Below are 55965 nucleotides of genomic sequence, written 5' to 3' on the forward strand. Positions count from 1 at the left end.
GGGGTCGTGAGTGCGAAAGCCGGTTCCAGCCGGTTTACGCACTCACGACCCCTGTGCGGCAGACCCGTTCGGGGGTGGTGATGAGAAGGTGGTGGGGTGAGTGGTTTTGAGCGTTGCCCTTGTGGGCTTGGTGAGCCTTTTTCTGAATGTTGTGGTCGGGTGATTTCTGGGGAGGGGCGGGCTGGGACCGCTGAGCTGTTGATGCGGTCTCGGTTCAGCGCTTTTGCTGTTGGAGATGTTGAGTACTTGTTGGCTTCTTGGCATCCCGATACTCGGCCGGCCGACGTCGAGCTCGATCCTGAGCAGCGGTGGGTGCAGTTGGAGATTCTGGATCGGAGCGGTGGTGGGCCGTTCGATTCGGAGGGGACTGTTCGGTTCCGGGCGCATTACCGGTTGCCGGGTGAGAAGGGGACGTTGACGGAGAACAGCCGCTTCAAGAAGGAGGGCGGGGTTTGGTTCTACGTCGACGGTGATCACGAGTAATCGCTCACGATCGGCGGTCGGTGCGCCTCCGGCGGTGTTCGAAGGAACTAGACTTCGTCGAGTGGCGGAATACCGGATCGACGATCTTGCTCGGGCAGCTGGGACGACGGTGCGCAACGTGCGCGTCTACCAGGACCGGGAACTGCTGCCACCACCCCGGCGGCAGGGGCGGACGGCGATCTACTCCGACGCGCACCTGGTCCGGCTGCGGCTGGTCATCAACATGCTCGAGCGCGGTTACGCGTTCGCGCAGATCAAGGAGATGCTCTCGGCGTGGGAGGCCGGTCGCAGCCTCGGGGACGTGCTTGGACTTGAAGAGGTCGTCGGCGAGTCCTGGGCGGATGAAGCCCCGCGCGCCGTCACCACCACCGAGCTGCGCAGGCAGTTCGGCAAGCAGCTCAGCCCCCACAACGTCAAGCGCGCGATCGAGCTGGGTCTGCTGGAGCGTCGCGGTCGCAGCTTCGTCTCGCCCAGTCCGCAGCTGCTGGACGCCGGAACCGAGCTGGTCAGCCTCGGCGTCCCGCTCAGCGAGGTGCTCGACCTGGCCGAACAGCTCCAGCAGGACATCGACCACGTCGCGGGCCACCTGGTGGAGATGGTCCGCAAGCACGTGCTGACCCGCCCGGTGCCGACGGAGGAAGAGGTCCCGTACTACAGCGACGTCCTCCACCGCCTGCGCCCGCTGGTGAAATCAGCCCTCAACGCCGCCGCGGCGCGCTCGGCGGCCCGGGTCATCCCCGAGGTTCTCGGCGACCGCCTGATCGAAATGCTCGACAACCCCGAAGACCAGGCCAAACGCGCCTGACCCACTAGGCGGTCGCAGGGTCGGTTTCGCCTGAAACGCAGTTCCGGGCTCACCGTGTCGTTGCTGGAGCAGGGCCTGGTGGACGAGCTGCGGGTCTTGCTGCACCCGGTGCTGCTGGGGCGTGGCCGGAGCATGCTCGCGGGTTTGGGGGAGCGGCTCGACCTGACGGCCGGGGCGGTGACGGTGTTCCGCTCGGGCAACCTGCTCCTGCGCTACCGGCCGTCCGATCGCACCGGGTGATGGGTGTGTGAGACTCCTTGGCGCCCCAACCTGAGCGTCAGAGGACCCCATGAGCAACGCAGCACCCGAGACCGACACCGCCCGCTCCGCGACGGACCGCGTGGCGCGCGTGCTCACCGAGATCTTCGCGCCGTGGGTGATCGTGGTGCTGCTGCCGATGGCGGTGGCCTGGTGCGCGACCGCGAGCATCGGCCCGGCCGTGGGCTGGGGGCTGTTGGTCGCGGCGACCAGCAGCATCCTGCCGATGGGCGTGATCGTGTGGGGCGCGCGCACCGGGCGCTGGGACAGTCACCACGTGCGTGACCGCGCGGGCCGGTTCGTGCCGTTCATCGCGCTGATCGTGATGAGCCTGATCGGGCTGGGACTGCTGGTACTGCTGGAAGCGCCGTGGCTGCTGATCGTCCTGGACGTCGCGATGATCGTGTCGTTGCTGGTCACCGGCGGTATCACGGTCTGGTGGAAGGTGTCGATGCACTCGGCGGTGGCTTCGGGCGCGGTGGTGATTCTCGCGGTGCTCTTCCACCCGGTGTGCTGGGCGCTGATGCTGGTGGTCGCGGCGATCTCCTGGTCCCGCGTCCACCTCCGCGACCACACGACGGCCCAGGTCACCGCCGGAGCGATCGTGGGAGCGATCATCGGCGGCGGCCTGTTCACCACCCTCATCTGAGTGCCGGTTACGGCGTGGGGTCGGGGAGGTCGGCTTGGGCTTGGGTGCGGATCGTTTCGACGATCGGTGAGCGGTCTGCTGCTCGGCTGACTTGGATCAGCCAGCGTGCCTCGGTGGTGGTGTCCGAGGCCACACCTCGGTACGGCGCGCTGGTCTCGTCCGGTTCCGGCTGGTGGCGGTGCCCCACGGCGCGGGCGTCCAGGGCGGTGACCAGGCACGCTGCTTCGACGGTCTGGTGAGTCGTCCGCTCGTCCAAGCAGGCTTCCTCGGCGGCGCTTCGTGCCCAGCTGCTCGCGGAGGGGTGGGCGTAGGGGCGCAGGACCAGCTGGGCGTCGCGGATCTCCACCACCCGGCGGTACAGCGCGAACTGCGCGTTCGGCGCGACCATCCCGGCGGGCAGGGTGATCTGCGGAAGCTCGTCGGCCAGCCGATTCCACAGTGGACGCAACTGCTGAGCCTGGTGCTTGGCGCGCAACCACGCGAACGGCAGTCCCACTCGCGGCCCCCACACGGGCATGGTGGCGCCGATGGCCACCAGCGCCACGCACGCCGCGGCACACGATCCGCCGATCGGGTCCAGGATCCCGGGCTGATACCCGGCCAGCGCGCGCAAAGCCGCGGCGATCTTGCTCGCCGCCCAGATCCCCGACGCCACGCAGCCCGCTTGGATCGTGCGGAGACCGGCCCGCAACCAGCGGCGATCGGTCTGGGAGATGTAGCGGCGGAGGAACCAGCCGAACGCGAGCGTGGCCCATCCGATGTAGAGCGAGAACACCGTCAGGTAAGCCGCCACCGCCGGCCGATCGGCGAACACGGCCAGGAACTCCGGGTGGAACGGAATGCCCGCCGCGAGCATCAACGCCACCATGCTGACCGCCGCGAGCCCGGCCACCAGCACTTGAAGCCGCATCACGCGGCGCGCCTTCGCATCCTCGTGCACCAGATGCGCCAGCAACCCGTGGACGCACACCGCCGCCACCACGGCCAGCATGTTCGCCGCGAGACGACCGGAGTTCGGCACGGGTTCCCAGGTCGCCACCCAGGTCAGCGAGGACGTCGCGACCAGCGCCGCCGACAATCCGACCGCACCGATGGCGCCGCACAGGTACAGCACGCTCGGTGTCAGCGAATGCCGGGACTGGACGAGTTTGGCGACGGCGGCCAGCACCGCGATGAGACCTGCGGCTTGCAGGATGATGCTGGTCATCGGCGTTTCTCGGGTTCTCGTCGCGCGTTGTCGAAAGTCGCCTGGATCTCGCGCAGAGTGCGCCCGGACTTCGCGTCGATCTTGCGCACGCGGCGGACGGGCGCCGGGGCGCGGCCCGCGCGGTACAGGTAGAGGCTGGCCACCAGTTCGGCCTCCTGCTCGGTGGTGGCGTCGAAGGCCGAGCGGCCGAGCACGCTCTGCACCAGGTCTCGCGGCAGGTCCGGCACCAGCGCTGCGACCAGCGGAGAGTCGGCGAGCTTGGTGTCGGAGTGCCCGCACACCAGGTGCGCGACCTCGTGCAGGATGATGTGCTCCTCGTGCAGCGGGGTGCTCGGCAAGTAGCCGATCACGTCCCGGTCGGCGAACGAGACCAGCGCCCCGCACGGCGCGTCCGATTCCACAGTGGCCACTCGGCGCAGCTCGATCGGCCGCCCGCGGAGCTCGGAGAGTTCGCCGATGAACGTCTCCAGATCCCAAGGCGAGGGCAGGGGCAGGGCGGCCGCCAGCTCCTGGCACCGGGCCGCCAGATCGCGCTGTTGCGACGGCTTCACACTGCGATTCTGGCTCATGACCAGCACCAGGCGGGCGCAGCGGAACGGCTCGTGATCAGGCTCATGCGTCATCGTGACCAGGGGTGGTGTTGGAGCGGCGCAGGTCTTCGACCACACCGCGGATGCGGTCGGCTTGAGTGGGGGTCAGGCCGCGCAGGCTCACCGACTCCACACCGCCTTCCTTCAGGCCGCGCAGCTCGACCAGCGTGGCCAGCTGCGTCCGGATCTTGTCGCCGTGCTCGCCGTCGTCGAAGGTGTCCAGCGGGACGCGGAAGAAGCCGGCCAGGGCCTTGAGGTGCTGCCAGCCGGGATTCGGTGATTCGCCGGAGAGGATCTTGTACAGCTGGGACAGCGAGATCCCGGTCGCCGTCGCGATCGCCTTGACCTCGTAGGGCTTCCCGGTCTCGGGGTTGGGGAAGGACTCCCGCAGCCACGCCAGCCGTTCGGCCAGGGCGGCACCAGGGTCTGTCATCACGATCACTCCGAAATCACAAGGCGCACCGCTTTGCCGATTGACGGATTCTCGCATCTAAGATTACCGTCTGTCGAGATTCCACGATCGTGGAATCCGCTGGGGGTGTGCCAGTCAGGACGCGGTACGGCGTGAGGGTCGCGTCCTGCCTGGCACCCAAGCCTCGCTCGACCAGGTGTGAGCGCCATCGCAAGCGCGTTGGCCGCCGTGTTGATGCCGAAAGCTCCAATCCGTCCAATCCGGACTTCTGCGATGCGGCCTCGGCCTACTCGCCCCCGAAGCGCTCCAGACCGGTGACGCGCAACAGCTGCAGGGCGGTGGCGTCGGGAGTGCCCGGCGCAGCCGAGTAGATCAACATCGTTTGATCGGTTTCCGGCACCTGGACGACGTCGCAGTCCAGGGTGAGCGCGCCGAGCTCCGCGTGGACGACGGTCGTGGTCGCCGAACGCAGCTGCCCGGATCGCCCCGCCTGCCACAGCTCGTCGAACCGCGGGCTGCCGGAGCGCAGTTCGGTGATGAGCCGGTCGAGCTCGGGGTCCGCCGGGTAGCGGGCTTGCGCCGCCCGCAGGCAACCGACGCAGTCAGCGGCCGTCGAATCCTCCTGCTTCGCGGCGACTTCGCCGAGATCGGTGCCGAGGAACCGGCGGCGGATGAGGTTGCGCTGACCGAGCGGTGCCGCGGAGAGGTCCCCGAACAGTGCGGTGGCCGCGGAGTTCCAGGCGAGGACATCGGACTTGGCGGACAGCACGAGGGCGGGCAGGTCCGCCAACCGGTCCAGCAGCCGGAGCGCGCTCGCGGGGACCAGCATCGGAACGTGCCCGGCTTGCGGCGGTTCGGAACCGGCGAGCCGGAACACCGTGTCCCGGTCGGCATCGCTCAGCCGCAGCGCCCTGGTCAGCGCGCTGAGCACCTGGGCGGAGGGCTTGGGGCCGCGGCCCTGCTCCAACCGGACCACGTAGTCGATGCCGAGGCCCGCCAGCTGGGCGACCTCTTCGCGCCGCAGCCCGGGGACCTGCCTGCGGTGGCCCGCGGGCAGGCCGACATCGGCGGGCTTGAGGCGCGAACGCGCGGTGCGCAGCACGGCTGCCAGCTCATCTCGGTCCACGCAGGGATTCTGCCGCAGCGGCGGCGCACGGGGGTGGTACTGCCGGTCCCATTCCCGAGCGGTCCTGGCGCAGGAACGATCCGGTCGTGATGCTGGGAACCGGTGTCGCTGGAAGAGGAGGAACGGTGGATTCATCTGCGGCGAAGGGGATTCTGTCGATCGGGCTGGACCCGGGCGACCTCGATTACACCCGCTACCCGGACCTCGACGAAGCCGCGCTGAGGTCGCGCATCGAGTCGGCGAACGCGGACTTGCGCGAATCGGGCTTCGACGTCGTGCCGTGCCTGGTGCCGGCCGATCCGGACGAGGCGGCGGTGAAGGTGCGCGAGCGCGTCGCTGCTGGGGCGTTCCGGGTTGCGATGATCGGTGGCGCAGTTCGGATGGCACCCGAGCACACGTTGTTGTTCGAGCGGCTCGTGAACGTGCTCAACGAGACGTGCCCCGGAATCGTGTTCTGCTTCAACACCTCGCCGGAAACCACCATCGACGCGTTGCGCCGCTGGGCGTGACGGGATCCGGGTTCGGCCGTTGTGGTGGGTGGGTGCAGAATCCCGCGCATGACGACGGGACTTCAGGCGGCAGCCCGGCGGCTGGCGCTCGGCGTGCGCGCCGGTGCCGGACACAGTGGACCGGCGGTCGTGTGGTTGCGCATCGATGGCGGCGCAACGCAGATCACGCGCCCGGTCGGCGTTGACGTCGACCTCGAACCCGACTTCTTCGACGCCAAGTCGGCGCTCACCGAACTTCTTCCGGTGCCGACCGGTGGTCGCCCGCTGGTCGTGGAGTTGGTCGTCCGCGACTCCGGATTCGAGCTCGCCTGCAGCACGGCGCTGGAGTCGGTGGCCGGCGTGGTGCTCGACGACGGCTTCCGGCTGCCAGCCCATCCGTTACCGGGGATGCCGCTGCCAGCAGCGTCGAAGCACACCGGAGTGCCCACCGACCCGGCCGCGCTCGCCGGGATTTCCGCTCTGTTCCGCGAGTTCGTCGAGCGGTACCAGGAGATCAAGGGGCGACCGCCGGCATTGCGGCCCGGCTATTCCGAGCAGGAGATCGCCGCGGCCGAAGCCGAGCTGGGCGCCCGGTTGCCGGAAGACCTGCGCGCGCTCTACCGGATGACCAGGGACGACGTGTCGGAGACCGGACTGCTCGGCCGGTACTCGCCGTACCCGCTGGACCACGTCGTCGAGTACCACCAGCCGGGTTCGCTCGGCTGGAACGACGGCCCGTTCGACGACGCCGTGGTCTTCGAGTCGGACCCGCCGGACACCATCAAGCGCCTTTCCCGCAACGACTGGTGGATCACGTTCGCCACCGACTTCGCGATGAACAACCTCGCGGTCGACCTCGACCCGGCCGAGCGGGGCAGGCCCGGTCAGATCTTCGAGTACGGCCGCGACGTCCACGGCCCGCCGGACTACTACGCGAAATCCGTGACGGAGATCCTGGCCGGCGTCGTCGAAGCCCTCCGCGAAGGCGACTACGTCGACGAAGACCCGGACGAGGACTACCTTCAGACCTACGCCGACTTCGGCGGAGCGGGATTCGGTGAACGGGTCTACCACGACTTCGGAACCCTGGACCTGGCCGAGATCGTGGAGGGCGCCGACGACGCCCAGCGCATCTACATCAACGACGCGGTAACCCTCGACCTGGCAGCACTGGCCCCGCTCCGGAACCTCCGAGAACTGCTGGTCAACCGCGCGAAAGCGGTCATCCCGACGCTGGGCGATCTACCCGCACTGGAGTCCCTGACGATCGAGGCGGACCGGATCGACCTCCACGCCCTGGCGGACCAGCCGACGATCTGGGACCTCAAGCTCGCCGGTGCGGTCGAACCGCTGGACATCGCAGTGCTCCGCACCTTGCCCGCCCTGACCAGGCTGGACCTGTCGGACACCGACGTCGAGGACATCACCCCGATCGCAGAACTCCCCAACCTGCGCGTGCTGATCCTCAACGCGGCGCAGTGGAACGCCCTCCGCGAGGCAGACCTCCGCCCAGCGAACCTCGCGGCAGCCGAACGAGCAGGAACCGGATCGCTCCGCGATACGGCGGACTGGTGTGAATGGCTCACCGGACAACCGATCCCACTCACCACCGTCTCCGGCTCCATCAGCTGAACGTGACGCGGTGAAGGGCGCCTTTGCAGGTCAAAGACGCCCTTCAGCGCGGGGTGCGGCCGGGCGGTGTCGGGGAGGGAGCGATCCCGCCCGGCCGCTCGGCTCGATGCTCGGGGGAGGTGCATCGAGCCGGGTTCAGAGGCGTCGCAGGGATTCCAGGACGCGGTGTTGGAGTTCCAGCGGGGGAACTTCGGGTGGGGATTCGGGCCACTGCGGTGGTGGTTCCGGGGCTGGCTCGCGGAGGTGGTGCCTGCCGGCGGAATCGGCGCGGCGGGCTTCGGATTCCACGTGCTCGATCAGCTGCCAGACGTTCGTCGCGCCTTCGCCCGCACCCGCGTGCTGGGGGAGTCGTCGGCGGTGGACGTGCATCAGCGTCATGCCGGTGAGCAGCGAGAACAGGCAGGCCAGGGCGGTCAGCAGTGGCGACATCAGTTGGTTCCTCCTGGTTGGTCGATCGTGGTCGGCGGGATTTCGCGCAGCAGGCGGACGACTTCTTCGAGCGCGGTGGCCGTAGCGTCGACGTCGACGGTGTCCAGCTGATCGGCTCCGGCGCTGAACGCGAGGTCGTCGATGAGCCACTGGGCGCGACGCAGGAACACTGCCAAGGCAACAGGTTTCGAGCTCACGGCTCGACACCGGCGAGCCGCCGCGCCTCCCGGTTGCACGCCACGCAGGTGCCCCACAACCAGGCCAACTCGCTGTTGTCGGCAGAAACAACCTGCTGGCAAAGCGTTTCAACCTCGGTCCCGCTCGGATAGGCGCACCCGACCGGCTTCTCGTCCAAACTCGCATGCCGCTGCCCTGCAGCAGGCGCCCAATGAAACGGATACATCGGCGACCCCCGAAAAAGTGCTGGTGCATCTGGTGTGCACCAGCATGCACCACACTGTTTTGCCTGCACAATGCCACTATTCGGTGATCCAAATATGGCCGCGAAAAGCTAGGATTGGTGCATGGCTCGCACCACTGGAGGAAGTCCGAAAGCTCGAATTGTCGGCGCTGAACTGCGACGGGCTCGCGAGGAATATGACATAGGCGTGCGGGAACTGGCCCGAAAGCTCGGGATGGACCACTCGAAGCTGTCTCGCTGCGAGAGCGGAAGGACTACCGCCACACCGGAGTTCGTGGCCAGCGTGCTCGCGGCTATTGGCGTGCCGGAGGCTGAACGGGAGCGCGTGATCGAGCTGGCGCGCGGGGCCGATCGGACCAACTGGTTGTCTCCCGGCGTGCCAGGGACGAACCACGAGCTGACCACGTTGATCGAGTTCGAGAAGACCGCTGAGGAGATTACGGAGGTCTCGCCTTTCGTCATCTCCGGATTGCTTCAAACGTCTGACTACGCCCGCGCGGTGATGACCTCAGGTGTTGCAGAGCCGCCCAGCGACCTCGAAGCACGTGTGATGCTGCGCGTTGGTCGGCGCGATGTGTTGACCCGCAAGAAAGGCCCGCACTTCACGTTCCTGGCGATGGAGACGGCACTTCACGCTAAGATCGGTGGGGCGGTTGTCATGGCTGACCAGCTTCGACAGATCGTGAACATGGCGGAGTGGCCGAGCGTGACGGTCCAGGTGATCCCGGCGGACTTGGATGTCTGGCATCCAGCGCTCAACGGTTCCTACATCCTGTTCGAGTTCCCGACGTCGGGACCGATCGTTCATCTGGAGCAGTACGCCTCCGCGGCGTTTCTCCATGAAAGCGAGCAAACCGATGTCTATCGGTCGGCGACGGATACCCTGCGCGAGCTGGCGATGAGTCCGGCTGAGTCGGTCAGGCTCATCGCTGAGGTCGCCGAGGAGATGGAGGGCCAGGCATGACCACGGAGCCAACTGGCTGGCGAAAGTCGAGCCGTTCACATCAGCAGACTGCGTGCGTTGAAGTTGGTCGTATCGAAGGAAATTGGCGGAAGTCCAGTCGCTCTACCCAGCAAGAGACCTGCGTCGAGGTCGCGCCGGCCACCTACGGCGCGGCGGTTCGGGACTCGAAGGACCGGGCTGCCGGGTACTTCACGACGACCGCCGACCAGTGGCGGTTATTCGTCACCGCCGTCAAGGCGGGCCGCTTTGAAGGCTGAGCGCGTCGGAGGCCGTGAGTACTTTGGGCCGCTATGGCAGCCCAAAGTACTCACGGCCATTGACCAGCTGAAACACCTGGTTTGGCGGCTGTTTCGGTGAGATGGCCCAACTGGCGGCGCGGATTGCCGCCAGTTGGGCCATTTGAACGATTTCCCTCCCCCCGCACAGATCTTGCTGGCTACTCTCCGGGGTCGAAGCGTTGTGTCCCAACGTGATCCTGGGGGAACGCATGGACGGGAACATCCTCGACCCGGATGGCGCGCGGGAACGTTTGGCCGCGTGGAAGGGCCGGATCGAACAGCTCGCCGCTGACACCCGGACGATGAGCGATCGGCTGCAGGAGGTCCGGGTCACCGCGACCGACCCGAAAGGCCTGGTCGAGCTCACGATCGATTCGACCGGTGCGCTGGTGGACCTCAAGCTGACCAACCGGATGGAACGCACTGCCCCGGACGTGGTCTCCCGGACGATCATGGAGACCCTCGCGCAAGCGAAGAACCAGCTGGCCGACCGCTCCCAGGAGATCATCGCCGACACGGTCGGCACCGAGTCCCCGGCAGCCCGCGCGATCTCGGAATCCGTCGGGAACCACTTGCGCACCGCCCCGGCCGAAGAGAACGCTTCCGCCCCGGAACCCGACGTCGAGGACGACAACTCGAACCAGTCGTTCATGGAGAAGTGGTGACCGTGGGCGATGGGTACAACGTCAGTGCCGAGCAGATCCGCCAGCACGCGAGCAGAGTCGAAGAGATCCAGGCGCGCTTCGACGCGGTGAAGTCCGCCAGCGCGAACATCAGCCAGAACCACGAGGCCTACGGACTCCTGTGCGGGTGGATCTCCGGGGTGCTCGAAAGCCGGCACACCAGGCAGGACGAACTGGTCGACTTCGTCGCGGAGAACCTCTCGCTCGCGGCTGATTCGCTGCGCGCCGCAGCCGACGACTACGAGAGCCTCGACGCGGAACACGCGGACATGATCCAGACGTCCGGCGGTGACATGCCATGAGCGACGACTCGCTGGTCGCGCCGGTCGAGTCGACCCGCCAGCCCTGGACCGGTTCCGGGATGGCCGAAGGCATCGAGGGCCTGGTCAACGCGATCCAGAGCGAGGACTGGGTCGCCGGCGCGATGGCTGGCGTGGGGCTCGGCCTCGAAGTCGCCTCGGCCGTGCTGGATCCCTTCAGCGCGCTGCTGTCCAACGGCATCGGCTGGGCCATGGAGTACTTCGAGCCCCTGCGCGAAATCCTCGACGAGCTGGCCGGCATGCCGGACGTGGTCAAATCCCACGCCGCGACCTGGAACAACATGGCCGAAGAACTGGGCGCCATGTCCGCGGACCTCCAATCGAGCCTCGAGAGCGACCTGCCCGATTGGCAAGGCGAGGCCGCCGAGGCGTACCAGGCGATGATGGCCAACAACGTGGAAGCCATCGGCGGCCTGGCCGCGATCTCGGCCGCGATGTCCTCGGCCACCGAAGGCGCGGGCGGCCTGGTCGAGATGACCCGCGAAATCGTCCGGGACCTGATCGCCGACCTGGTGGCCCGAGTGATCGTGTGGGCCGTCGAAGCGATCTTCGTGGTGACGATCCCGGTGATCGCGGCCCAGATCGTCGCCGCGGTCGTCAAATGGGTCGGCCGCATCTTCACCTACGTCACCAGCCTGATCGACAGCCTGACGAACCTGAGCAAGCTCCTGAGCGGATGAGGGGGAATCCGTGGCGCCGAGAAAGTCCAGAGGCGGAGATGGAGGCGGCGACGGGGGAAGCCCCCAGACGAAGCCCCCGCAGAAGGTCGGAGGCATAGACGCGAGCTCCAGCGTCTCCAAAGCCCAAGACGCAACCCACCAAGCAGCCCAAGGAGGCCGCTCAAGCTCCAACGGCCAAAACCCCACCACCCCAGCGGGCAACACCCCGCCAAAGTCCGACCCGCCTGCGGACCTTACGAAGCCCGGCGGCAAGGACGACACCCCACTCCACGAGAAGTCCAACGACCCGCAGAATCCGACGACAGACGCGGACAACCGAAACACCAAGGGCGACCCGATCGACATCGCCACCGGCGAGATGATCTCGCAGCAGACTGACGTGGAGCTGCAAGGTCTCCTACCACTGGTGCTGAAGAGAACCCACCTCTCGTCGTACCGGGTGGGACTGCGCTTCGGCCCGTCTTGGACGTCCACGCTGGACCAACGGCTGGAACTCGGTAGCGCTGGTGTGTCGTTCGCCGCCGAGGACGGCAAGCTGCTACTGGCCCCCGCTCCTGCCGTCAACGCGACCGTGCGGTTCGCCGGCTCGCTCCACGAACTCACCCGAAACGAAGACGGCAGCTACACCCTCACCGAGTTCGACAGCGGCCGGAAGCTGTTCTTCGCACGAGGTGACCGGGTGCTGCCGCTGACTTCGATCGTGGATCGCAACGGTCACCGAGTCGATTTCGAATACGACGCGGCCGGAACGCCCGTGGAGGTGCGGCATTCCGGTGGTTACCGCATCCGCTTCGATTCCGAAGACGGTCTGGTGACGGCGCTGCACCTCCGCGAAGCGGACAACGGCGACGACGTGCTGCTGATGCGCTACGTCTACGAAGACCGGCGGCTCATGGAGGTGGTCAACGCCTCGGGCCTGCCTATGCGCTTCACCTATGACAATGCAGGGCGTATCACCAGCTGGACCGACCGCAACGACAAGTGGTACCGCTTCGTCTACGACGCTGAAGGCCGTGTGGTGGTGGGTGAGGGCTCCGGTGGGTTCCTCAGCGGCACCATGAAGTACGACCGCGAGAACCGGATCACTACTTGGACGGACTCGCAGGGTGCCCGCACCACCTACCACCTCAACGAATCGGGTCAGACGGTCCGCGAGATCGACCCGCTGGGCGGCGAAACTCTGTCCGAGTGGGACGCGTACGACCACCTGCTCTCCCGGACCGACCCGCTCGGCCGAACGGTCCGCTACGACTACGATGAAAACGGCAACCTGGCTGCTGTCACGCGTCCGGACGGCAGTCAGTCTCGGTTCGAGTACAACGATCTCCGGCTTCCCGCCACGATCATCGCGCCGGACGGCTCGGTGTCGCGGCGCGAGTACGACGAGCGCGGAAACCTCACCAAGGCGATCGATCCAGTCGGTGCCGTGACCAGCTACGCGTACGACGAGCACGGTCATCTGACGAGCATCACCGATGCGTTGGGCAATGTGCGCCGGGTCGAGACCGATGCGGCGGGTTTGCCGGTCGCAGTGACCGATTCGCTGGGCAGCACAACTCGGTACCTGCGCGACGGATTCGGCCGTGTCACTGAAGTGGTCGATCCGCTGGGCGCCACCACGCGGCTCGGCTGGACTGTTGGCGGTAAGCCCGCGTGGCGAACGCAGCCGGACGGGGCGACCGAGCGCTGGATCTACGACGGGGAAGGAAATCTCCGTATCCACGTCGATGCCTTGGGCCAGGAAACCCATACCGAGGTCACGCATTTCGACCTTCCCTCGGCGGAGATCCGACCGGACGGAACGCGCCTGAAGTTCGACTACGACACCGAACTCCGCCTGGTCAGCGTCACCAACGAGCTCGGCGCGGTGTGGCGCTACGACTACGACGCGGTGGGGAATCTGGTCCAGGAAACGGACTTCAATGGCCGCGTGGTCGCTTATCAGCACGACGCTGCCGGACAGCTGGTCGTACGCACCAACGGCGTCGGCGAAACCACTTACTTCGCCCGAGATGTCTTCGGCAACGTGATCGAGCGCCGCAGCGGTGCGGTCACAGCGACGTTCACCTACGACCCGCTGGGGCGTCTGGTCGAAGCGATGGACCGCGACACGCAGGTGACGTTCCAGCGAGACGCGGGCGGGCGCGTCCTCCTCGAAACCATCAACGGTCGCTCCGTCGCCTCGGTTTATGACGCGCTGGGCCGCCGGATTCGCCGTCGCACGCCTTCCGGGGCGGAAAGCGTGTGGGAATACGACGGGAACGACCGACCCGTCGCGTTGCACACTGCCGGACGCACACTGCGCTTCGGCTACGACAGCGCCGGGCACGAGATCCAGCGCCACCTCGGGCCCGAGGCGGTCTTGGCACAGGCCTGGGACGCTAACCACCAGCTGCTCTCGCAAACGATCATTGGTGCGGCCGGTCGGCAGATCCAGCGGCGGTCCTACACCTACCGCGCCGACGGATTCCTGACAGGGCTAGACGACCAGCTCACCGGCCCGCGCACGTTCGAACTCGACAGCGCGGGACGCGTTACCGCGGTCACTGGAACGGGCTGGACCGAGCGCTACGCCTACGATGCGGCGGGCAACCTTACCCACGCATCGTGGCCGACGCCGCCCAGCGCGGATGCCGAGGAACAAGGTGACCGTGAGTACAGTGGCACCCTGATCCGCCGCGCGGGCAAGGTTCGTTACGAGCACGATGCTCAGGGACGTGTCGTCCTGCGACAGCGCAAGCGCCTGTCCCGCAAGCCCGACACCTGGCGCTACTTCTGGGACGCTGACGACCGCCTCGTCGAAGTGCTCACTCCGGACGGCGCGTGCTGGCGCTACCGCTACGACCCCTTAGGCCGCCGCGTCGCCAAGCAGCGCCTCACCCCAGATGGCTCAGGTGTGCTGGAGCAGATCGAGTTCATCTGGGACGGCACGGTTCTGGCGGAACAAGCCCACACCAATGGAATCCCCAACGGGCCCAACCTCGGCGACGTCAGGGTCACGGTCTGGAACTACGAACCAGGCACCTTCCGTCCCTTGGCCCAAACCGAACGATCCCAGCTCCGCAACGCGCCTCAGCAGTGGATCGACGAACAGTTCTACTCAATCATCACCGACCTCGTCGGTACCCCAAAAGAACTGATCAACGACCAAGGCGGAATCGCCTGGTTCCACCGAACAACCCTCTGGGGCATTACCACGGAGCAATCCCGCGCCGGCGCCTGTACCCCACTGCGCTTCCCAGGCCAGTACGCAGATCCGGAGACGGGATTCAACTACAATTTCCACCGCCACTACGACGCGGTGACCTCCAGGTACACGAGCAACGATCCGCTGGGCCTTGGAGCAGGACCCCAGCCGTACAGCTTTGTTCGTAACCCTTCCATCCATGGTGATCCACTTGGTCTCTCTCAGGAAAAAGTCGATCCTAATAAGATCAATTTCTCTCAGCGGACCATTTCGGAAAACAACTATGATGATCTGATGCGGTCTGGGGAATGGAATTGGGATCGATCTGGTCCACTGCGTGTTATGGAGGTGGATGGGCAACTTGTCTCATATGACAACAGGCGTCTGAATGCGGCAAGAGAAGCAGGTCTCGCGGAAGTGCCGATCCAGCGCGTAAATCCCAATGATCCGCATCCTGACTCCAGCACTGGAAAAACGTGGGGCGAGATGTTCAAAAAACGCTTTAATGACCGTCGGAATATTCGCGAGGGCGGACCGGTTCCCGAAGCTGGACTTAAGGAGCAGCCAATCGTAAAATGCAAGGGATGAATACGATTTCTGATCTGTGGGGCGCTGAGCAGCTCCCGATACGTGACGGCCTATACATGGTCGCTGGGGAATCTTACGTGCTTCGAGTGGATGCAGAAGTCCCGGAGGGGTTTCAAGTACTCGAAGAATTTGACCTCGGTGAGTGGCTGCGTGCCAACCCTGATGAGCTGACTTGGGTTTACGTTACGCACACCATTAAAATTGACTCAGGTTACTTGTGCTGCGGTGAAGGGTCGTACGGGTCAGAAGGATTCTTCGCCAGGCTTGATACCAGCGAGCGGCTGGTATGGGCTGTATACCTAGAAGAATCCAATCCATTCGTTGAAATTTCGATTGACGACAATCGGGCCATCTTTAAATCAAGCTCAGGCATCACTGTGACTGTGGATTTGGAAGACCCTATTTTCAATCTTCGCAAATAGGGATTTTCTGCCTCGTTTCCGCGGGTGGACCCGATTCGCTGGTGACTCAGCCTGTCGACACCGAGGTGGGGGGCCTTGACCAAGTGGTTGGTCAAGGCCCCCCACCTCGCACTTACTTGCCGAAGCCTGCCTTGCGGAGGGCGTCGGCCATTGAGCCGGAGGGCGCGTTGTTGCGCTGGCCTCCGCCTCGGTTCTGGCCGCCGCGACCCTGGCCTCCGCCGTTTCGGCCGCCCTGGCCTCCTCGGCCGCCGCCGCCGCGGTTGCCGCCGCCTTGGCCTCGGCCGCCGCCTCGGTTGGAGTCGCGTTCCGGCTTGCCGCCCGCGCCCGGCTCGTCGTTCAAACGGAGCGTCAGGGAGATTCGCTTGCGGGGGATGTCTACGTCGAGGACCTTGACTCGGACGATGTCTCCCGACTTGACCACGTCGTGGGGGTCGTTGACGAAGTTCTTCGACATCGCCGAGACGTGGACTAGGCCGTCCTGGTGGACGCCCACGTCCACGAAGGCTCCGAAGGCTGCCACGTTGGTGACCACGCCCTCCAGGGTCATGCCCGGCTTGAGGTCCGCGATCTTCTCCACGCCGTCGGCGAAGGTCGCCGTCTTGAACTCCGGACGCGGGTCTCGGCCCGGCTTGTCGAGCTCGGCGAGGATGTCGGTGACCGTCGGGAGACCGAAGTTGTCGTCCACGAAGTCCTGCGGCTGCACCGACTTCAGCACCCGGGGGTTGCCGATCAGCTCGCGGATCTCCGTGCCGGTGCTGCCCATGATCCGCTGCACCACCGGGTAGGCCTCCGGGTGCACCGCGGAGGAGTCCAGCGGGTCGTCGCCGTCCGGGATGCGCAGGAAGCCCGCGCACTGCTCGAACGCCTTCGGACCCAAGCGCGCCACGTCCTTGAGCGTCTTGCGGGTGCGGAACGGGCCGTTGGTGTCGCGGTGCTGGACGATGTTGCCCGCCAGCGTCTCGCTGATGCCCGACACGCGGGTCAGTAGCGGGGCCGACGCCGTGTTGACGTCCACGCCCACCGCGTTCACGCAGTCCTCGACCACCGCGTCCAGGGAGCGCGACAGCTTCGTCTCCGACACGTCGTGCTGGTACTGGCCGACGCCGATCGACTTCGGGTCGATCTTCACCAGCTCCGCCAGCGGGTCCTGCAGTCGGCGGGCGATCGACACCGCGCCGCGCAGCGAGACGTCCAGGTCCGGCAGTTCGCGCGAGGCGTAGGCCGACGCCGAGTACACCGACGCGCCCGCCTCGGACACCGAGATCTTGGTGAGCTTCAGGTCCGGGTTCTGGCTGATCAGATCGGCGGCCAGTTTGTCGGTCTCGCGGGAGGCCGTGCCGTTGCCGATCGCGATCAGGTCGACGTTGTGCTCCTTGGCCAGCGTCGCCAGCTTGGCCAGCGCCTGGTCCCACTGCCGCTGCGGCTGGTGCGGGTAGATCGTGTCGGTGGCGACGACCTTGCCGGTGCCGTCCACGATCGCGACCTTCACGCCGGTCCGGAAGCCCGGGTCCAGGCCCATCGTGGCGCGCGAGCCCGCGGGCGCGGCCAGCAGCAGGTCGCGCAGGTTGGCCGCGAACACCCGGACCGCCTCGTCCTCGGCGTTCTGCCGCAGTCGCAGGCGCATGTCCACGCTCAGCCGGGTCAGGACGCGGGTCCGCCACGCCCAGCGGACCACGTCCGACAGCCACTTGTCGGCCGGACGGCCCTGGTCAGCGATGCCGAACTGCTGGGCGATGCGCAGCTCGTAGTCGGTCGGGCCGACCTGCTCGGAACCGTCGTCCGGCTCCAGGGACAGCTCCAGCGCCTCCTCGTTCTCACCGCGGAACAGCGCCAGGATGCGGTGCGAGGGCAGGGCGCTGAACGGCTCGGAGAACTCGAAGTAGTCGGCGAACTTCGCGCCGTCCTCCTCCTTGCCCTCGCGGACCTTGGAGACCATCCGGCCGCGCGTCCAGACCTTCTCGCGCAGCTCGCCGATCAGGTCGGCGTCCTCGGAGAAGCGCTCCACCAGGATCGACCGCGCGCCGTCCAGCGCGGCCTGCACGTCGGCGACGCCCTTGTCGGCATCGACGAACTCCGCCGCGTTCTGCTGCGGGTCGTTGGTGGGGTCGGCCAGCAGCTTGTCGGCCAGCGGCTCCAGGCCCGCCTCGATCGCGATCTGGGCCTTGGTGCGGCGCTTGGGCTTGTACGGGAGGTAGATGTCCTCCAGCCGCGCCTTCGAGTCGGCCTCGGTGATCTGCGCCTCGAGCTCGTCGGTGAGCTTGCCCTGGGACCGGATCGAGTCCAGCACCGTCGTGCGCCGCTCTTCGAGTTCGCGCAGGTAGCGCAGACGCTCTTCGAGCGTGCGCAGCTGGGCGTCGTCGAGGGCGCCGGTCGCTTCCTTCCGGTAGCGGGCGATGAAGGGCACAGTCGCCCCGCCGTCGAGCAGCTCGACGGCGGACTGCACCTGGCGCTCGCGGACGCCGAGCTCCTCGGCGATCTTCTGATGAACAGTCGTCACTATGCTGATTCCGCCTTCTCTGCGATCTTCGCCAGATCCGACCGGCCATTGTGCCGGACCGGGCTCGCAGGCTGCGTCCGCACTCGCGTCGGCGTGTCGGGATGCTGCTCACCAGGGTCGACCGTCCCGGCTCGTGATCGACCACAGTTTCAATTGAAACTGTAAAACCCAGGCACGAGTGATCACAGTTTCAATTGAAACTGTAGATGGACGGGTGCGCGGGGAGATGGTTGCGGCTGGGGTGTTCAGGGGCTTTTGTGGCGGCGGAAAACCGGGGATCCGGCGCTGCCGGGCCTCGTGGCGCGATTGGAGTTGGCTGTAGTCGTGGTCGGAGCACCGGGCTGGGGTCGAGCGGGTTTGTGACGTGGGCCGCCGGGATGTCGGAGCGTGACCGACTGTTGTTACGAACCGTGACGGATCAAGCGGGCGCTGTAGCTCGAAAGGGTTAAACTAGGTATCCGGGCACGTACAAACCTCGATGCAGGTACACGCTCCGTGCTGGAGCGTGGGGACTCGTGAACCCCGAAAACTCCGACCAACCGAGATCCCCCGAAAACTTCGACAACGCTTCCACCCCGAAGCAGACGTCCCCCTCCCCGGCCCAGCGGGTCGACCAGGCCCTGCGCGTGGCCGTGGACCGCGTTCGCGCGTGGCTCGCGCCGCTGGTCGAGCGCCTCGTGCAGTGGCTGGCTCCGCTGCTGCGGCGGGTCCAGGACGCTCCGGTGGTGCGGCGCTTCCGGGAGAGGGTTGCGCCGCACGTTGCCGCGGTTCAGGAAAAGCTTCCCGAGCCCGTCGTGCGGGCTTCGCGCACTCGTTCGATGCAGGCGGGCGCCGCGGTCGCAGCCGTCGGCGTCGTCGGCCTGGTGATCGGCACTGCCGTCGCCGGCCCGGCCAAGCCCGAGATCGAAGAGGCCGCGATGGCCGCCCCGATCCAGAAGGCCACCCCCGACAAGCAGGCCGCCCTGGAGCAGCACGCCACACTGCAGCAAGCTCCCCCTCCGCAGCAGGCTGAGACTCACGGCGCCGCCCCGGCACCCGAGCCGGAGGCCCCGCTCGGCCCGCCGGTCGAGGGCATCGACGTGTCCAACCACAACGGGCCCATCAACTGGGGCCAGGTCGCCGCGGACGGCAAGAAGTTCACCTTCGTGCTGGCCACCGACGGCACCAGCTTCTCCAACCCGCGCTACAGCGAGCAGTACCACGGCGCCAAGGACGCCGGGCTGATCGCCGGTGCCTACCACTTCGCGCGGCCAAGTTCGTCGTCCGCTGAGGATCAGGCCAACTGGTTCCTCGACGTCGCTGACTACCAGGCCGACGGCAAGACCCTGCCGCCGGTGCTGGACCTGGAAGTCGACCCGGACTCGGGCGGCTGCTACGGGATGTCGGTCGACCAGATGCACCAGTGGACCAAGACCTTCAACGACACGGTCAAGGAGCGCACCGGCAAGGAGCCGATCATCTACGCCAACCCGTCGTTCTGGCGGGAGTGCATGGCCAACACCAACAGCTTCGACGGGCACCCGCTGTGGCTGGCTTCCTACGGCGTGGACAGCCCGGCCGTGCCCAATGGCTTCAACAACTGGCACTTCTGGCAGTACACCGACGAGGGCAGCGTTGCCGGCATCAGCGGCAGCACCGACCTGAACCAGTTCCAGGGGGGTCAGGCTCGCCTGGAGAGGTTGGCGCGCTGACCCAGGCGTTCGCGCCGAGGAATTTCGACGGGAGCGGGCCGTCCGCGAAAGCGGGCGGCCCGCTCCTTCGCGTCTCGGGTGGGGCTTCCAAATTTAGGGAAATTTGGAAACCCCACCCAGGCCGGGGCGTTTTGCCTGCTCAAGGCCCATGCGCACTTTCTGGTGCTATCGCCGCGCAAGGTGCTCGCGGCTCGCCACCTGCGGAAAGGCTCGCTCGCGGCCAAGTAGCACCCGGGCGCGTAATTGTCCTTTGTGGAGGCTGTGGTTCGGGTGTTGTTGGACGTTTGGCGTGGGTGTTTGGTTGCGCCTGGGGTTGGTGATGTTCGTCGGCTTTTTCGAGCTAGGGGACGGGCCATATCAGGTGTGGCCGACCGATATCCTCGCCGCGATCGATGATCACCTGATCGGAGGCGCGGCGTGTCATTGTGGGAACAGCGGGTCACCGCAGCTCGGCGGCTGTGGAGCAGTGGTGACCTCGCCGCCGCGGAGCGGGAGCTGCGCACCGTCCTGGACGACGGTGACTTCGACGCCGCAGCGCACGCCGCGTGCTTGCTGGGCGGGCTGCTCGGCGAGCTCGACGACTCCGAGCGTTCCCGCGCGATGTACCAGCGGGCCATCGACTCCGGGCACCCGATCTACGCGCAGATCGCCGCGATCTCCCTCGGCCTGCTGCTGTTCGACGCCGACGACCTGACCGCCGCTCAAGCCGTGCTGCGCTTCGCCGCCGATGGCGCCGACCCGGACGCTGCTGGTCGCGCCGATGCGCTGCTGGCCCAGGTGCTGCACATGCTCGGCGATGTCGAGGGCGCCCGGGAAGCCCGCGAGCGGGCGCTGACCAGCAGCGACCCCGGGGTGGTCGAGATCGCCGCGGAGCTTGAGCTGCCCGCGCCGGGCGAACGCTCCACCGACCAGTACCTCCAGGTCGCTTACGAGCAGGCGTGCTCGCTGCTGGAGCAGGGGCGCGACTACGACGCCGAGCCGATCTTGCAGCGCCTGCTGGACAGCGGGCACCAGAACTACGGCTCGCTGGGCGCGGCGAAGCTCTACGCGCTGCACGCCGAGGATTCGGCGACCGCGCGGCGGTTGGCCGAGCGGATCATCGCCTACCGCCACCCCGAGCACCTCGGCTGGGGACACGTGCTGCTGGGCGGGGTTCTGGAGGACATGGGCGACGCGGCGGGAGCAGCTGAGGCGTTCCGGTCGGCAGCCGACGACTCGCGCCCCAACATCCGGCTGCACGCGCTGATCCACCTCGGCATGCAGCTGCGTGCGCTGGGGCAGTCGGACCAGGCGCGCGAGATCTACCAGCGGGTGATCAACACCCGGCATCCGCACTTCTCCGTCGAGGCGTGGGGTGTGCTGGCCGAGTTGCAGCGCGACGAGGGCGACGTCGCCGGGGCGATCGAGAGCTTCGGCCGGGTCGTGGCCTCCGATCATCCGGACAAGGCGCCGCTGGCGGCCTACAACCTCGGCGTGCTCCAGTACGAGCACGGTGATGCGGAGGAGGCTGCGGCGGCGTTCCGCCAGGCCGCGCAGGCCGAGGACGCGCGTGTTGCGCACCAGGCCGAACTCGCACTGTCCATGATGGACGTCGTCGACGCGCAGCAGGACCCGGCCGGGGACGACGCCAGGCAGTTGGCGATGCGTGCCCACCAGGCGGCCGGCGCTGGTGACCCGGACGCCGCGCGACTGGCGTACCAGCAGGTCATCGACATGGACGTGCGGATGTGGTCGGTGATGGCGGCCAACTCGCTCGGCCTGCTGGAGGCCGTCTCAGGCGACACCGAACGGGCCCGCCGGACCCTGCAACGCGCTTTGATGGCGGACGAGGGCTCGCTCGCGCAGGACGCTGCTTTCCGCCGCGCGTTGATCGAGGAGCCCGCTGCACGCCCAGTGCTCGAAGCGCTCTTCCGCCTCGAGCACGACGAGGACGGCGGGCTGGACACGCTCGCCGCTGATCCGCAGGCGCGCGACCTGGCGCTGCTGGTGCAGGCCGAGTTGCTGCTGGCCACCGACGTCACCTCCGCGGTGGAACTGCTGGGCGAGCTGGTCGAATCGCCGAACCGTCTGGTGTGGACCAGGGCCGGTCAGCTGCTGGCCGGTTGGCTGGTCCGCGAGCAGCGGACGGACGACGCGGTGCGGCTGCTGGAGCGGATCGTTTACGGCGGGCATCCGCTGCTGCTGCCGTGGTCGGCTGCTCAGCTCGGCGACCTGCTGGTCGAGCACGGAGAGCCGGAAGACGTGATCACGGCGTTCGCCACCGCCGCGGCTGCGGGGTATCCGTCGTTGCTGGGCGAGGTGTTCGGCAAGCTCGCGATGCTCTACCGCATCGCCGGCCGCGACGAGGAGCTCGAGGCGCTCTACCGGGCCACCACCGCCAGCGGTCACCCCGAGTTCGGACCCCGCGCGTCCTACCTGCTGGGCGAGAAGTTGGTGCTCTCCGCCGATTTCGACGCCGCGTCGGAGTGCTTCGACCAGGCCGCGGGCTCGGAGTCGGACGTGGCCGCGCTGGCGGTCTTCGCCGCGCACGCCATCCGACGCGATCTCGACCGCGCGGGCGCCGTTCTCGCTGAGCTGGCCGACGAACCGGAACTGCACGAGAACGCCACTGAGCTGTGCCTGAACCTGGCGCACCAGCACCAGGCGCAGGGCGATTTCGAGTTCACCAGGGCAGCGTTATCGCTGGTGGCCGAAGTTGGTCACCCCGACCGGAGGCAGGAAGCGCTGCTGTTCCTCGGCGCGCTGCGTGACGAGAGCGGGGACAAGGCCGGGGCTCGCGAGGCTTGGGAACGCGCTGCGAGCGGCGACAAGCCGCACGAAGCCGCCGTCGCCCGGTGCAGCCTCGCGGAGTTGCTGCAGAACGACGGTGATCTGGACGGAGCCGAGAAGCAGTTGGCCGAGGTCGCGGCGGGCGACACCGAGAACGCCGGTGACGCTGCGCTGAGGCTGGGCGTGCTCCGCGATGAGCGCGACGACGTCGAGGGCGCGTTGGCGGCCTTCGACCGCGCTGCGTCGGTGGGGGGTCGCAACGCGGTGGCGCTGGCGACCGCCTACCGCGCGCCTTTGCTCGCCAAGCGAGGGGAAACCGACCTCGCGGAGGATGCTTACGTGGCCGCGATCGCTTCCGGAGTCGCGCAGGTGCAGGCGCACGCCGCGTTGGAGCTCGGCAACCTGCGGCGGGACACCGGGGACGAAGCCGGGGCACGGGCCGCTTACGAGCAAGCCCTGGCCTTCGACGACCCGGACGTCACGCTCCGCGTGTACCAGGCGATGGGCACCGAAACCGCTGAGCAGCGCGGATATCGGCTGATGGGGGAGGGCGACGTCGACGGCGCGCGGGCGGCGATCGCCGAGCACTTCGACTCGCCGCGGGTCGCCGACTTCTGGTGCGCGGCGTGGGGCGACGTGACCGATGCGGCGTCGGTGCTGGCCGAGGTGTCCGGTGAGGACCTGCGGATCTGCTCCGAGCTGGGCTTGGACTTCGGGATGGCGGTGGAGGACGAGGCCGAGGCGCGGGTGTTCTTCCGCATGGTCGCCGACCACGGGCACCCCGAATTCGCGCCCCGAGGCCGAGAGCAGCTCGGTTATCTCGCTGAACAGCAGCAGGAGCACGCGATCGCGCTGGCCTGGTACCGCAGGGCAGTGGCGGACCCGGAACGTGGTGGACACGCCGGCGTGCTGCTGGCGCAGCTGCTCGCGCGGCTCAACGACGTTGAGGGCGCGAAGTCCGCGTGCCGGAACGCTTTCGGCGCGGGTTCGGGGATTCCCGCGCTGGACGCCGGTGTTCTGCTCGGACAGCTGCACCACGAGTCCGGCGACCCGTTCGAGGCCCGGCGTGCCTGGGATCAGGCGGAAGCGGCCGCCGAATCGCCGGAGCAGTTCGGCGACGCGCTGCACCGCCGCATCGCGCAGGTCGGCGAGACCGCTGAAGCTGCGCACGGACTGCTGCACCGCGCGTCCAGTTCGGACGATCCGGACACTGCGATCGTCGCGATGCTCTGGCTCGGTGAGCGCGCATCGCGGGCCGAGAACTTGGACGAGGCGGTCCGCTGGTTCGGCGAAGCGGCAGCACTCGACGTGCCGGAGCAGTCCGAGGCGGCGCGGAGCCGGCTCGCGAACATGCTTCTGGCGCAAGGTGATCGTGACGCGGCCGGGGTCGAGTACGAGCGGGTCAGTCGGTCCGACAACCCGGACATCGCGGCGCGCGGCGAGATGGGCCTCGGCATGATCCGCCACGAAGAGGGCGACCTGCCCGGCGCGGTCAACGCCTACGTGAAAGCCGCTGCTCGCGCGACCCACGAAGGCTTGAGCGAGGACGCGCTCCACAACGCCCGCGTGGCGCTGGAACAGCAGCACTCGGGCGGGGACCACAGCGCGGCGGCGGACACGCTGCGGCGCCTGGCCGAGGTGGTGCCCGAACGCGACGTCGCAGAATGGGCTTTCGAGGCGGGAACCGAGTTCCTCAACGCCGATGACACCGATGCAGCGCTGATCTACCTGCGCTGCGCGGTGGAGATCGGTGCGCCGGAACCGGAACCAGCCGCAGTGCTCGCGCTGGGCGATGTCCTGCAGCGTCGCGATGCACTCGTGAGTGCGAAGCAGGCCTACGAGTGGGTGCTCAGCACCGGTGACGAGAGCTCCGCCTCGGTGGCGAAGTTCCGGCTGGTGGAGATGCTGTCCAAGGACGACCCGGCGGCGGCCGAAGAGCTCATGCAGCGCCCGGACGAAGTTCTGGGCTCGGCGATGAAGGCGATGCTCGGGCTCAAGCGCCGCGACGAAGGCGACACGGCCGGGGCGATCGAGCTGTTCCGCGAAGCCGCCGACGACGCCGACGAGAAGTTCTCCCCAATGGCGGTCTACGCACTGGCCCAGTCGCTGAACAAGGAAGGCGAGGTGGCGCAGGCCCAGCAGACCTTCCGGCAGCTGATCCAAGCCGCCCCGGACGACTTCTACGCGGGGCAGGCCCTGCTGGAACTGGCTGCCATCGCCTACAAAGCCGAGGATGACGACGAAGCGCGCGGGTGGAGCCTGCGGGCGTGGGAGTCCGACGACCGGGAGTTGTCGGCGAAGGGTGCGATGAACCTCGGCGTGATCGCCAAGCGCCGACGCGACATCGAAGCGGCGACGCCGTGGTTCCAAGCGCTGATCGACCTCGGCCACCCGTCGGCGGCGTTGGCCTCGGCGCACCTGGCGGAAATGCACTACTGGCGCGAAGAGCGTGCGGAAGCAGTGCGGCACTACGAGTACACCCTCGCCAACACCGAGGACGAGGAGCTCATCGCCGAGGCTGCTTACCGCGTCGCCGAATTCCGTTACCAGCGCGGCGAAATCGAGAAGGCCCGCGAGCTGCTCGACCGGGCCGTTCGCACCGAGGACGAATCCTTCGCGGAGCAGGCGACCACGCTTCTGGCGCGCTTGCCCTGACCTGGCTGGGTGTGGAGCGAACGGACCGATTGCCTCGAAAGGCAGCGCGGACGGTCCGTTCGCGCCAACCCGCCGATCTGCCGTCGGCTCAGGGAGGAGTCTGCGCGGGGCTGGGGTCAGTGCTTGTTTTCGAACCTGTTTTTGGTCTTTGTCTTGAAGCGCCGAAGGCGCTTGGCCCACCTAAGCAACCGGCACCGCCGCGGGTTCTCAGACGTCGCCTGGCGAGGACAGCCCGTTCGCCGTGTATTGGACATACATAAGAGCGGGATCCCGCAGCCAGGCGGCGTCTGAGGTTCTGCTACTTGCGCCGCCACGCAAAACGAGTTGAAAACCAAGCTCAGGCGCGGGCGACGATCAGGCGGTCCGGGAGTGCGAGGACCTGGTCGAGGACCTCGCAGGCTTCTCCGGCGGTGTGCCACTGCGCGCTGGACGTGTTCGCTGCGGTGACGCCGTGGTCCTGCGAAACGCGGGCTGCTCGGACGTCGTCCTCACCGCGGAGTTCGACGACGTCGACGATGTCACCGTGCGGGCGTACGTAGATCAGGGCCATGAGCTCGCCGTCTGCGTCGCGCACCGGCGGCATCAGGCGGAATCCGCGGGCCACGAGCTTGCGCAGCCGCACGCTGGACTGGTCCTCAACTGACGAGGTCATCGAACTCACCGTCCTTGGCGCCGCTCAGGAAAGCGGCCATCTCGGCTCTGGTGTAGATCAGCGCGGTGCCGTTGGACTCGCGCGACTGGCGCATCGCGATGGTGCCGTCGGCCAGCGCCGCGAGTTCGAGGCAGTTGCCCCACTTGCCGCTGTGCTGGGACTTTCGCCAGCTCACGCCCGGCAGGGCGGTGACGGGTACTTCGAACCTACCGTTCATCAGGTCTCCCTGGATCGGCCGCACATGCAATTGCATACGCTATTGCGCGAACGGTACCACAACGTTCCGCAACAATGCGATCACTCAGCGTGCGCGGCGTGGCGGTGGTTCAGAGTGAAACCTGGATTTTCCTCAGCATTTGCCGGGTTTGCTCCGGTGTTCGGGCATCGACCATCAGCCGATCGAGTGTACGACTGTATCGTTCGATCTCTTCCCGCTTGTCCAAGTACAGCGCGCCGCTGAGGTGTTCCAAGTACACGACGTCCGGCAGTTCGGGCTCGGCGAAGCGCAGCATGGTGAACGAACCCTCCGCCGCGTACCCGCTCAACGCGAACGGCACGACCTGCAGCGCGATGTTGGGCCGCTTGGTCATCTCCAGCAGGTGGTCGATCTGCGCGCGCAGCACCGCGGTGCCGCCGATCGGGCGGTGCAGCACGGATTCGTCGATGACCGCCCACAATCGCGGGGCGTCCGGGCGGTCCAGCAGTTTCTGGCGCGTCATCCGCACCGACACCCGTCGGCGCGTGTCGTCGTCGGCCAGCGACGGATGTCCCGAGCTGGCCAGTGCCATCGCGTAGTCCTCGGTCTGCAGCAACCCCGGGATGAACTGCAGCTCGTAGGTCTGGATCCGCGCCGCGCCACCTTCCAGGCCCACGTAGTCCTGGAACCACGAGGGCATCGACTCGGCATACCGGTTCCACCAGCCCGGCTGCCGGGAATCGGTGACCAGCTGGAGGAAGTGCGCGCGCTCGGCCGCATCGTGCACGCCGTAGAGGGTGAGCAGGTCTTCGATATCGCGTTCCTTCAGCGAAACCCGGCCCAGCTCCATCCGGCTGATCTTGGACTCCGAACCGCGGATGGCTCTCGCCGCTTCCGCGGGCGGGATCTCGGCGGCCTCGCGTAGTCGGCGCAGCTGGGCGCCCAGGATGATGCGTCGTGCCGTCGGGCTTCCATCGCGGGCAGCACCCTGTCGGGCCATGGCCGCACCTCCTCGTTGCCTGCTCAACGCAGTGATAGCACATCGACTGTTTACTCAGAGCGACGAAGCTCGTACGCTATGCAACCCTCGACCCCTCCCCCTGACGAAAGCCCAGTGAGGACACCCCGATGACTGCCGATGTCGCCGCCTCCGACGGCGAAACTCCGATCCACATCGACACCAGCAAGCCCAGCATCGCCCGCGTCTACGACGCCTTCCTCGGCGGCAAGGACAACTACGAGGTGGACCGCGAGGTGTTCCACCGGGTGCGCGAAGTCGCCCCGGAAGCGGCCCAACTCGCTTGGGACAACAGGCAGTTCCTGATCCGGGCCACCCGGTTCATCGCCTCCGAAACCGGTGTCACCCAGTTCCTGGACTGTGGTTCCGGGCTGCCGACCGCGGAGAACACCCACCAGGTCGCGCAGCGCATCGCACCCGATTCGCGGGTCGTCTACGTCGACAACGACCCGGTGGTCCTCGCACACGGGCGCGCGTTACTGGAGGAGAACACCCAGATCCACTTCAGTCCGGCCAACATCTTCGAGCCCGCGCGGATCCTGCAGGACGAGGTGGTGCGCGGGCGCCTGGACTTCAGCGAGCCGATCGCGCTGTTCCAGATGGGCACCCTGCACCACTACGACGGCGAACGGCCGCCGCAGGACATCATGCGCGAGTACATCGATGCGCTGCCGTCGGGTTCCTACGTTGGCATCAGCCACTTCCTGGACCCGGAGATCGACGAGTTCAGCGACCTGGCGCGACGCATGGAGCAGACGTTCCTGCACAGCCCGATGGGCACCGGGGTATTCCGCACCCGCGCCCAGATCGAGGCGATGTTCAACGGGCTGGAGCTCGTGGACCCGGGCCTTACGGTCTGCGCGGACTGGTGGCCGACGGGCCCCCGCATCAAGCCGCTCTCCCCGGTCCAGCACTGCATCGCCGCAGCAGTGGCCCGCAAACCCTGACCTCTCCGTCCAGCTGACCACCACCTGCTGTCGCTGAGGTAGAGGTCCGCGTGCTGGCCTCTACCAAACGCTTGCTTGTTTCGTTAGACTCCGGCGTACTGATGTCCAGCTGGATCAGCTTGCGCTGCCGAGGATTCCGCGCGGATCGGCCGGTGCGGCGGAGAGGACGGTCATGGCCGAGGCGTACATCATCGACGCAGTGCGAACCCCGGTGGGCAAGCGCGGTGGAGGGCTCAGTGGCATCCATCCAGCGGATCTGTCCGCGCACGTGCTGCAGAGCCTGGTATCGCGCACCGGGATCGATCCGGCCGCGGTGGACGACGTCGTGTGGGGCTGCGTCGACGCGGTCGGCGGACAGGCCGGCAACATCGGGCGAACCGGTTGGCTGGCCGCCGGATACCCCGAACACGTGCCCGGGGTGACCATCGACCGGCAGTGCGGTTCCTCGCAGCAGGCGGTGCATTTCGCTGCACAGGCGGTGCTCAGCGGCACCTCGGAGATGGTGATCGCGGGTGGCGTGCAGAACATGAGCGCGATCCCGATCGGCAGCGCGCTGCGCGGTGCGGCGGAGCTCGGATTTCCCGTGGCCTACGGGCCGAAGTCGGGATCGACCGGCTGGTACGAGCGCTACGGGGACGAAGAGGTCACGCAGTTCCGCGGCGCGGAGCTGATGGCCGAGAAGTGGGAGATCTCCCGCGACGACATGGAGGAGTTCGCGCTGACCAGCCACCGCCGCGCGGCGGCGGCGATCGACGCCGGTCACTTCGCCGAGGAGCTGGCGCCGATCGCGGGCGTCGAGCACGACGAGGGCCCGCGGCGCGACACCAGCAAGGAGAAGCTCGAAGGCCTCAAGTTGCTGCGCGAAGGCGGCAGGCTCACCGCCGGTGTCGCCAGCCAGATCTCCGACGGTTCTTCAGCGCTGCTGATCGCCTCGGAGAAGGCAGTCGCCGAGCACGGGCTGCGTCCGCGAGCCCGCGTGCATCACATGAGCGTGCGCGGAGACGACCCCGTTTTCATGCTCTCGGCACCGATCCCGGCGACCAAGCACGCGCTGGCCAAGACGGGCCTGAGCGCATCCGACATCGACGTCGTGGAGATCAACGAGGCGTTCGCGAGCGTCGTCCTGTCCTGGCTCAAGGAAATCGACATCGACCCAGCGCGCGTCAACCCCAACGGCGGCGCGATCGCGTTGGGCCACCCGCTGGGCGCAACGGGCACGAAGCTGATGACGACCCTGCTGTCCGAACTGGAGCGCACCGGAGGTCGCTACGGCCTCCAAACCATGTGCGAAGGCGGCGGCACGGCCAACGTCACCATCATCGAACGCCTTTGACAACGCGGTGAAGGGCGCCTCGTGGCAGCACAGATGCCGCGAGGTGCCCTTCACGCCGGTATTGATCGAGTGAGGGGAGTGGCGTGGCGATCAACAGGGAGTTCGTGGGCTTCGAGTTCAGCGCGGGTGAGGCCTACGAGGTGACGCGGGGGAAGATCCGGGAGTTCGCCGAGGCGATCGGGGATCCGAATCCGGCGTATCGCAGTGTTGAGGCTGCTCGGGAGTTGGGGCATCCGGATGTGATCGCCCCGCCGACCTTCGGGATCGTGGCTGCTGGGGCCGCGGCGGAGAGCAATCCGATCCGGCGGCCCGAGTTCGGGTTGAACATGCGGTTGGTGGTGCACGGGGAGCAGAAGTTCCGGTACGAGCGGCCGATTCGGGCCGGTGATGTGCTGACCGCCTCCGGGCGGATCGCGGAGATCCGCGATGCTCGGCAGAACGAGGTGGTGCGGGTGGAGACTGAAATCCGCGATGCGGGCGGGAAATTGGTGTGCACAGCTACCAACGTGATCGTGTCACGGGGGACCGCGGCCGGAGCGGGGGCGTGATGGCGGCGAACCTGCGCTACGACGACGTGGCAGTCGGAACCGAGATCGGACCGGAGCGGTACCCGATCCAGCGGTTGACGCTGGTGAAGTACTGCGGTGCTTCCGGGGACTTCAACGTGATCCACTGGAACGAGCGGATCGCCCGGCAGGCCGGCCTGCCGAACGTGATCTCGCACGGCATGCTCACCATGGCCGAAGCGGCGCGCCTGGTCACGGACTGGGTGGGCGACCCCGGCGCGGTGCTGGAGTACGGCGTCCGCTTCGCCAAGCCAGTGGTGGTGCCCGACGACGACACCGGCGTCGAGGTGCTGGTCACCGGCCGAGTGGCGGAGAAGCTGCCGGACAACCAGGTCGCGGTGGACCTCACGGCCACCTGCGGAGACGTGGAAGTCCTCGCCAAGGCCCGAGCAGTCGTCCGCCTCACCTGACCCCTTCGTTCGGCCTGACCAGCTGGAACTCTGCGTTACTCGGTGGTTCCGCGGCGGGAGGTTCGCGCAGTGGCATTGCGGGGAGCCCGGTGTCGAGCGGCTAGTCCAGGAGTCGGCGGGTTGCCAGCTCCAGGACTTCGGCGCGGGTGCGCGTGCCGTGGTCGGCGGCGATGATGCCCTTCGCGACGTCTGAGAGGTCGTCTGCTTGATGCCCGCAGTGTCGCGGCCGCGGTGAGCGCGGTGGTGGAGACGGCCTGTTTCACCCGTTGGAGGTGGGTGAGTGAATCTTGTGCGCAGCGCGCCCGCTCGGCGAGGATGGGTCCGATCCCTGAAACGGGAAGAAGGAGTCGATGCGATGACGAAGTACCTGATCTCGTTCCCGAGTGGTGCCATGGTCCTTCCCAGCGAGGATCTGCAGGCAGTTTCGGATGCGTCGCACGCGGTGGTGGAGGAGGCGAAGGACGCCGGCGTCTGGGTGTTCGGCGGTGGAATCGACGAGAGCGTTCCGCCTGTCCTGGTCGATGGGGATGGCACGGTGACCGAGGGCACGTACCCGCAGACGAAGCAGCTCGAAGGCGGCTACACGATACTGGAGTTGCCCTCCCGCGAGGAGGCACTGGAATGGGCTGCGAAGATGGCGGTTGCCTGCCGGTGCGCGCAGGAGGTGCGCGCGTTCCATTACGATCCCGCCAGCTGACGGGGTTCGACCTCCCGGGCAATCGCATTCGGCTTCGGCCAGATTGCCTTCTCGCCCCAACGCTATCCACAGGTGGCAACACGGCCTAGCTGTGCATCAGGGGGATGGTGGCGCGGTGGCTTTGCGGGGTGCCGAAGAGGTGTTTCGCCGCGTGGGCACGCTTCAGGTGGAGGTGGGCTTCGTGCTCCCAGGTGATGCCGATGCCGCCGTGCAGCTGGACGCCTTCTGCAGCGATCAGCGAGTAGGCGTCGCAGCAGGCGGATTTGGCCATCGATGCGAGTTCGCTGGCTCGATCGTCGCAAGTGGACACTGCCCAGCTCGCCGCGTAGGACAGGGATCGGGCTGACTCGATCGCCGTGTAGCAGTCGGCGAGTCGGTGCTTGATGGCCTGGAACGAACCGATGGGGCGGCCGAACTGCTTGCGCAGCTTGGTGTACTCCACCGTCTCGTGCAGCCAGCGCTGAGCTGCGCCGATCGATTCGGCGGCGACTGCGGCGGCCGCTACGTCGGTCACGCGTTGCAGAGGTGCTGGCCCGATGAGTTCGGCGGATGTCCCGTCGAGGTGGACTTCGCCCATGCTCCGGGTGAGGTCCAGCGGCGTTGACGGGGTCACGATGGACTCCGGCGAGACTTCGAACAGCGACGCCACGCCGTCGGCCATCGCGACGACGAGCAGAACGTCTGCCTGAGCCGCGTCGAGCACCAGCGCCTTGTCCCCGTCGAGCAGCCAACCCTCGGTGCCGCGCTGCGCGCTGGTCGCGAAAGTGTCGACAGACCAAGGTGAATCCGACTCCGCCCAGGCGAGTGAGGCCACTTGCTCGCCCGACGCGATGCCCGGGAGCAGCCGTTCGAGGGCATCGGCGTTCCCGGTGGCCAGCAGTGCTTGGGCGCTGAGCACGGCGCTGCCCAGGAACGGGTTGTTCACCAGTCGGCGGCCCAGTTCCTCGACGACGATCAGGGTTTCCAGCAGCGTGGCGCCGACGCCGTCGTGCTCCTCGGGGATGGCCAGGGCGTGCGCGCCGATCTCCCCGAGCTGCTTCCACAGCGCCGCGTCGAAGCCGGCCTCCGGTGCCTCGGGATCGGGGATGGGTGGACCGCCGTGGCGGTCGAGCAGCTTGCGCACGGTGCGGCGAAGCTCTTCCTGCTCCTCGGTGAACGCGAAGCGCACAGTTCCTCCTTCCGAGGTGACGGGGTCAGGTGCCGATGGGGGTTTGGTCGGTGGCTAGGGCGGTGGCGATGCGGCGGCGGTGCCAGGTTGGGGTGCCCCAGGCCGTGCGGAGGGCCGTTGCTTTGGTGAGCCAGAGGTGGAGGTCGTGTTCGGCGGTGTAGCCGATCGCGCCGTGGACCTGGAGCGCGGTGCGCGCGGCGAAGCGAGCCGCCTCGCCTGCGGCGAGCTTGGCCGCGGAGACGTCGCGGGAGCCGCGAGGTCCGTCGATCGAGAGGCAGGCGCCGCGGATCAGCGGGCGGACGAACTCCAGCTTGAGCAGCACGTTCGCCAGGTGGTGCTTGACCGCCTGGAACTCGCCGACCGGCCGGCCGAACTGGTGCCGCTGCTTGACGTACTCGGTGGCGATGTCGAGCAGCCGGTGCCCGACCCCGAGCAGGTAAGCGGCGCAGCCCAGCACGCCGTAGTCGAAGGCAGCATCGACATCAGCCGGTCCGGCGGGCTCGGCCGTGGCGTGCTCGGCGGTGAACAGCCGACGAGCCGGGTCGAAGGATTCGGCGCGCTCCAACTGGATTCCACCCAGCCGGACCACGCTGTCGCCGTCGCAGCGGAACACTGCCCCGGCCTGGTCAGCGTCGAGCGCAAAGGGTAGGTGACCTGCGATGATCGCCGTTCCGATGCTCTGGCCACTGGCCAACTCAGCCAGCCACGGCGAACCCCGCAGCAAGCGCGGCAGGAACGCCAGGGACTCGACGAGCGGCCCCGGCAGCGCCGCGTACCCGAGCTGTTCCAGGCACAGCGTCAGCTCGATCGGGCCGAGCTCCAGTCCGCCGTGCTCCTGCGGCACGGTGAGCCCGGTGGCGCCGACGTTGGCCAGCTCGCGCCACACCTCCCACCACGCCGCGGTCTCGCCGCCCGACCAGGCGCGGGCGATCTTCGGCGTGTCCGCGTCGGCGAGCAGGTTCCGCAGCGTGTCGGCCATGTCCTGCTGTTCGCGGTCCGGTGCGAACTTCATCGCGACCCCCTCGGCAGCCCGAGCAGGCGCTCGGCCGTCACGTTGCGCTGGATCTCGTTGGTCCCCGCGTAAATCGGTCCGGCCAGCGAGAACAGATATCCCTCGACCCATGGCGACAGCTCGGCTTCCGGGCCCAGCAGATCCCACGCCGTCTCGTGCATCTCGATGTCCAGTTCGGACCAGAACAGCTTGTTCAGGCTGGCCTCGGCGCCGAGCGATCCACCGCCGGTCACCTTGGTCACGGTCTCGAAGGTGGCCAGCCGATACGCCTGCGCCGCGATCCACGCGTCCATCACCCGATCGTCGTCCAACGCGCCCGGCAGCTCGGTGAGCTTCTGCGCGGTGGCGAGGAACCGGCCGGGGCTGCGCAGCGTCAGCCCGCGCTCGTTGCTCGCGGTGCTCATCGCCACTCGCCAGCCCTCGCCGACGCCGCCGAGCACGTCCTCGTCGGGCACGAACACCTCGTCCAGGAACAGCTCGGCGAAAGCGGGTTTGCCGTCGATCCGCCCGATCGGCCGCACGGTGACCCCGTCGGCGTCCAGCGGGAACAGGAAGTACGTCAATCCGCGGTGCCGCTGGGCCTCGGGATCGCTGCGGAACAGCCCGAAGGCGCGGTCGGCGAACGCCGCGCGGGAACTCCAAGTCTTCTGCCCGGACAGCGACCAGCCGCCGTCGACGCGGCGAGCGGTGGAGCGAATCCCGGCGAGGTCGCTGCCCGCTTCCGGCTCCGACCAGGCCTGCGCCCAGATGTCGGTCCCGGCGGCCATGCGGGGCAGGTACCGCTGCTGCTGATCCGGCGTGCCGTGTTCGAAAAGCGTTGGTGCCAGGAGGAAAATACCGTTCTGGCTGACCCGTCCGGGAGCGCCCGCGGCGTAGTACTCCTCCTCGAACAGCACCCATTGCAGCAGCGACGCGCCCCGCCCGCCGAACTCCTCCGGCCACGACACCACCGACAGCCGAGCTTCGTGCAGCTCCTGCTCCCAGCGCCGGTGCGCGGCGAAGCCCTCCTCCGTCTCCAGCGACGGCAGCGGCTCGCGCGGGACGTGCTCGCGGAGCCATTCGCGCACTTCGTCGCGGAACTCCACATCCGCGGCGGAAAGATCGAGGTCCACAGTGCTCACTCCTGCTTCTGCTGGGCCTGCTTCATGCTCCGCGCGTTCATGCCGCTCAGCGAGTCCTCGCCGACCTCGGCGTTGTGCGCGTGCGCGAAGTGGTGCAGTCCGAAGGCCGAATCCATCCCGCTCTGCAGGCCCATCAGGTCCTCGGCCTGGTTGATCGCCTTCTTGGTCAGCGCGAGGCCGAAACCGGGCATCTCGGCGATGTTCGCGGCCAGCTCCGCCGTGGCGCTCTCCAGCTCCTCGCGCGGGACCACCCGGCTGACCATGCCGACCTCGTAGGCCCGCTGCGCGCTCATCCGCTTGCCGGTGAACAGGAACTCCTTGGCCACCCGCGGACCGAGCACCCACGGGTGCGCGAAGTACTCGACGCCGGGAATTCCCATGCGCACCACCGGATCGGCGAAGAACGCGTCCTCGCTGGCCACGATCAGGTCGCACACCCAGGCCAGCATCAGCCCGCCGGCCACACACGCGCCCTGCACCGAGGCGATCACCGGCTTCGGCATTTCCCGCCAGCGGCGGCACATGCCCAGGTAGACCTCCTGCTCGCGGGCGAAGCGCGATTCGCCGCCGGTGTGGCGGGTGTGGTCCCACCACAGGCCCGCGCGGCGCGGGTAGCTGACGTCGATGTCGCGCTCGGGGGAGCCGATGTCGTGCCCGGCGGAGAAGTGCTTGCCGGCTCCGGCCAGCACGATCACCTTGACCTCGTCGTCCTCGCAGGCCCGGTAGAAGGCGTCGTCGAGGGCGTAGGTCATCACGGAGTTCTGCGCGTTGCGGTAGTCCGGCCGGTTCATCGTCACCACGGCCACCTGATCGCGGCGCTCGTAGGTCACGACCGCTTGCTCTGCTGCCATCGGCGCTCCTCGCTCGGCGTTGCGGTTGCGGCAGATCGAAGATAGCCGAACAAGCAAGTGCTTGGTAGAGTGCGATTCGCGGCTCGGGTGGTGCGAGGAGCGCCGATTCCGCGCGAGATCGCCGTGCAGCCGCGTCGAGCGAGGAGGGTGCGTGGACCTCACCGACAACACCGAAGAAGCGGCCTTCCGCCGCGAAGTCCGGGAGTGGCTCGGCGAGCACCTCACCGGCGAGTTCGCCGCGGCCCGCGGGCTGGGTGGACCCGGGCGCGAGCACGAGGGCTTCGACGTGCGGTTGGCTTGGGATCGACTGCTGGCCGGGCACGGATGGACGTGCCTGGGCTGGCCGCGCGAGTTCGGTGGCCGCGAGGCGACTGTGCAGCAGCAGGTGATCTTCCACGAGGAGTACGCGCGGGCCAACGCGCCGGTGCGGGTCGGCCACATCGGTGAAGAACTGCTCGGTCCCACGCTGATGGTTTTCGGCAGCCCGGAGCAGCAGCGGCGGTTCCTGCCCGAGATCGTCGGCGCCCGTGAGTTGTGGTGCCAGGGATATTCCGAGCCTGGCGCCGGATCGGACCTGGCCGGGGTCGCCACGACTGCGCGCCTCGAAGGCGACCAGTGGGTGATCAACGGCCAGAAGGTGTGGACGTCGATGGCGCACGTGGCCGACTGGTGCTTCGTGCTGGCGCGCACCGACTCCGAGCAGCAGCGCCACCGCGGCCTGTCCTACCTGCTGGTTCCGATGGATCAGCCGGGTGTGCGGGTGCGGCCGATCGAGCAGCTGACCGGGACCTCGGAGTTCAACGAGGTGTTCTTCGACGACGCGCGCACCGATGCGGCCAACGTGGTCGGCGAAGTCGGGTCCGGTTGGCAGGTCGCGATGGGCACGCTCGGGTTCGAGCGCGGCATCGGCACCGTCGACCAGCAGGTGACCTTCCGCCGGGAACTGGGCGGGATCACCGAGCTGGCCAGGGAGAACGGCGCCATCGAGGATCCGCTGCTGCGCGACCGGATCGCCCGGGCCTGGGTCGATCTGGAAGCGCTGCGCTGCACGGTGCTGCGGACCCTGGGATCCGACGGCCCGCCGGGTGCGGAGTCCTCGGTGGTGAAGCTGCTGTGGTCGGCCTTCCACCGCGACCTGGGTGAGCTGGCGATGGACGTGGCCGGTGCCGGTGGTCTGCTGGCGTCGGGCCGGCCCTACGACCTCGACACCTGGCAGCGGCTGTTCCTGTTCACCCGCGCCGACACGATTTACGGCGGCTCCAACGAGATTCAGCGCAACATCATCGCCGAGCGCGTCCTGGGCCTCCCTCGGGAGAGCCGACCGTGAACGCGCGAGAAGGAGGCCTGGCATGACCGCACCACCGCCCGCGCACGGACTGCTCACCGGCAAGACCGCGGTGGTCACCGCTGCGGCGGGCACCGGGATCGGGTCCGCTGTGGCGCGTCGAATGCTCGAGGAAGGCGCGCAGGTGCTGATCAGCGATCGGCACGAGCGCCGGCTGGAAGGGACTCGCGCCGAACTCGCGCAGCTGCCCGGCGCGAAGATCATCGCCGTGCCCTGCGATGTCACCGATGAAGCGCAGGTGCAGCGGATGTTCGACACCGCGACCAGCGCTTTCGGGCAGGTCGACATCGTGGTGAACAACGCCGGGCTCGGCGGTACCGCGTCCATCCAGGACATGACCGACGAGCAGTGGAACAAGGTCCTCGACGTCACGCTCAACGGGACCTTCCGCTGCACCCGCGCGGCGGTGCGGCTGTTCCAAGCGCAGGGCAACGCCGGGGTGGTGGTCAACAACGCCTCGGTGGTCGGCTGGCGCGCGCAGGCGGGCCAGGCGCACTACGCGGCGGCGAAGGCCGGCGTGATGGCGTTGACCCGCTGCGCGGCGCTGGACGCGGCACCGCTGGGGGTCCGCATCAACGCCGTCGCACCGAGCTTGGTGATGCACGAGAACCTGGCGAAGGTGACCTCCGAGGAGCTGCTGACCGAGCTCACCGGCCGCGAGGCCTTCGGCCGCTCCGCCCAGCCCTGGGAAGTGGCCAACGTGATCGTCTTCCTGTCCAGCGACTACTCCACGTATCTGACCGGCGAAGTCATCTCCGTCAGCAACCAACACCCCTGACCGGAGCCGCCATTTCCATTGAAATCGCGGGGGCCGGATGGTGGCGCAGGTCCGGGTGGCCCGGAGGGCCTGCGGAGGTGGTGGTCGCCGGGCTTTGAGAGGATTGTGCCGTGGTATCGACCAAGCGCTTGTCCAGTAGGAACCGCCCGATGCGGGAGTCCGGTTCCGAGCGGCGTGCCGAGCTGCTGGCCATCGCCGCCGAGCTGTTCGCCACCCGCGGGTTCCTCGCCACCACGGTGCGCGACATCGCCGACGCCGCAGGCATCCTCTCGGGCAGCCTGTACCACCACTTCGACTCCAAGGAGTCGATGGTCGACGAGATCCTGCGCGCCTTCCTGGATGACCAGCGCCGCACCAACGAGCAGGTGCTGCGGGAGGCCGCCGATCCGCGCACCGCGATCACCGAGCTGGTCCGGCAGTCCTTCGCCGCGATGCAGGAGCACCGGGCGGCCATCGCGATCTTCCAGAACGAGTCGAAGTACCTCGAGCAGCTGGACCGGTTCGACTACCTGACCAAGGCCGCCAACGACTTCGAGCGCACCTGGACCCGCGTGCTGCTGGAGGGCCAGCGCGCCGGGGTCTTCCGCTCCGACCTCGACGTCAAGCTGGCCTACCGGTTCATCCGCGACATGGTGTGGACGACGGTGCACTGGTACAACCCGCGCGGAAAGCTCACCGCGTCGGCCATCGCGGACCAGTACGTCAAGATCCTGTGCGAGGGGATCGCAGAGCCGGAATGACGGCCGACAGCGCGCTCGCCGCCTCGGTGACGATGCGGTCGATCAGCTCCTCGCAGCTGGGCAGCTCGTCGATCATCCCGACCACCTGACCCGCGGGTAGCACGCCGGCTTCGGGACGGCCGTCGACCAGTGCGGACTTGATCAGCATCGGCGTGTTGGCGGCCAGCAGAACCCGGTTCAGCGGCAGCTTCTGGGCTCGACGCATGGCCAGGCCGTCGGTGATGAGCTGTCGCCAGCTCATGCCGATCATCGACTTGAACGCCACCGCCTGCCGCAACGCGTCGGGCAGCCGGCGCAGCAGGCTCTTGGACTCGGCCGCCTCGGTCAGCCCGGTCTTCAGCATCCGGTGCGGCAGCCCGTCGACCTGCGTGGTGACCACCGTGTCGGACACCGATGCGTCCAAATAGGACTGCTGAACCTCGCGCGGCACGCGGCTGTCCGAGGTGAGCAGGAAGCGGGTTCCCATCGCGATTCCCGCCGCGCCGTAGCACAGGGCGGCGGCCAGGCCGCGCCCGTCGAAGAACCCGCCAGCGGCGATCACCGGGATGTCCACCGCGTCCACCACCTGCGGCAACAGCAGCGTTGTGGCCACCGATCCGGTGTGCCCGCCGCCTTCACCTCCTTGCACCAGAACCGCATCCGCGCCCCAGGCCGCGACCTTCTCGGCGTGCCGCCGGGCGCCGATCGAGGGGATCACCACGATCCCGGCGTCCTTGAGCTTGCCGATCAGCCGCTGGCTCGGCGCCAGCGCGAAGGACGCGACGCGGACCTGCTCGCGGATGAGCAGATCCACCCGTTCCTCGGCGTCGGAGGCGTCGGCGCGCAGGTTGACGCCGAAGGGGTTGTCGGTGCGTTCCTTGACCTCGCGCACCGCGTCGGCCAGCTGCGGCAACGTCATCGTCGCCGAGGCCAGGATGCCCAGCCCACCCGCCTGCGCGGTGGCCGACACGAGGCTGGGTCCGGCGACCCAGCCCATGCCGGTCTGCACCACGGGGTGGCGGACGCCGGTGAGGTCGCACAGCGGGGTGCGCAGGACCTGCTCGATCACGCCGGAACCTCCTGGTCGCGCAGGTTCCGCGGATCGATGATCTCGCGGATCAGCGCCAGCTCCTCGTCGGTCGGCGACCTGGTTTCGGCCACGTCGTCCACCGCGAGCTCGAACCCGGTCTGCTTCTGCACCTCGGCGACCTCGACGCCCGGGTGCACCGAGCGCAGGCGCATGCTGCCGTCCGGGCCGGTGAAGTCCAGCACTGCCAGGTCGGTCACCACCACCTGCACGTCGTGGAACGGCGCGCCGATCTCCCGCGCCCGGTCGTGCCCGACGCCGGCGACCAGGTCGACCGACTCCACGAACACGCGCGGGTTGTGCTTGGCGACCCAGTAGTTCGTGGTGTGGTTGACCGAGTTCCCGGGTGCTCCGCGCACGCCGATCAGCTGGACCTTCGGGCGGTCCCAGGGGCCGATGCGCGAGATGTTCTGGTTGCCGTAGCGGTCCACCTGGGAGGCGCCCATCATGACCCGCCGCTTTCCGCCGGCGAGCATGTCGAGCACCCGGCCGTAGGGCATCCAGCCCTCCACGGGGCTGGTGGATTCCTCGCCCAGTGCGGTCGTTTCCGACAGCAGCATCGCCTCGCCGTCGGTGAGCAGCAGGTCCGGTGCGGTGGTCAGGCGGGCCAGCCGGGCGCCGATCGACGGGATCGTCCCGAACGGCGAGGACAGCGCGGTCCCGGCGTCCCGCCAGGTGTCGGCGCAGGCCACGGCGCACACTTCAGCTCTGGTGATCATCTTGTGTAGGTGGCGCAGACCCCCGGCTTCAGCTGTGGGGAGGAGCCACCCCACCTCCTTTCGCGAGCTAAACTGATCAAGCCCTTACAGGGTGTTCCCACGGGGTGTGGGACGTGGCCTGTGGAGCGGGTGTAAGACCTCCGGGCGCTTCCTGCGTCCCCCGCCTTAACCGGGGAGGCAACCGGCGACGAAGCAGGAAGCTTCCGCCGCAAGGCGGAAGGGCTTTCCCCGGCTTTAGCCGTGGGAAGGAAACTCAAGCCGGTATCCCCTCGACTGGGTCAGGACTGGTGGGGGCGTCAGTTTTGCCTAAAACTGGCACCTCGTCCGGTGCCGCTGGGGCGGTCAGTTTTAGGCAAAACTGACCACCGCAACGGGTCACGACTGGGCGTGGAAGGCGGCTACGGCTTTCTGGTAGCTCTGCTCGTCACCGTCGAGGAACTGGGCGCTAAACGCCTCCCACGCCTCGGGTTTCGCACTGGCCGCGTAGTGCCGCTGGAACGCTTCGTCGCGGCCGTAGTCCGGTGCGCAGCTGGTGAAGTGCGCGCCGTTGGGGGTTTCCACCACGCCGTCGGTGAGTGTGCGGTTGAGCAGCAAGGTCTGCGGCGGACCGTTCTCCAGCAGGCGCTCGGTCGGCACGATCTCCTCGCAGCTGACGTAGCTGCGCTGCGCCGCCGCGCACATCAGGTCGTCGAAGTACGGGTCCGGACCGAGGTACTGGGCATTGCCGAAGCGGTCCGCCCGGTTGAGGTGCACCAGTGCGACATCCAGCTTCAGCGCGGGCATCGCCACCAGTTCCTCGCCGTCGGCGTACGGCGAGGTCACCGTGCGCAGCTCGGGGTTCAGCGCCATCACGTCCGAACCCAGGCCCGCGCGCGTCGGCAGGAACGGCATTCGCGCGGCCGCGGCGCGCAGACCCGCGAGCACCATGCCCTCGTCGTACTCGGCCACCTCCAGCTGGCCGGCCTGCCGGGCGGCGCGGAAGTGCGGGTCGAGCGGGATGGAGTCCAGCGAGACGAATCCGTGCACCAGCTTGCGGACCTTGCCCGCGGCGCAGAGCAGCCCGACGTCCGGGCCGCCGTAGGAGACCAGCGTCAGCTCCCGCACCGGGGACCGCAGGATCGCGCGGACCAGGGCCATCGGTTTGCGGCGCGAGCCCCAGCCGCCGATGCCGACGGTCATGCCGTCGGTCAGTTCGGCGGCCACCTCGTCGGCGGTGAGCACCTTGTCCTGCACTACGACTCCTTCGTCTGTCCGTTGTGGACGAAATCGGCGCGGGCCCGGTCGCTGACCCCGGTCAGGTTGAGCTCGAAGGTGAAGCCCTGCTCGAACCGGTAGCTGCGGTTGACATCGACCGGATCGATGCCGTTGAGCGATTCCTTGGCCTTGCGGACCACCAGCGGATCCTTGGCCGCGATCTCCTCGGCCAGCGCCTCCGCTGCGGCGGACAGCTCGTCGCGCGGCACCACCTGCCACACCGAGCCGAAGTGCAGCAACTGCTGCGCGGTCACGGAGCGGCCGGTGTAGAACATCGCGCGCATCATGTGCTGCGGCACCAGCCGGGACAGGTGGGTTGCTGCGCCGAGCGCACCGCGGTCCACCTCGGGCAGGCCGAAGGTGGCGTCCTCGGAGGCGATGATGATGTCGGAATTGCCGACCAGCCCGATCCCGCCGCCCAGGCAGAACCCGTGCACCGCGCTGATCACCGGAACCGGGCATTCGTAGACGGCCTTGAACGCCGCGTAGCACCCGTTGTTGACCTCGACGAGCTTGGTGTGACCGGGATCGGCGGCGATTTCCTTGATGTCCACGCCGGCGTTGAAGCCGCGTCCAGCGGCTTGCAGCACCACGGCGCGGGTCTGCGGATCGGCACCGGCGGTGTTGAGGGCTTCGGCGAGTTCGTGCCAGCCCTGCACCGGTAGTGCGTTCACCGGGGGGTGGTCGACCGTCAGGACCACGATCCCGCTGGATCGGCGTTCGATGTGCGTGCCCATGACACCTGCCAAACCTAGCACTTGTTTGGTTGGGTTGTTACCGTAGCAACATCCGAGGACAACCCGCCAGCACCGAAGTGCGCCGGGTTCAGCGCCTCGGCCCGGAGCGTCTGATGTGGACAGGAGGCAGCAGGTGATCTGCGCAGGCAGGGTCGTCATCATCACCGGTGCGGGACGCGGACTCGGGCGGGCGCACGCGCTGGAGTTCGCCCGGCAGGGCGCGCACGTCGTGGTCAACGACATCGGGGTCAAGCTCGACGGCAGCGGCGGCGACGAGCAGCCGGCCCAACAGGTCGTGGCGGAGATTCGCGCGATGGGCGGGCAGGCCGAGGTGCACGGCGCCGACGTGTCCGGCTGGGAGCAGGCACAGGAGCTGGTGGCCTTCGCGGTGGAGCGCTTCGGCCGGCTGGACGTGCTGGTGAACAACGCCGGCGTGGTCCGCGACCGGATGTTCGTCAACCTCTCCGAAGCCGAGTGGGACCAGGTGATCCGGGTCCACCTCAAGGGCCACGCCGCCACACTGCGCCACGCCGCCCAGCACTGGCGCGATCGGTCGAAGGCCGGGGAGCAGGTGCAGGCCCGGGTCATCAACACCACGTCGGGCGCGGGGCTGCTCGGCAGCATCGGGCAGACCAACTACGCCGCGGCCAAGGCCGGAATCGCCGCGCTCACCATCAACACCGCGGCCGAACTCGCCCGCTACGGGGTGACCGTCAACGCCATCGCTCCGTCGGCGCGGACCCGGATGACCGAGGACGTGTTCGCCGACATGATGGCCCGGCCGGAGGACGGATTCGACGGCATGGCACCGGAGAACGTCTCCCCACTGGTGGCCTGGCTGGGCAGCGCGGAATCCGGCGACGTGACGGGCCGGGTGTTCGAGATCCAGGGTGGCGAGCTGACCGTGGCGACCGGCTGGGGCCGCGGACCGTCCCGCGATGCGGGACGTCGCTGGCAGTCGGAGGAAATCGGCTCGGCAGTCCGCGAACTGATCGCCGAAGCGCCCGAACCGGCTCCGGTCTACGGCGCGTGAACGGTCTGCTGTGGATGTTTCCGCAGGTGGTCTTCCGTGAGCACTTTGGGTTGCTGTATCAGCCCAAAGCGCTCACGGGTCTGAACCGCCGGAAAGGTCCGCAGTGCCGCCGACTTCCGGGTTAGGCTTCGCGGAAGGGCATTTCGAGCGGCTGGAGGTCAGCGGTGAACGACGGTGCGGTGGAAGCCAGGCACGCCTGGATCGAGCCCGGGGTGTTCGAGGTGGCTCCGGGAGTGCACCGGATTCCGCTGCCGCTGCCCAACGACGGCCTGCGCGCCGTCAACGTCTACGCCATCGAGGACGAGGACGGGCTGGTGCTCATCGACTCCGGCTGGGCGCTGGACGAAGCGCGCGGCCAGCTCGAATCGGCGCTGGGCGAGATCGGGTACGGCTTCGAGGACATCCGGCGCTTCCTGGTCACCCACGTGCATCGCGACCACTACACCCTCGCGGTGGCGCTGCGCCGCACCTTCGGTTCGCAGATCAGCCTCGGCGCGGGCGAACAGCCGTCCCTGGACGCGATCCTGACCGGTTACCAGGAGGTCGAAGCGGAGCGGCTGCGGCGTTGGGGCGCCGGGGATCTGCTGACCAAGCTCGCCGAGGCTTATGGTGGGAAAGCGCCGGAAAACCGCAGCCCTTATGAGCTTCCGGACGAATGGCTGGACGGCAAGGTCGAGGTGCCGCTGAAGTCCCGCACGCTGCTCGCGGTGCCGACGCCCGGGCACACGGCCGGGCACGTGGTGTTCCTGGACTCGGCGTCGTCGCTGCTGTTCTCCGGCGACCACATCCTGCCGCACATCACGCCGTCCATCGGCGTCGAACCGGCGCGGCCCGAACTCCCGCTGCGCGACTACATGGACTCGCTGCGCCTGATGCAGTCCTACCCGGACATGCGGCTGCTGCCCGCGCATGGACCGGTCGGCGGCAGCTCGCACGGCAGGATCACCGAACTCCTGCAGCACCACGAAGAACGCCTGGAACAGACGGCCAACACGATCCGCGACGGCGCGGGCACGTCCTACGAAGCGGCCCTCAAGCTCGGCTGGACCCGCCGCAACCGCAACTTCGTGGACATGGACCTGTTCAACCAGGTCTTGGCCGTCGGCGAGACCAACGCCCACCTCGACGTCCTGGTCACCCGAGGCATCCTCACCGTCACCACCCACGAGGACGGCATCCTCGAGTACACGCTGACCAAGTGAGGTGAAGGCACCTTCGGGCAACCGAGTTGCTCGAAGGTGCCGGATCAGGCCAACAGCAGGCGGACGGTGAGTTCGAGGCGATTGGAGACGTCGGAGGCGGAGGCCCGTCGGGTCACCCAGGCGACCAGGTTGGACAGCCAGACATCGCCTATCACCCGGGCGATCGCCTTCTCCTCCTCGGTCGGCTCGCCTTCGGTCATGGCGTTGGTGAAGAAGCGCTCGACGAGCGCGGCGACCGTGTCCACTTCAGCCGCTGCGGAGGTGTCGGCGAACATGAACGCGCGGGTCATCGCCTCGGTCAGCTGCGGGTTGCGCTGCAGCGAGCGGGTGGTGCGGTTGAGCACGAACATGACCCGCTCGTAGGCCGTCGTCCCGGGGATCTTGGTCCGGTCCAGCTTGTCCTGAGCGCGCTCGAACTCCCTGGCCAGGCCGGTGACCAGCAGGTGGACCTTGGACGGGAAGTAGCGGTAGAGCGTGCCCAGGGCGACGTCGGCCTTCTCCGCCACCGTCCGCATCTGCACCGCGTCGTAGCCGCCCTTGGTGGCCAGCGCGATGGTGGCGTCGATGATCCGCTTGCGGCGTTCGTGCTGAGCTGTGGAGCCGGACTCGTCATCCCGCAGCGCCTGCAGGACGTTTCGCGAGGTGCTTTCCATGCCGCGTGGGTCCCCCTCGAAGTCTGGTTGTCGAAACCCGCGTGTTCGTCGCCACGCGGCCAGTCGTCCCACCACCCTCACGGGTTAAGGTGATCGACGTGGTTCGATCAGAACATGTTCCAGTCTACCTAGTCCGCCCGCCGCGGGCTGTGTGAGGTGAGCCGTGCGGATCGCGTTGCTGTCCTACCGGAGCAAGCCGCACTGCGGCGGGCAGGGCGTCTACGTCCGGCACCTCAGCAGGGGGCTCGCTGAGCTCGGGCACCACGTCGAGGTGTTCTCCGGGCAGCCCTACCCCGAGCTGGATCCGGGCGTGGACCTGACCGCGGTGGACAGCCTCGACCTCTACAACGACGCCGACCCGTTCCGCACCCCGAACTGGCGCGAGCTGCGGGACGGCATCGACCTGCTCGAGGTCGGCGCGATGTGGACGGCTGGTTTCCCCGAACCGCTGACCTTCAGCCTGCGTGCGGCCAAACTGCTGCGCGCCCGCGCCCACGAGTTCGACGTGGTGCACGACAACCAGTGCCTCGGTTACGGGTTGTTGGGCCTGCAGCGCGCGGGAATTCCGCTGGTCGCGACCGTGCACCACCCGATCACCCACGACCGCAGGGTCGACCTCGCCAACGCCACCGGCTGGCGCCGCGTCGGGCTGCGCCGCTGGTACGGCTTCACCCGCATGCAGGCCCGGGTGGCGCGCCGGATTCCGCACCTGCTGACCGTTTCGGAATCATCGGCCACCGACATCCGGCGCGACTTCGGCGTTTCCCCGCAGCAGCTCCAGGTGGTTCCGCTCGGCGTCGACGCCGACGTATTCAAGCCGCCGACCGCACCGCGCGTTCCGGGCCGCATCGTGGCGATGGCCAGCGCGGACACCCCGATGAAGGGCATCGGCACGCTGCTGGAAGCCGTCGCCAAGCTGCGCACCGAGCGCCAGGTGGAACTCGTTCTGGTCGCCAAGCCCATCCCTGGCGGACCCACCGAGCAGCTCATCGACGAACTGGCCATCAGCGACATCGTGCGGACCGTGAGCGGCATCAGCGACGCCGAGCTCGCCGGACTGCTCGGATCCGCCGAGGTCGCCAGCGTCCCGTCGCTGTACGAGGGCTTCTCGCTGCCCACGGTGGAGGCGATGGCCTGTGCGACGCCGCTGGTGGCCAGCCGCGCCGGGGCGATCCCGGAAGTCGCCGGCGCCGACGGAGAGTGCGCCGACCTCGTACCGCCGGGCGACGCGGAAGCGCTGGCCACGGCGCTGACCCGGCTGCTCGACTCGCCGGAGCGGCGGCAGCGGCTCGGCGAGGCCGGCCGGGCGCGAGTGCTGGCGAAGTACGACTGGAAGTCGGTGGCAGCGGCCACGGTCGACTGCTATGCGGAGGCGATCGCGCGCACCCCGCGCGCACGGAAGGGAGCAACGCTTTGCTGACGGTGGACTTCGACAGGCTCGGCGTGCAGGCGGGGCAGCGGGTGCTGGACCTGGGTTGCGGCGCGGGGCGGCACGCCTTCGAGCTCTACCGCCGCGGCGCGGACGTGATCGCCTTCGACCAGGACGTCGCGGAGCTGGAGAACGTGGCGGCCATGTTCGGCGCGATGAAGGCCGAGAACCAGGTTCCCGACGGCGCCAACGCGCAGACCGTCTCCGGTGACGCCCTCGCCCTGCCGTTCCCCGACGAGCACTTCGACGTGGTCATCGCCTCGGAGATCATGGAGCACATCCCCGAGGACGAGAAGGCCATGCGCGAGCTGGTGCGCGTGGTCAAGCCCGGCGGCCGCGTCGTGGTCACCGTGCCGCGCGCCTGGCCGGAGAAGATCTGCTGGATGCTCTCCGACGAGTACCACCAGGTCGAGGGCGGGCACGTGCGCATCTACAGCGCCGACGAGCTGATCGGCAAGCTCACCGACGCAGGTCTGCGCCCGGCGTTCCACCACTACGCGCACGCGCTGCACTCGCCGTACTGGTGGATCAAGTGCGCGGTCGGCACCGACAACAACGACCACCCGCTGCCCAAGGCCTACCACAAGATGCTGGTGTGGGACCTGATGAAGGGCCCGTGGCTGACCCGTACCGCGGAACGGCTCCTGGACCCGGTCATGGGCAAGAGCATCGCGGTCTACCTGGGCAAGCCGGGAGCGGCCCGTGCTGGGGCCTGAAGTCCCCGGCGTGCTCTCGGCCGATCAGGCCGTGCAGACCGGGCGGGCCATCGCGGCGACCCAGCTGGACTCCGGCGCGATCCCGTGGTTCGTCGGCGGGCACGTGGACCCTTGGGACCACGTCGAATCGGCGATGGCGCTGTCGGCGACCGGTCTGCTGACCGAGGCCGAGCGCGCGTACGAGTGGTTGCGCACGACGCAGCGCGCGGACGGATCGTGGCCGTTGCAGGTCCGCGACGGCCGCGTCGAGGATGCCGGGGCGGACACCAACTTCTGCGCCTACCCGGCTGTCGGCGTGTGGCACCACGTGCTGATCAGCGGTGATGACGCGTTCGCCGAGCGGATGTGGCCGATGGTGCGTACCGCGATCGACTTCGTGCTCACCGCGCAGCGCGAGCGCGGCGAAATCGACTGGGCGATCGGCGAATCCGGGATCCCGACCGGTGAAGCGCTGCTGTCCGGCTGCTCCAGCATCCACCACAGCCTGCGGTGCGCGCTGGCGCTGGCCGAGCACCTGGACCAGCCGCAGTCGAGCTGGGAGGTGGCGCTCGGACGGCTCGGCCACGTCGTCCGGCACCACCCGGAGGCGTTCACGCCGAAGACCCGTTACTCGATGGACTGGTACTACCCGGTGCTCGGCGGTGCGCTGCGCGGCGAAGCCGGGCGGCAGCGGCTGTTCGAGCGCTGGTCGGATTTCGTGGTCGACGACCTCGGGATCCGCTGCGTGGACGACCACCCGTGGGTCACCGGTGCGGAGACCTGCGAACTGGTGCTGAGCCTGGAAGCCGTCGACGAGTACGACCGCGCGCGCGAGCTGCTGGCAGCGATGCAGCACCTGCGCGATCCGGACGGTTCGTACTGGACGGGTCTGGTCTACGCCGACATGAAGCGCTGGCCGGAAGAGCGTTCCACCTGGACCGCCGGCGCGATGATCCTGGCGGCCGACGCCTTGTCCCGCACCACGCCGGGCAACGGCATCTTCCGAGGTGAGAAGCTCCCCTCGGGTCTCCCGGTGGAGAACGTCGCCTGCTGCGAACCGGAGAACGTCCCCGGCGCCTGACCCGGCTTCCTCGGTGCACCGGGACGGGGAGGTTCCCAATTTTAGGGAAATTCGGGAACCTCCCCGTCGCGGCTCAGGGGAGGGAGCCCGGTTCTCCGGTGGTTCGGCGGAGGACTCGGAGGGAGCCGGTGACCCGGATTTCCTCGAAGGATCCGGTTTCCAGGGCTCGGCAGTAGATGCGGTAGGGGGCTTGGCCGCCGTCTTCGGGGTTCGGGAAGACGTCGTGGATTACTAGGACGCCGCCGGGGGAGACCCAGTGCGCCCAGCCCTCGTAGTCGGTGCTGGCCGCCGCGTCGGTGTGCCCGCCGTCGATGAACAGCAGCGACAGCGGGGTGCGCCAGAACCCGGCGACGTCGCCGGAACGACCGACGATCGCGGTGACCTCGTCCTCCAGCCCGGCCTGAGCGATGGTGCGCCGGAACTCGCCCAGCGTGTCCAGCTTGCCGACCAGCGGGTCGACCAGGCCCGGGTCGTGGTACTCCCAACCGGGCTGGTGCTCCTCGGAACCGCGGTGGTGGTCGACGGTGACGACCCTGCCACCGGTGTGCTGGGCGGCAGCGCCGAGGTAGATCGAGGACTTGCCGCAGTAGGTGCCGATCTCCACCGCGAGCCCGGTGCCGAGGTGCTCCAGCGCGGTTTCGAAGAGGGCTTGGCCCTCGTCGGCGGGCATGAACCCGGTGGCCTGCTCGGCGAGCTCGCGAAGCTCGTCCGGGATCGGTGGGTGTTGCGGGCGTTCGATGGCCGATCCCTGCGTCACTGGTGCTCCTTCGCGATGGGTTTCCGTGCGCCCCGAGACTACCTGCTGAACTCCCCAGTTCAGGTAGAAGCTGTTCTACGAATTGCCCCCGGCATCGCCCACACGAGTGGTCCGCCGTCACTCCCGACGTGGTCAATTTCGCGAGAAATTGGCACCGCCCCCACTCCTGGGTGGCCCTACGTTGCGCCTGAGTTGGCAGGGGCGAGCGGCAGTGCAGGGCTTGCTTCTGGGTGAGTTCAGAGGTATCACTAGAACAAGTTTCACTTAGTGGTGCTAGACGAGGCGGGGATGATGGACTTCGCTTTCGAGGAAACGCAGCAGGACATCCAGGATCTGGCTGCTGGGGTGCTGCGGCGCGAGTCCTGCAGTGGCGATGGAACGAGTTTCGACTTCGCCGCGTGGAAGGCCCTGGACGACGCGGGTCTGCTGTCCTTGGCGGTTCCGGAGCGGTTGGGTGGCGCCGGGCTCGGCGTGCTGGAGACCGCGATCGTGCTGACCGAGGTCGGTCGGGTTGCCGCCGATGTGCCTGCGTTGAGCACGCTCGCCTTCGGCATCCTGCCGGTCGCCCGGCACGGCACTCCGCAGCAGCAGGAGGCGCTGCTCGGCGACAAGGCGCTGACCGCAGCCCTCAACGAGCCGTCATCACCGATGCCTGACCAGCCTCGGACCACGTTGGACGGCCAGAGGCTGTCCGGGACGAAAACGGGTGTCCTACAGGCGGATCGAGCGCACCGGATCCTGGTTTCGGCGACCACGTCGGACGGCCCGGCAGTGGTCCTGGTCGATCCGACGGCGCCGGGCGTCACGTTGCACCGAACCCGCGCTTCGTCGGGATTCGAGTGGACGGTCCGGTTCGACGAAGCCCCGGCAGAACCCCTCGGTGGCACAACCGCCCTGGCCGATCTGCACGCCTGCGCGATCGCTGGCATCTGCGCAGTCGGCGACGGCGCGGTCGCCGGGGCCCTGGCACTCACCGCCGAGCACCTGCGGACACGGCACCAGTTCGGCAAGCCGCTGGCAGCGTTCCAAGCCGTGGCCCAGCAGATCGCCGACGCCTACATCGCCTCCCGCACCCTGCACCTCGCCACGCTCTCCGCGTGCTGGCGGCTGGGGTCCGGGCTCGACGCCACCGAGGACCTCGACATCGCCGCCTGGTGGCTGGCCGAGGAGGCCCCCGCGCTGCTGCGCACCTGCCACCACCTGCACGGCGGTCTCGGCCTCGACATCACCTACCCGTTGCACCGCTACTCGTCGCTGATCGCGGACCTGGCCCGGCTCGTCGGCGGTGCGCACCACCGCCTGGACGCGCTCGCGGCGCAAGCCTGAAACGAGGTGTCGATGTTCATCGAACTCACCGCCGAGCAGCGCGCGCTCGAAGCCGAACTGCGCGACTACTTCAGCGGGCTCGTCACGCCGGAAGAGCGCGAGCAGTTGGCCGTCGACCGGCACTGCCAGGCGCATCGCGACGTCGTGCGCCGGATGGGACGCGACGGATGGCTCGGCGTGGGCTGGCCGATGGACTACGGCGGGCGGGGGTTCGGCGACGTCGAGCAGCTCATCTTCGCCAACGAAGCCGCCCGCGCGGACGTGCAGCTGCCCTCGGTGACGCTGCAAACGGTGGGGCCGACGCTGCAGGCCTACGGCACGCCGGAGCAGAAGGAGTTCTTCCTGCCCAAGATCCTGGCGGGCGAGATCCACTTCGCGATCGGCTACACCGAACCGGACGCCGGCACCGACCTCGCCTCGCTGCGCACCACTGCAGTCCGAGAAGAAGGGGGCACCGCCCGATCGAGCGAAGCCGAGAGCGGGGGAAGCTTCCTGGTCAACGGCCAGAAGATCTTCACCACCGGCGCTCACGACGCCGACTACATCTGGCTGGCCTGCCGGACGAATCCGGACGCGCCCAAGCACAAGGGCATCTCGATCCTGATCGTCGACACGACCGATCCCGGCTACTCGTGGACGCCGATCATCACCTGCGACGGTGCGCACCACGTCAACGCCAGCTACTACCAGGACGTGCGGGTGCCTGCATCGATGCTGGTGGGGGAGCAGGACCGGGGTTGGCGGCTGATCACCACGCAGCTCAACCACGAGCGGGTCATGCTCGGCCCGGCCGGGCGCATCGCGGGCCTGCGCGAACGGGTGCACGCCTGGGCCGCCTCCCGAACCACTCCGGACGAGACACCGCTGCTCGACCTGCCCGATGTTCGCCGGGCGTTGGCGCAGGCGCGGGCGGAGGAGCGGGTCAACGAGCTGCTGAACTGGCAGGTCGCCGCGGCCGCGGCGCACGGTCCGGTCGCGATCGCGGATGCTTCGGCGACCAAGGTGTTCTCGTCCGAGCGCATCCAAGACCTGGGCCGACTGCTGGCCGAGGTGGTCGGCCGGCACGGTGACCCATCGGATGTGGACACCGCAGAACTGCTGTCCTGGCTGGACGTGCAGTACAAGCGGAACCTGGTGCTGACCTTCGGTGGCGGGGTCAACGAGGTGCAGCGCGAACTCATCGCCACCGCCGGGCTCGACCTGCCCCGAGTGCCCCGCTGAGCCGGAGGGAACATGACCCGCTCGATCACCGACGCCGCTCACCGGATCCAGGAGCGCGGACCCAGTGCACCGCGGGCCGCGCGTGATCCGGTCAACCTGCCGATGATCAACAACTGGGTGGAGGCCATCGGCGACCAGAACCCGGTCTACACCTCCGAATCCGACGCAGCGGAGTCCGTCCACGGTGGACTGGTCGCCCCGCCGGCGATGGTGCAGGTGTGGACGATGGGCGGCCTCAACCCGCAGCGGGATCCGGATGATCCGCTGTACGCGATGATGGCTGAGCTCGACGAGGCCGGATTCACCTCCGTGGTGGCGACCAACTGCGAGCAGACCTACCACCGGTATCTGCGACACGGCGAGCAGCTCAGCGTGTCGACCAAGCTGGACAGCGTGGTCGGGCCGAAGACGACCGCGCTCGGCGAGGGCTGGTTCGTCACCACCCGCAACACCTGGTTCGTCGGTGACGAACCGGTCGCCGAGATGCTGTTCCGGGTGCTGAAGTTCCGCCCACCAGAACAGAAACCCGAGGCGCCGAAACGAGAAGCCGGCGCCAGCGTGATCCGACCGGCCATCGGCGCCGACACTGCCTACTTCTGGGAAGGCACCGCGGCCGGAGAACTGCGCATCCAGCGCTGCGGGCAGTGCGGTCTGCTGCGGCACCCACCGGGGCCGATGTGCCCGGAATGCGGTGCCACCAAACGCATCCACCTCGTCTCCGAAGGACGCGGCGAGGTCTACAGCTACGTCGTGCACCACCACCCACCGGTGCCGGGCAAGGAGCTGCCGCTGGTGGTCGCGCTGGTCGAACTGGACGAAGGGGTGCGCGTGCTGGGCGAACTTCACGGCGTAGAGCCGGACGAGGTTGCGGTCGGCCAGCGAGTCAGAGTCGACTTCCAGCGCATAGACGAAGAACTAACGCTACCCATCTGGCGACCCGAACCGACGGAGGCGTCATGAGTGGCCCCGCCCTCCCCAACCGCACCTCAGGGGACCGTGACGCAACCCAGCCACAAGAAACCGCAGAACGCGGGATCACCCCAAACGCAACCACCACTGAAAATCGCGGAGAGGCGGTGAAGGTCGGCGATGCCCTGCCGGAGGAGAAAATCGAGGTCAGCCCCACGTTCGTGGTCAGCACAGCCATCGCCACGCGGGACTTCCAGGATGTCCACCACGACCGCGACCTGGCCGTGGCCAAGGGGTCGAAGGACATCTTCATCAACATCCTCACCACGACCGGCCTGGTGCAGCGCTACGTGACCGACTGGGCCGGCCCGGAGGCGCTGGTGCGCGGTGTGGCGATCAAGCTCGGTGTGCCCTGCTACGCCTACGAGGTGCTGACCATGCACGGCCAGGTGCTGGAACGCGACGGTGCGGTGCTGGTCGTGGAGGTGCTGGGGCGCAACAGCCTGGGCACGCACGTCAGCGGCACGGTTCGGGTCGAACTTCCGGAGGTGGCGGGATGAGCGAGTTCTCCGGCCGCGCGGCGGTCGTGGGCATCGGTGCCACGGAGTTCTCCAAGGATTCCGGGCGCAGCGAGTTGCAGCTGGCTGCCGAGGCGGTGCGCGCTGCGCTCGCCGAAGCCGGACTGGAACCATCCGATGTGGATGGTCTGGTCACCTTCACCATGGACACCAACACCGAGGTCGCGGTGGCGCGGGAACTGGGCGTCCCGGAGCTGAGCTTCTTCAGCCGCATCCACTACGGCGGCGGCGCGGCGTGCGCGACGGTGCAGCAGGCGGCGATGGCGGTCGCGACCGGGATGGCCGAGGTAGTGGTCTGCTACCGCGCGTTCAACGAGCGCTCCGGGAACCGCTTCGGGCAGGTGCAGACCGCGCTCGCGGGCACGCCCACCTCGACCGGCCTGGACAACAGCTGGTCCTACCCGATGGGGGTGGCCACGCCGGGGGCGCAGGTAGCCATGTTCGCCCGCCGGTACATGCACGCCTACGGCGCGACCAGCGAGGACTTCGGCCGGGTGGCGGTGGCCGACCGCAAGCACGCCGCGACCAACCCGAACGCCTGGTTCTACCAGCGGCCGATCACCCTGGCCGACCACCAGGCATCGCGCTGGATCACCGAACCGCTGCGGCTGCTGGACTGCTGTCAGGAAAGCGACGGTGGCGTCGCGATCGTGGTGACCAGCCCGGAACGGGCGCGCGACCTGCCGAACCCGCCCGCGCTGGTGGCTGCGGCGGCGCAGGGCAGCGGGACCGACCAGTTCACCATGACCAGCTACTACCGCGAGGACCTCACCGCGCTGCCGGAACTAGGCGTGGTCGCCCGGCAGCTGTGGCAGCAGTCCGGGATCGGGCCGGAGGACGTCCAGGTCGGCATCCTCTACGACCACTTCACCCCGTTCGTGCTGGTGCAGCTGGAAGAACTGGGCTTCTGCGGGCGCGGCGAGGCCAAGGACTTCATCGCCGACGGCGCGATCGAGCTAGGCGGACGGCTCCCGCTGAACACCCACGGCGGCCAACTCGGCGAGGCCTACATCCACGGCATGAACGGCATCGCCGAAGCAGTCCGCCAAATCCGGCGCACAGCGGTCAACCAAGTCCCCGACGTCGACCACGTCCTGGTCACCGCAGGCACCGGAGTCCCCACCAGCGGCCTGGTCCTGTCCACCGCGTGATCCACAGTTTCAATTGAAACTGTAAATCCCACCCACGGCCGATCACAGTTTCAATTGAAACTGTGGTTTCCCCGCCGGCGCCGGACCGCGGTTTCGGGGGGAGCCGTGGTACCGGGGTCAGCAGGGTTGACCGCATTTGATGCAGACGAGGCCTCCGCCCTGCTTGGGGATCGGGGCGTGGTTGCCGCCCTGGGGGCATTCGTCCATGCGCAGGACGGTGGTGCAGGTTTGGGGCGGTGTGGTCCAGGTTCGGAATCGTGCGAGGTCGGCCTGGAGTACGCCGCTGACACCCATTGGTTCACTCCTGATCATCGTGCTCTCAGGACTTCACGTCGGCTGAGATCGCGTCGGAGAACAGGTGCAAACGGTCGGCCTCTTGGGGGAATTCTCCGGCGGATCACTCGCGGGGGTGAACGGCACTGGGTCAGGTCAGCGCGTCGAGTCCTCGGTGGAGGCTGGACCGCAGCTGTTCTCGCACCTCGTCGGAGGTGTCGACGGTGAATTCGACGTCGAGGGCGGTCAATGCTGCGATCTGGCGGGTGATCTGGAGCAGCGAGTCCTCGCCCAGTTCGACGGTGCAGCTGTTGACACCGGTGAGCATCACCCGGCTGGGTAGCAGCGGGTGCAGGTGTTCACGTACGACCTCCGCGGGAGCTTGCACAGAAACCTGTGCGGTGTACCGGTAGGGCGTGGCGGTGATGGAGCTGCGCAGGTAGTCCGCGGCGCTTTCGGCGGGGAGCTCGCGAGGTTCGAAGCGGCGTCCGGTGGCCAGCGGGTTGTGCAGGCGGTCGGCGCGGAAGGTGCGCCAGTCGTCGCGTTCGGGATCGAAGGCGACCAGGTACCAGAGCCCGACGACCGCCACGAGGCTGTGCGGTTCCACCCGTCGGGGTTGCGCCGTGCCATCGCGCTTGACGTAGTCGAATGACAGGACTTCGTGGTCCCGGCAGGCCGCGGCGACGGCGGCCAGCGTTGCCGCGTCGACCTGCGGGCCGTTGTGCACCACCACCGCCGCGGTGGCGCCGGAAACGGCTGCCACCCGGATGCGCAGGCGAGCCGGGAGCACCTGCTCCAGCTTGGCCAGCGCGCGGATCGAGCTCTCCTCGATACTGGTGATGCTCCCGCTGGCCGCGGTGAGCAGGCCGGCCGCCACTGCCACGGCTTCATCGTCGTCGAGCAGCAGCGGAGGCAGGTTCTTCCCCGACTCCAGCCGGTATCCGCCGGCGGTTCCGGTGGTGGAGGAGACGGGATAGCCGAGCTCGCGCAGGCGGTCGATGTCGCGCCGCACAGTGCGCCCGGTGACCTCCAGCCGGTCGGCGAGTTCGGTGCCGGACCACTCGCGCCTGCTCTGCAGCAGCGACAACAACTGGAGCAGCCGGGCGGGCAAGGTCGTCATGTTCTCATCGTCCCGTTGACGGGTGAAGGCGGGCTCGCCTGCCGTTCTTGTGGGGCACGTGGGGAGCGGCATCCGTTGCTGGGTGACGGTGCCGGTCAGTCGTAGGTGATGTGGACTTCGTCGGTGATGGGGAGGGATTGGCAGGCCAGGATGATGCCCTCGTCGAGGTCTTCCTGTTCCAGGACTGCGTTCTGGAGCATCTTGACCTCGCCTCTTTCGATTCGGCAGGCGCAGGCGCTGCATGCTCCTTCTCGGCAGGAGAACGGGGCCGGTACGCCGTTGTCCAGGAGGAGGTCGAGGAGGCGCTTCTGACGGGGCCAGCTGAGCTTGTGGTGCTTGCCGTCGAGGTCGAGCTCGACCGTCGCATTCGCCGATCCGGCGGCGGGTTGTGCCTGGTCGGGATGGGTTTCGACTGGTGGATTGATGTCCTCATCCGCAGTGGGGTTCGGCTCGCTGGGGGTTGCGGGCGGGTTGGGAGCGGGTTTGGTGCGCTTCTTGCGTTCGAACGGGTTTCGTTTGAGGGAGACGAAGCGTTCGATGTGGGTTCGGGACCGGGGGACGTCGAGTTCGCGGAGCGCCTCCTCCGCTGTGTCCATGAAACCGCCCGGTCCGCACACGAAGCACTCGCGGTCGGCGAACGGCCGGACCAGCTCGCGCAGCGCCGATGCCGTCGGCAGGCCTTGGACCGACTCC

At 68.1% G+C, this 55965-nt stretch carries 56 protein-coding genes (1 of these 56 only partly in view); 33 read left to right on the top strand and 23 right to left on the bottom strand.

Going from position 1 to position 55965, the window contains the following annotated elements; genetic code table 11:
* Window positions 1-96 precede the first annotated feature (96 nt).
* From ACWCO2_RS27715 to ACWCO2_RS27730, 4 genes are all read left to right on the top strand, one after another.
* A complete protein-coding gene (locus tag ACWCO2_RS27715) occupies window positions 97-483 on the top strand; it encodes a YchJ family protein (protein WP_450130710.1) in 387 nt (128 codons plus the stop codon).
* A gap of 61 nt (window positions 484-544) precedes the next feature.
* A complete protein-coding gene (locus tag ACWCO2_RS27720; RefSeq protein WP_450130711.1) occupies window positions 545-1288 on the top strand; it encodes a MerR family transcriptional regulator in 744 nt (247 codons plus the stop codon).
* A 30-nt stretch (window positions 1289-1318) separates the two neighbouring features.
* Window positions 1319-1528, top strand: a complete 210-nt coding sequence (locus ACWCO2_RS27725) for a dihydrofolate reductase family protein (RefSeq protein WP_450130758.1) — start codon at window positions 1319-1321, stop codon at window positions 1526-1528.
* 49 nt (window positions 1529-1577) lie between these two features.
* Window positions 1578-2195, top strand: coding sequence for a hypothetical protein (locus ACWCO2_RS27730; protein ID WP_450130712.1), 618 nt, complete (start codon window positions 1578-1580; stop codon window positions 2193-2195).
* A 7-nt stretch (window positions 2196-2202) separates the two neighbouring features.
* On the opposite strand, the gene ACWCO2_RS27735 is transcribed toward ACWCO2_RS27730, so the two are convergent.
* From ACWCO2_RS27735 to ACWCO2_RS27750, 4 genes are all read right to left on the bottom strand, one after another.
* Window positions 2203-3402 carry an MAB_1171c family putative transporter gene (locus ACWCO2_RS27735; RefSeq protein WP_450130713.1) on the bottom strand — a complete coding sequence of 400 codons (1200 nt, stop codon included), beginning with the start codon at window positions 3400-3402 and terminating at the stop codon, window positions 2203-2205.
* Window positions 3399-3953 carry a hypothetical protein gene (locus ACWCO2_RS27740; RefSeq protein ID WP_450130714.1) on the bottom strand — a complete coding sequence of 185 codons (555 nt, stop codon included), beginning with the start codon at window positions 3951-3953 and terminating at the stop codon, window positions 3399-3401. The genes ACWCO2_RS27735 and ACWCO2_RS27740 overlap by 4 nt, the downstream gene beginning before the upstream one ends.
* 61 nt (window positions 3954-4014) lie before the next feature.
* Window positions 4015-4425 (bottom strand): helix-turn-helix domain-containing protein, encoded by a 411-nt coding sequence (locus ACWCO2_RS27745; RefSeq protein WP_450130715.1) that lies wholly within the window; start codon window positions 4423-4425, stop codon window positions 4015-4017.
* 265 nt (window positions 4426-4690) lie between these two features.
* The gene (locus ACWCO2_RS27750) at window positions 4691-5530 is read right to left on the bottom strand and encodes a helix-turn-helix transcriptional regulator (protein WP_450130716.1); all 840 of its coding nucleotides are present in this window, start codon (window positions 5528-5530) and stop codon (window positions 4691-4693) included.
* A gap of 125 nt (window positions 5531-5655) precedes the next feature.
* On the opposite strand from ACWCO2_RS27750, the gene ACWCO2_RS27755 reads away from it, so the two are divergent.
* Both ACWCO2_RS27755 and ACWCO2_RS27760 read left to right on the top strand, forming a co-directional pair.
* Entirely contained in the window at window positions 5656-6039 is a 384-nt protein-coding gene (locus ACWCO2_RS27755; RefSeq protein ID WP_450130717.1) for a hypothetical protein, read from the top strand.
* Window positions 6040-6087: 48 nt separating this feature from the next.
* Entirely contained in the window at window positions 6088-7650 is a 1563-nt protein-coding gene (locus ACWCO2_RS27760; protein WP_450130718.1) for an SMI1/KNR4 family protein, read from the top strand.
* Window positions 7651-7785: 135 nt separating this feature from the next.
* Here the strand turns inward: ACWCO2_RS27760 and ACWCO2_RS27765 are convergent, their stop codons facing one another.
* From ACWCO2_RS27765 to ACWCO2_RS27775, 3 genes are read right to left on the bottom strand one after another with little or no spacing between them, the layout of a single operon-like run.
* Window positions 7786-8079: a hypothetical protein gene (locus tag ACWCO2_RS27765; protein WP_450130719.1), complete on the bottom strand. Its 294-nt coding sequence runs from the start codon at window positions 8077-8079 to the stop codon at window positions 7786-7788.
* Entirely contained in the window at window positions 8079-8255 is a 177-nt protein-coding gene (locus tag ACWCO2_RS27770) for a hypothetical protein (protein ID WP_450130720.1), read from the bottom strand. The genes ACWCO2_RS27765 and ACWCO2_RS27770 overlap by 1 nt, the downstream gene beginning before the upstream one ends.
* A 17-nt stretch (window positions 8256-8272) precedes the next feature.
* Window positions 8273-8482, bottom strand: coding sequence for a zinc finger protein (locus ACWCO2_RS27775; RefSeq protein WP_450130721.1), 210 nt, complete (start codon window positions 8480-8482; stop codon window positions 8273-8275).
* 121 nt (window positions 8483-8603) lie between these two features.
* Between ACWCO2_RS27775 and ACWCO2_RS27780 the strand changes: the two genes are divergently transcribed.
* The 7 genes from ACWCO2_RS27780 (at window position 8604) to ACWCO2_RS27810 (ending at window position 15622) form a co-directional block, all read left to right on the top strand.
* The gene (locus ACWCO2_RS27780; protein ID WP_450130722.1) at window positions 8604-9464 is read left to right on the top strand and encodes a helix-turn-helix domain-containing protein; all 861 of its coding nucleotides are present in this window, start codon (window positions 8604-8606) and stop codon (window positions 9462-9464) included.
* Complete coding sequence (locus ACWCO2_RS27785) at window positions 9461-9721, top strand: DUF397 domain-containing protein (protein WP_450130723.1); 261 nt, start codon at window positions 9461-9463, stop codon at window positions 9719-9721. Before ACWCO2_RS27780 ends, ACWCO2_RS27785 begins: the two co-directional genes overlap by 4 nt.
* Before the next feature lie 230 nt (window positions 9722-9951).
* Window positions 9952-10407 (top strand): YbaB/EbfC family nucleoid-associated protein, encoded by a 456-nt coding sequence (locus ACWCO2_RS27790; protein WP_450130724.1) that lies wholly within the window; start codon window positions 9952-9954, stop codon window positions 10405-10407.
* Entirely contained in the window at window positions 10404-10727 is a 324-nt protein-coding gene (locus ACWCO2_RS27795) for a type VII secretion target (protein ID WP_450130725.1), read from the top strand. Before ACWCO2_RS27790 ends, ACWCO2_RS27795 begins: the two co-directional genes overlap by 4 nt.
* On the top strand, window positions 10724-11425 hold the full coding sequence (locus ACWCO2_RS27800) for a WXG100 family type VII secretion target (RefSeq protein WP_450130726.1): 702 nt from the start codon (window positions 10724-10726) through the stop codon (window positions 11423-11425). The genes ACWCO2_RS27795 and ACWCO2_RS27800 overlap by 4 nt, the downstream gene beginning before the upstream one ends.
* Before the next feature lie 358 nt (window positions 11426-11783).
* A complete protein-coding gene (locus tag ACWCO2_RS27805; protein ID WP_450130727.1) occupies window positions 11784-15200 on the top strand; it encodes an RHS repeat-associated core domain-containing protein in 3417 nt (1138 codons plus the stop codon).
* Window positions 15197-15622 carry a hypothetical protein gene (locus ACWCO2_RS27810; protein ID WP_450130728.1) on the top strand — a complete coding sequence of 142 codons (426 nt, stop codon included), beginning with the start codon at window positions 15197-15199 and terminating at the stop codon, window positions 15620-15622. Before ACWCO2_RS27805 ends, ACWCO2_RS27810 begins: the two co-directional genes overlap by 4 nt.
* 112 nt (window positions 15623-15734) lie before the next feature.
* On the opposite strand, the gene ACWCO2_RS27815 is transcribed toward ACWCO2_RS27810, so the two are convergent.
* The gene (locus ACWCO2_RS27815; protein WP_450130759.1) at window positions 15735-18122 is read right to left on the bottom strand and encodes a Tex family protein; all 2388 of its coding nucleotides are present in this window, start codon (window positions 18120-18122) and stop codon (window positions 15735-15737) included.
* Between the two features lie 512 nt (window positions 18123-18634).
* Between ACWCO2_RS27815 and ACWCO2_RS27820 the strand changes: the two genes are divergently transcribed.
* Together ACWCO2_RS27820 and ACWCO2_RS27825 are read left to right on the top strand one after the other, a co-directional pair.
* Window positions 18635-19810: a GH25 family lysozyme gene (locus ACWCO2_RS27820; RefSeq protein ID WP_450130729.1), complete on the top strand. Its 1176-nt coding sequence runs from the start codon at window positions 18635-18637 to the stop codon at window positions 19808-19810.
* Window positions 19811-20227: 417 nt separating this feature from the next.
* Window positions 20228-25234, top strand: coding sequence for a tetratricopeptide repeat protein (locus ACWCO2_RS27825; protein ID WP_450130730.1), 5007 nt, complete (start codon window positions 20228-20230; stop codon window positions 25232-25234).
* Window positions 25235-25571: 337 nt separating this feature from the next.
* Here ACWCO2_RS27825 and ACWCO2_RS27830 read toward each other — a convergent pair whose 3' ends face one another.
* From ACWCO2_RS27830 to ACWCO2_RS27840, 3 genes are all read right to left on the bottom strand, one after another.
* A complete protein-coding gene (locus tag ACWCO2_RS27830) occupies window positions 25572-25886 on the bottom strand; it encodes a hypothetical protein (protein WP_450130731.1) in 315 nt (104 codons plus the stop codon).
* Window positions 25870-26103 carry a DUF397 domain-containing protein gene (locus ACWCO2_RS27835; protein ID WP_450130732.1) on the bottom strand — a complete coding sequence of 78 codons (234 nt, stop codon included), beginning with the start codon at window positions 26101-26103 and terminating at the stop codon, window positions 25870-25872. Before ACWCO2_RS27835 ends, ACWCO2_RS27830 begins: the two co-directional genes overlap by 17 nt.
* Before the next feature lie 109 nt (window positions 26104-26212).
* On the bottom strand, window positions 26213-27082 hold the full coding sequence (locus ACWCO2_RS27840; RefSeq protein WP_450130733.1) for a helix-turn-helix domain-containing protein: 870 nt from the start codon (window positions 27080-27082) through the stop codon (window positions 26213-26215).
* 128 nt (window positions 27083-27210) lie between these two features.
* On the opposite strand from ACWCO2_RS27840, the gene ACWCO2_RS27845 reads away from it, so the two are divergent.
* From ACWCO2_RS27845 to ACWCO2_RS27865, 5 genes are all read left to right on the top strand, one after another.
* Window positions 27211-28047, top strand: a complete 837-nt coding sequence (locus tag ACWCO2_RS27845; RefSeq protein ID WP_450130734.1) for an SAM-dependent methyltransferase — start codon at window positions 27211-27213, stop codon at window positions 28045-28047.
* Window positions 28048-28219: 172 nt separating this feature from the next.
* On the top strand, window positions 28220-29380 hold the full coding sequence (locus ACWCO2_RS27850) for an acetyl-CoA C-acetyltransferase (protein ID WP_450130735.1): 1161 nt from the start codon (window positions 28220-28222) through the stop codon (window positions 29378-29380).
* 83 nt (window positions 29381-29463) lie between these two features.
* A complete protein-coding gene (locus ACWCO2_RS27855) occupies window positions 29464-29928 on the top strand; it encodes a MaoC family dehydratase N-terminal domain-containing protein (RefSeq protein WP_450130736.1) in 465 nt (154 codons plus the stop codon).
* Window positions 29928-30356, top strand: coding sequence for a MaoC family dehydratase (locus tag ACWCO2_RS27860; protein WP_450130760.1), 429 nt, complete (start codon window positions 29928-29930; stop codon window positions 30354-30356). The genes ACWCO2_RS27855 and ACWCO2_RS27860 overlap by 1 nt, the downstream gene beginning before the upstream one ends.
* A 355-nt stretch (window positions 30357-30711) precedes the next feature.
* Window positions 30712-31053, top strand: a complete 342-nt coding sequence (locus ACWCO2_RS27865) for a YciI family protein (RefSeq protein ID WP_450130737.1) — start codon at window positions 30712-30714, stop codon at window positions 31051-31053.
* 85 nt (window positions 31054-31138) lie between these two features.
* Here ACWCO2_RS27865 and ACWCO2_RS27870 read toward each other — a convergent pair whose 3' ends face one another.
* The 4 genes from ACWCO2_RS27870 to ACWCO2_RS27885 are packed head-to-tail and all read right to left on the bottom strand — an operon-like array spanning window position 31139 to window position 35205.
* Window positions 31139-32221, bottom strand: a complete 1083-nt coding sequence (locus ACWCO2_RS27870; protein ID WP_450130738.1) for an acyl-CoA dehydrogenase family protein — start codon at window positions 32219-32221, stop codon at window positions 31139-31141.
* A 25-nt stretch (window positions 32222-32246) separates the two neighbouring features.
* Entirely contained in the window at window positions 32247-33233 is a 987-nt protein-coding gene (locus ACWCO2_RS27875; protein ID WP_450130739.1) for an acyl-CoA dehydrogenase family protein, read from the bottom strand.
* A complete protein-coding gene (locus tag ACWCO2_RS27880) occupies window positions 33230-34345 on the bottom strand; it encodes an acyl-CoA dehydrogenase family protein (RefSeq protein WP_450130761.1) in 1116 nt (371 codons plus the stop codon). The genes ACWCO2_RS27875 and ACWCO2_RS27880 overlap by 4 nt, the downstream gene beginning before the upstream one ends.
* A gap of 5 nt (window positions 34346-34350) precedes the next feature.
* Window positions 34351-35205, bottom strand: a complete 855-nt coding sequence (locus tag ACWCO2_RS27885) for an enoyl-CoA hydratase (protein WP_450130740.1) — start codon at window positions 35203-35205, stop codon at window positions 34351-34353.
* Window positions 35206-35356: 151 nt separating this feature from the next.
* Here ACWCO2_RS27885 and ACWCO2_RS27890 point away from each other — a divergent pair, with 151 nt between their 5' ends.
* The 3 genes from ACWCO2_RS27890 to ACWCO2_RS27900 all read left to right on the top strand — a co-directional run bounded on the left by ACWCO2_RS27890 (window position 35357) and on the right by ACWCO2_RS27900 (window position 38068).
* Window positions 35357-36532, top strand: a complete 1176-nt coding sequence (locus tag ACWCO2_RS27890; protein WP_450130741.1) for an acyl-CoA dehydrogenase family protein — start codon at window positions 35357-35359, stop codon at window positions 36530-36532.
* Between the two features lie 22 nt (window positions 36533-36554).
* Window positions 36555-37328 (top strand): SDR family oxidoreductase, encoded by a 774-nt coding sequence (locus ACWCO2_RS27895; protein ID WP_450130742.1) that lies wholly within the window; start codon window positions 36555-36557, stop codon window positions 37326-37328.
* 149 nt (window positions 37329-37477) lie between these two features.
* Window positions 37478-38068: a TetR/AcrR family transcriptional regulator gene (locus ACWCO2_RS27900; protein ID WP_450130743.1), complete on the top strand. Its 591-nt coding sequence runs from the start codon at window positions 37478-37480 to the stop codon at window positions 38066-38068.
* Here the strand turns inward: ACWCO2_RS27900 and ACWCO2_RS27905 are convergent.
* From ACWCO2_RS27905 to ACWCO2_RS27920, 4 genes are all read right to left on the bottom strand, one after another.
* A complete protein-coding gene (locus tag ACWCO2_RS27905; protein WP_450130762.1) occupies window positions 38031-39101 on the bottom strand; it encodes an NAD(P)H-dependent flavin oxidoreductase in 1071 nt (356 codons plus the stop codon). The genes ACWCO2_RS27900 and ACWCO2_RS27905 overlap by 38 nt on opposite strands.
* A gap of 11 nt (window positions 39102-39112) precedes the next feature.
* On the bottom strand, window positions 39113-39853 hold the full coding sequence (locus ACWCO2_RS27910) for a CoA-transferase subunit beta (RefSeq protein ID WP_450130744.1): 741 nt from the start codon (window positions 39851-39853) through the stop codon (window positions 39113-39115).
* Window positions 39854-40228: 375 nt separating this feature from the next.
* A complete protein-coding gene (locus ACWCO2_RS27915) occupies window positions 40229-41086 on the bottom strand; it encodes a CoA transferase subunit A (RefSeq protein WP_450130745.1) in 858 nt (285 codons plus the stop codon).
* Window positions 41086-41844 carry an enoyl-CoA hydratase family protein gene (locus ACWCO2_RS27920; protein WP_450130746.1) on the bottom strand — a complete coding sequence of 253 codons (759 nt, stop codon included), beginning with the start codon at window positions 41842-41844 and terminating at the stop codon, window positions 41086-41088. The genes ACWCO2_RS27915 and ACWCO2_RS27920 overlap by 1 nt, the downstream gene beginning before the upstream one ends.
* A 136-nt stretch (window positions 41845-41980) precedes the next feature.
* On the opposite strand from ACWCO2_RS27920, the gene ACWCO2_RS27925 reads away from it, so the two are divergent.
* A complete protein-coding gene (locus ACWCO2_RS27925) occupies window positions 41981-42877 on the top strand; it encodes an SDR family oxidoreductase (protein ID WP_450130763.1) in 897 nt (298 codons plus the stop codon).
* 164 nt (window positions 42878-43041) lie between these two features.
* Window positions 43042-44079, top strand: coding sequence for an MBL fold metallo-hydrolase (locus ACWCO2_RS27930; RefSeq protein WP_450130747.1), 1038 nt, complete (start codon window positions 43042-43044; stop codon window positions 44077-44079).
* 44 nt (window positions 44080-44123) lie between these two features.
* Here the strand turns inward: ACWCO2_RS27930 and kstR are convergent, their stop codons facing one another.
* Complete coding sequence (kstR, locus tag ACWCO2_RS27935) at window positions 44124-44732, bottom strand: cholesterol catabolism transcriptional regulator KstR (RefSeq protein WP_450130748.1); 609 nt, start codon at window positions 44730-44732, stop codon at window positions 44124-44126.
* 163 nt (window positions 44733-44895) lie between these two features.
* Between kstR and ACWCO2_RS27940 the strand changes: the two genes are divergently transcribed.
* The 3 genes from ACWCO2_RS27940 to ACWCO2_RS27950 are packed head-to-tail and all read left to right on the top strand — an operon-like array spanning window position 44896 to window position 47937.
* Window positions 44896-46152 carry a glycosyltransferase family 4 protein gene (locus ACWCO2_RS27940; protein ID WP_450130749.1) on the top strand — a complete coding sequence of 419 codons (1257 nt, stop codon included), beginning with the start codon at window positions 44896-44898 and terminating at the stop codon, window positions 46150-46152.
* Window positions 46153-46154: 2 nt separating this feature from the next.
* Window positions 46155-46877 carry a methyltransferase domain-containing protein gene (locus ACWCO2_RS27945; protein WP_450130764.1) on the top strand — a complete coding sequence of 241 codons (723 nt, stop codon included), beginning with the start codon at window positions 46155-46157 and terminating at the stop codon, window positions 46875-46877.
* Window positions 46864-47937: a prenyltransferase gene (locus ACWCO2_RS27950; RefSeq protein WP_450130750.1), complete on the top strand. Its 1074-nt coding sequence runs from the start codon at window positions 46864-46866 to the stop codon at window positions 47935-47937. The genes ACWCO2_RS27945 and ACWCO2_RS27950 overlap by 14 nt, the downstream gene beginning before the upstream one ends.
* A gap of 73 nt (window positions 47938-48010) precedes the next feature.
* Here the strand turns inward: ACWCO2_RS27950 and ACWCO2_RS27955 are convergent, their stop codons facing one another.
* Entirely contained in the window at window positions 48011-48694 is a 684-nt protein-coding gene (locus ACWCO2_RS27955) for a class I SAM-dependent methyltransferase (RefSeq protein ID WP_450130751.1), read from the bottom strand.
* Window positions 48695-48985: 291 nt separating this feature from the next.
* Here ACWCO2_RS27955 and ACWCO2_RS27960 point away from each other — a divergent pair, with 291 nt between their 5' ends.
* The 5 genes from ACWCO2_RS27960 (at window position 48986) to ACWCO2_RS27980 (ending at window position 53879) form a co-directional block, all read left to right on the top strand.
* On the top strand, window positions 48986-50020 hold the full coding sequence (locus ACWCO2_RS27960) for an acyl-CoA dehydrogenase family protein (RefSeq protein WP_450130765.1): 1035 nt from the start codon (window positions 48986-48988) through the stop codon (window positions 50018-50020).
* A gap of 12 nt (window positions 50021-50032) precedes the next feature.
* Window positions 50033-51241, top strand: coding sequence for an acyl-CoA dehydrogenase family protein (locus tag ACWCO2_RS27965; protein ID WP_450130752.1), 1209 nt, complete (start codon window positions 50033-50035; stop codon window positions 51239-51241).
* A 12-nt stretch (window positions 51242-51253) separates the two neighbouring features.
* Window positions 51254-52201 carry a bifunctional MaoC family dehydratase N-terminal/OB-fold nucleic acid binding domain-containing protein gene (locus ACWCO2_RS27970; protein WP_450130753.1) on the top strand — a complete coding sequence of 316 codons (948 nt, stop codon included), beginning with the start codon at window positions 51254-51256 and terminating at the stop codon, window positions 52199-52201.
* Between the two features lie 116 nt (window positions 52202-52317).
* Entirely contained in the window at window positions 52318-52710 is a 393-nt protein-coding gene (locus tag ACWCO2_RS27975; RefSeq protein WP_450130754.1) for a MaoC family dehydratase, read from the top strand.
* The gene (locus ACWCO2_RS27980; protein ID WP_450130755.1) at window positions 52707-53879 is read left to right on the top strand and encodes a lipid-transfer protein; all 1173 of its coding nucleotides are present in this window, start codon (window positions 52707-52709) and stop codon (window positions 53877-53879) included. Before ACWCO2_RS27975 ends, ACWCO2_RS27980 begins: the two co-directional genes overlap by 4 nt.
* Before the next feature lie 424 nt (window positions 53880-54303).
* Here ACWCO2_RS27980 and ACWCO2_RS27985 read toward each other — a convergent pair whose 3' ends face one another.
* Window positions 54304-55272 carry a helix-turn-helix transcriptional regulator gene (locus ACWCO2_RS27985; RefSeq protein WP_450130756.1) on the bottom strand — a complete coding sequence of 323 codons (969 nt, stop codon included), beginning with the start codon at window positions 55270-55272 and terminating at the stop codon, window positions 54304-54306.
* A gap of 95 nt (window positions 55273-55367) precedes the next feature.
* Window positions 55368-55965, bottom strand: partial view of a 2Fe-2S iron-sulfur cluster-binding protein gene (locus ACWCO2_RS27990; protein ID WP_450130757.1) — the 3' portion only. Its footprint extends 509 nt past the window's final position; only the last 598 of its 1107 coding nucleotides appear in the window; its start codon lies off the right edge, out of view; it ends in the stop codon at window positions 55368-55370.

The organism is Saccharopolyspora sp. NPDC002376 (genome assembly GCF_053593195.1).

Coding starts and splice junctions, on each gene's coding strand:
- ACWCO2_RS27730 (WP_450130712.1), top strand. CDS start 1,578: ATGAGCAACGCAGCACCCGAGACCGACACCGCCCGCTCCGCGACGGAC.
- ACWCO2_RS27735 (WP_450130713.1), bottom strand. CDS start 3,402: ATGACCAGCATCATCCTGCAAGCCGCAGGTCTCATCGCGGTGCTGGCC.
- ACWCO2_RS27745 (WP_450130715.1), bottom strand. CDS start 4,425: ATGACAGACCCTGGTGCCGCCCTGGCCGAACGGCTGGCGTGGCTGCGG.
- ACWCO2_RS27760 (WP_450130718.1), top strand. CDS start 6,088: ATGACGACGGGACTTCAGGCGGCAGCCCGGCGGCTGGCGCTCGGCGTG.
- ACWCO2_RS27765 (WP_450130719.1), bottom strand. CDS start 8,079: ATGTCGCCACTGCTGACCGCCCTGGCCTGCCTGTTCTCGCTGCTCACC.
- ACWCO2_RS27775 (WP_450130721.1), bottom strand. CDS start 8,482: ATGTATCCGTTTCATTGGGCGCCTGCTGCAGGGCAGCGGCATGCGAGT.
- ACWCO2_RS27780 (WP_450130722.1), top strand. CDS start 8,604: ATGGCTCGCACCACTGGAGGAAGTCCGAAAGCTCGAATTGTCGGCGCT.
- ACWCO2_RS27785 (WP_450130723.1), top strand. CDS start 9,461: ATGACCACGGAGCCAACTGGCTGGCGAAAGTCGAGCCGTTCACATCAG.
- ACWCO2_RS27790 (WP_450130724.1), top strand. CDS start 9,952: ATGGACGGGAACATCCTCGACCCGGATGGCGCGCGGGAACGTTTGGCC.
- ACWCO2_RS27800 (WP_450130726.1), top strand. CDS start 10,724: ATGAGCGACGACTCGCTGGTCGCGCCGGTCGAGTCGACCCGCCAGCCC.
- ACWCO2_RS27805 (WP_450130727.1), top strand. CDS start 11,784: ATGATCTCGCAGCAGACTGACGTGGAGCTGCAAGGTCTCCTACCACTG.
- ACWCO2_RS27810 (WP_450130728.1), top strand. CDS start 15,197: ATGAATACGATTTCTGATCTGTGGGGCGCTGAGCAGCTCCCGATACGT.
- ACWCO2_RS27830 (WP_450130731.1), bottom strand. CDS start 25,886: ATGACCTCGTCAGTTGAGGACCAGTCCAGCGTGCGGCTGCGCAAGCTC.
- ACWCO2_RS27835 (WP_450130732.1), bottom strand. CDS start 26,103: ATGAACGGTAGGTTCGAAGTACCCGTCACCGCCCTGCCGGGCGTGAGC.
- ACWCO2_RS27840 (WP_450130733.1), bottom strand. CDS start 27,082: ATGGCCCGACAGGGTGCTGCCCGCGATGGAAGCCCGACGGCACGACGC.
- ACWCO2_RS27845 (WP_450130734.1), top strand. CDS start 27,211: ATGACTGCCGATGTCGCCGCCTCCGACGGCGAAACTCCGATCCACATC.
- ACWCO2_RS27850 (WP_450130735.1), top strand. CDS start 28,220: ATGGCCGAGGCGTACATCATCGACGCAGTGCGAACCCCGGTGGGCAAG.
- ACWCO2_RS27860 (WP_450130760.1), top strand. CDS start 29,928: ATGGCGGCGAACCTGCGCTACGACGACGTGGCAGTCGGAACCGAGATC.
- ACWCO2_RS27865 (WP_450130737.1), top strand. CDS start 30,712: ATGACGAAGTACCTGATCTCGTTCCCGAGTGGTGCCATGGTCCTTCCC.
- ACWCO2_RS27875 (WP_450130739.1), bottom strand. CDS start 33,233: ATGAAGTTCGCACCGGACCGCGAACAGCAGGACATGGCCGACACGCTG.
- ACWCO2_RS27885 (WP_450130740.1), bottom strand. CDS start 35,205: ATGGCAGCAGAGCAAGCGGTCGTGACCTACGAGCGCCGCGATCAGGTG.
- ACWCO2_RS27895 (WP_450130742.1), top strand. CDS start 36,555: ATGACCGCACCACCGCCCGCGCACGGACTGCTCACCGGCAAGACCGCG.
- ACWCO2_RS27900 (WP_450130743.1), top strand. CDS start 37,478: ATGCGGGAGTCCGGTTCCGAGCGGCGTGCCGAGCTGCTGGCCATCGCC.
- ACWCO2_RS27910 (WP_450130744.1), bottom strand. CDS start 39,853: ATGATCACCAGAGCTGAAGTGTGCGCCGTGGCCTGCGCCGACACCTGG.
- ACWCO2_RS27920 (WP_450130746.1), bottom strand. CDS start 41,844: ATGGGCACGCACATCGAACGCCGATCCAGCGGGATCGTGGTCCTGACG.
- kstR (WP_450130748.1), bottom strand. CDS start 44,732: ATGGAAAGCACCTCGCGAAACGTCCTGCAGGCGCTGCGGGATGACGAG.
- ACWCO2_RS27960 (WP_450130765.1), top strand. CDS start 48,986: ATGGACTTCGCTTTCGAGGAAACGCAGCAGGACATCCAGGATCTGGCT.
- ACWCO2_RS27965 (WP_450130752.1), top strand. CDS start 50,033: ATGTTCATCGAACTCACCGCCGAGCAGCGCGCGCTCGAAGCCGAACTG.
- ACWCO2_RS27970 (WP_450130753.1), top strand. CDS start 51,254: ATGACCCGCTCGATCACCGACGCCGCTCACCGGATCCAGGAGCGCGGA.
- ACWCO2_RS27980 (WP_450130755.1), top strand. CDS start 52,707: ATGAGCGAGTTCTCCGGCCGCGCGGCGGTCGTGGGCATCGGTGCCACG.
- ACWCO2_RS27985 (WP_450130756.1), bottom strand. CDS start 55,272: ATGACGACCTTGCCCGCCCGGCTGCTCCAGTTGTTGTCGCTGCTGCAG.